43 protein-coding genes, 1 tRNA gene, 1 pseudogene and 2 riboswitches are annotated in these 47,594 nt (G+C 67.1%); of the genes and pseudogenes, 14 read left to right on the plus strand and 31 right to left on the minus strand.

Annotation, left to right across the window (positions count from 1 at the left end; genetic code table 11):
* Positions 1-13 precede the first annotated feature (13 nt).
* The 6 genes from BS38_RS0120885 to BS38_RS0120910 form a co-directional block, all read right to left on the minus strand.
* Positions 14-86: transfer RNA gene (locus BS38_RS0120885), tRNA-Asn, on the minus strand.
* 67 nt (positions 87-153) lie between these two features.
* Complete coding sequence (gene dnaG / locus BS38_RS0120890) at positions 154-2,109, minus strand: DNA primase (protein WP_028272533.1); 1,956 nt, start codon at positions 2,107-2,109, stop codon at positions 154-156.
* A 16-nt stretch (positions 2,110-2,125) separates the two neighbouring features.
* Positions 2,126-3,415 (minus strand): deoxyguanosinetriphosphate triphosphohydrolase, encoded by a 1,290-nt coding sequence (locus tag BS38_RS0120895; protein ID WP_028272534.1) that lies wholly within the window; start codon positions 3,413-3,415, stop codon positions 2,126-2,128.
* Positions 3,408-4,589, minus strand: coding sequence for a tRNA dihydrouridine synthase DusB (gene dusB / locus BS38_RS0120900; protein ID WP_028272535.1), 1,182 nt, complete (start codon positions 4,587-4,589; stop codon positions 3,408-3,410). Before dusB ends, BS38_RS0120895 begins: the two co-directional genes overlap by 8 nt.
* A 97-nt stretch (positions 4,590-4,686) precedes the next feature.
* Positions 4,687-6,165, minus strand: coding sequence for a YibE/F family protein (locus BS38_RS0120905; protein ID WP_028272536.1), 1,479 nt, complete (start codon positions 6,163-6,165; stop codon positions 4,687-4,689).
* Between the two features lie 26 nt (positions 6,166-6,191).
* A complete protein-coding gene (locus BS38_RS0120910) occupies positions 6,192-7,565 on the minus strand; it encodes an FAD-binding oxidoreductase (RefSeq protein ID WP_028272537.1) in 1,374 nt (457 codons plus the stop codon).
* 247 nt (positions 7,566-7,812) lie between these two features.
* Here BS38_RS0120910 and BS38_RS25865 point away from each other — a divergent pair, with 247 nt between their 5' ends.
* The 4 genes from BS38_RS25865 (at position 7,813) to BS38_RS25870 (ending at position 11,747) form a co-directional block, all read left to right on the plus strand.
* Entirely contained in the window at positions 7,813-8,547 is a 735-nt protein-coding gene (locus tag BS38_RS25865; RefSeq protein WP_043439505.1) for an alpha/beta hydrolase, read from the plus strand.
* 2 nt (positions 8,548-8,549) lie between these two features.
* The gene (locus tag BS38_RS0120920) at positions 8,550-9,374 is read left to right on the plus strand and encodes a DUF1295 domain-containing protein (protein WP_028272538.1); all 825 of its coding nucleotides are present in this window, start codon (positions 8,550-8,552) and stop codon (positions 9,372-9,374) included.
* A 1-nt stretch (position 9,375) separates the two neighbouring features.
* Positions 9,376-10,206, plus strand: a complete 831-nt coding sequence (locus BS38_RS0120925) for a lysophospholipid acyltransferase family protein (RefSeq protein ID WP_028272539.1) — start codon at positions 9,376-9,378, stop codon at positions 10,204-10,206.
* 185 nt (positions 10,207-10,391) lie between these two features.
* Positions 10,392-11,747 (plus strand): short-chain fatty acid transporter, encoded by a 1,356-nt coding sequence (locus BS38_RS25870; RefSeq protein WP_269319516.1) that lies wholly within the window; start codon positions 10,392-10,394, stop codon positions 11,745-11,747.
* 54 nt (positions 11,748-11,801) lie between these two features.
* Here BS38_RS25870 and BS38_RS0120935 read toward each other — a convergent pair whose 3' ends face one another.
* From BS38_RS0120935 to BS38_RS0120945, 3 genes are all read right to left on the minus strand, one after another.
* Positions 11,802-12,809 carry a GNAT family N-acetyltransferase gene (locus tag BS38_RS0120935; protein WP_028272540.1) on the minus strand — a complete coding sequence of 336 codons (1,008 nt, stop codon included), beginning with the start codon at positions 12,807-12,809 and terminating at the stop codon, positions 11,802-11,804.
* Positions 12,810-12,811: 2 nt separating this feature from the next.
* Positions 12,812-14,197, minus strand: coding sequence for a glycine--tRNA ligase (locus BS38_RS0120940; protein ID WP_028272541.1), 1,386 nt, complete (start codon positions 14,195-14,197; stop codon positions 12,812-12,814).
* Between the two features lie 124 nt (positions 14,198-14,321).
* A complete protein-coding gene (locus tag BS38_RS0120945) occupies positions 14,322-15,323 on the minus strand; it encodes a DMT family transporter (protein WP_028272542.1) in 1,002 nt (333 codons plus the stop codon).
* 33 nt (positions 15,324-15,356) lie between these two features.
* Between BS38_RS0120945 and BS38_RS0120950 the strand changes: the two genes are divergently transcribed.
* Positions 15,357-15,593 (plus strand): RNA-binding S4 domain-containing protein, encoded by a 237-nt coding sequence (locus BS38_RS0120950; RefSeq protein WP_028272543.1) that lies wholly within the window; start codon positions 15,357-15,359, stop codon positions 15,591-15,593.
* A gap of 16 nt (positions 15,594-15,609) precedes the next feature.
* On the opposite strand, the gene BS38_RS0120955 is transcribed toward BS38_RS0120950, so the two are convergent.
* Positions 15,610-16,260 (minus strand): alpha/beta hydrolase, encoded by a 651-nt coding sequence (locus BS38_RS0120955; RefSeq protein WP_028272544.1) that lies wholly within the window; start codon positions 16,258-16,260, stop codon positions 15,610-15,612.
* Positions 16,261-16,409: 149 nt separating this feature from the next.
* Here BS38_RS0120955 and BS38_RS25875 point away from each other — a divergent pair, with 149 nt between their 5' ends.
* The 3 genes from BS38_RS25875 to BS38_RS0120970 all read left to right on the plus strand — a co-directional run bounded on the left by BS38_RS25875 (position 16,410) and on the right by BS38_RS0120970 (position 19,047).
* On the plus strand, positions 16,410-17,231 hold the full coding sequence (locus BS38_RS25875; RefSeq protein WP_231511378.1) for an SGNH/GDSL hydrolase family protein: 822 nt from the start codon (positions 16,410-16,412) through the stop codon (positions 17,229-17,231).
* A gap of 6 nt (positions 17,232-17,237) precedes the next feature.
* Positions 17,238-18,365 (plus strand): winged helix DNA-binding domain-containing protein, encoded by a 1,128-nt coding sequence (locus BS38_RS0120965; RefSeq protein WP_028272545.1) that lies wholly within the window; start codon positions 17,238-17,240, stop codon positions 18,363-18,365.
* A gap of 121 nt (positions 18,366-18,486) precedes the next feature.
* Positions 18,487-19,047 (plus strand): hypothetical protein, encoded by a 561-nt coding sequence (locus BS38_RS0120970; RefSeq protein WP_028272546.1) that lies wholly within the window; start codon positions 18,487-18,489, stop codon positions 19,045-19,047.
* 61 nt (positions 19,048-19,108) lie between these two features.
* Here the strand turns inward: BS38_RS0120970 and BS38_RS0120975 are convergent.
* The 5 genes and pseudogenes from BS38_RS0120975 to mmsB all read right to left on the minus strand — a co-directional run.
* Positions 19,109-19,447 (minus strand): annotated as a pseudogene (locus BS38_RS0120975) (HNH endonuclease); the annotation flags it as partial.
* A gap of 78 nt (positions 19,448-19,525) precedes the next feature.
* The gene (locus BS38_RS0120980) at positions 19,526-19,882 is read right to left on the minus strand and encodes a hypothetical protein (protein ID WP_028272548.1); all 357 of its coding nucleotides are present in this window, start codon (positions 19,880-19,882) and stop codon (positions 19,526-19,528) included.
* Positions 19,872-20,423: a hypothetical protein gene (locus BS38_RS0120985; RefSeq protein WP_028272549.1), complete on the minus strand. Its 552-nt coding sequence runs from the start codon at positions 20,421-20,423 to the stop codon at positions 19,872-19,874. Before BS38_RS0120985 ends, BS38_RS0120980 begins: the two co-directional genes overlap by 11 nt.
* Before the next feature lie 49 nt (positions 20,424-20,472).
* Entirely contained in the window at positions 20,473-21,957 is a 1,485-nt protein-coding gene (locus BS38_RS0120990) for a CoA-acylating methylmalonate-semialdehyde dehydrogenase (protein WP_028272550.1), read from the minus strand.
* Between the two features lie 30 nt (positions 21,958-21,987).
* Complete coding sequence (gene mmsB, locus BS38_RS0120995) at positions 21,988-22,890, minus strand: 3-hydroxyisobutyrate dehydrogenase (protein WP_028272551.1); 903 nt, start codon at positions 22,888-22,890, stop codon at positions 21,988-21,990.
* Between the two features lie 174 nt (positions 22,891-23,064).
* On the opposite strand from mmsB, the gene BS38_RS0121000 reads away from it, so the two are divergent.
* Positions 23,065-23,964 (plus strand): LysR family transcriptional regulator, encoded by a 900-nt coding sequence (locus BS38_RS0121000; RefSeq protein WP_043439513.1) that lies wholly within the window; start codon positions 23,065-23,067, stop codon positions 23,962-23,964.
* Positions 23,965-23,984: 20 nt separating this feature from the next.
* Here the strand turns inward: BS38_RS0121000 and BS38_RS0121005 are convergent, their stop codons facing one another.
* The 4 genes from BS38_RS0121005 to BS38_RS0121020 all read right to left on the minus strand — a co-directional run bounded on the left by BS38_RS0121005 (position 23,985) and on the right by BS38_RS0121020 (position 29,448).
* On the minus strand, positions 23,985-25,103 hold the full coding sequence (locus tag BS38_RS0121005; protein ID WP_028272553.1) for a zinc-dependent alcohol dehydrogenase family protein: 1,119 nt from the start codon (positions 25,101-25,103) through the stop codon (positions 23,985-23,987).
* Between the two features lie 5 nt (positions 25,104-25,108).
* On the minus strand, positions 25,109-26,503 hold the full coding sequence (locus tag BS38_RS0121010; protein WP_028272554.1) for an MFS transporter: 1,395 nt from the start codon (positions 26,501-26,503) through the stop codon (positions 25,109-25,111).
* Positions 26,504-26,697: 194 nt separating this feature from the next.
* Entirely contained in the window at positions 26,698-27,912 is a 1,215-nt protein-coding gene (metX, locus tag BS38_RS0121015) for a homoserine O-acetyltransferase MetX (protein WP_081818999.1), read from the minus strand.
* A gap of 12 nt (positions 27,913-27,924) precedes the next feature.
* Positions 27,925-28,040, minus strand: a riboswitch (SAM riboswitch).
* Between the two features lie 91 nt (positions 28,041-28,131).
* Entirely contained in the window at positions 28,132-29,448 is a 1,317-nt protein-coding gene (locus tag BS38_RS0121020; protein ID WP_028272556.1) for a bifunctional o-acetylhomoserine/o-acetylserine sulfhydrylase, read from the minus strand.
* Positions 29,449-29,522: 74 nt separating this feature from the next.
* Positions 29,523-29,638, minus strand: a riboswitch (SAM riboswitch).
* Between the two features lie 160 nt (positions 29,639-29,798).
* Between BS38_RS0121020 and BS38_RS0121025 the strand changes: the two genes are divergently transcribed.
* A complete protein-coding gene (locus BS38_RS0121025) occupies positions 29,799-30,437 on the plus strand; it encodes a VOC family protein (protein WP_028272557.1) in 639 nt (212 codons plus the stop codon).
* Positions 30,438-30,587: 150 nt separating this feature from the next.
* Here BS38_RS0121025 and BS38_RS0121030 read toward each other — a convergent pair whose 3' ends face one another.
* Positions 30,588-31,355, minus strand: coding sequence for a CPBP family intramembrane glutamic endopeptidase (locus BS38_RS0121030; protein WP_028272558.1), 768 nt, complete (start codon positions 31,353-31,355; stop codon positions 30,588-30,590).
* A gap of 85 nt (positions 31,356-31,440) precedes the next feature.
* Between BS38_RS0121030 and BS38_RS0121035 the strand changes: the two genes are divergently transcribed.
* Positions 31,441-32,121 (plus strand): histidine phosphatase family protein, encoded by a 681-nt coding sequence (locus tag BS38_RS0121035; RefSeq protein WP_028272559.1) that lies wholly within the window; start codon positions 31,441-31,443, stop codon positions 32,119-32,121.
* 6 nt (positions 32,122-32,127) lie between these two features.
* Here the strand turns inward: BS38_RS0121035 and hutI are convergent, their stop codons facing one another.
* Genes hutI through tdh form a run of 4 tightly spaced genes read right to left on the minus strand, consistent with a single transcriptional unit; the run spans position 32,128 to position 36,839 of the window.
* Complete coding sequence (hutI, locus tag BS38_RS0121040; RefSeq protein WP_028272560.1) at positions 32,128-33,348, minus strand: imidazolonepropionase; 1,221 nt, start codon at positions 33,346-33,348, stop codon at positions 32,128-32,130.
* An 11-nt stretch (positions 33,349-33,359) separates the two neighbouring features.
* Positions 33,360-34,487, minus strand: a complete 1,128-nt coding sequence (locus tag BS38_RS0121045; RefSeq protein ID WP_028272561.1) for an NAD(P)/FAD-dependent oxidoreductase — start codon at positions 34,485-34,487, stop codon at positions 33,360-33,362.
* A 40-nt stretch (positions 34,488-34,527) separates the two neighbouring features.
* A complete protein-coding gene (locus BS38_RS0121050; RefSeq protein WP_028272562.1) occupies positions 34,528-35,736 on the minus strand; it encodes a glycine C-acetyltransferase in 1,209 nt (402 codons plus the stop codon).
* Between the two features lie 56 nt (positions 35,737-35,792).
* Positions 35,793-36,839, minus strand: coding sequence for an L-threonine 3-dehydrogenase (gene tdh, locus BS38_RS0121055; protein ID WP_028272563.1), 1,047 nt, complete (start codon positions 36,837-36,839; stop codon positions 35,793-35,795).
* 146 nt (positions 36,840-36,985) lie between these two features.
* Between tdh and BS38_RS0121060 the strand changes: the two genes are divergently transcribed.
* Positions 36,986-37,894 carry a LysR family transcriptional regulator gene (locus BS38_RS0121060; RefSeq protein WP_028272564.1) on the plus strand — a complete coding sequence of 303 codons (909 nt, stop codon included), beginning with the start codon at positions 36,986-36,988 and terminating at the stop codon, positions 37,892-37,894.
* Positions 37,895-37,994: 100 nt separating this feature from the next.
* Here BS38_RS0121060 and gatB read toward each other — a convergent pair whose 3' ends face one another.
* From gatB to BS38_RS0121080, 4 genes are all read right to left on the minus strand, one after another.
* On the minus strand, positions 37,995-39,503 hold the full coding sequence (gene gatB / locus BS38_RS0121065; protein WP_028272565.1) for an Asp-tRNA(Asn)/Glu-tRNA(Gln) amidotransferase subunit GatB: 1,509 nt from the start codon (positions 39,501-39,503) through the stop codon (positions 37,995-37,997).
* On the minus strand, positions 39,503-41,059 hold the full coding sequence (gene gatA / locus BS38_RS0121070; protein ID WP_028272566.1) for an Asp-tRNA(Asn)/Glu-tRNA(Gln) amidotransferase subunit GatA: 1,557 nt from the start codon (positions 41,057-41,059) through the stop codon (positions 39,503-39,505). The genes gatB and gatA overlap by 1 nt, the downstream gene beginning before the upstream one ends.
* 3 nt (positions 41,060-41,062) lie before the next feature.
* The gene (gatC, locus tag BS38_RS0121075; protein ID WP_028272567.1) at positions 41,063-41,359 is read right to left on the minus strand and encodes an Asp-tRNA(Asn)/Glu-tRNA(Gln) amidotransferase subunit GatC; all 297 of its coding nucleotides are present in this window, start codon (positions 41,357-41,359) and stop codon (positions 41,063-41,065) included.
* 161 nt (positions 41,360-41,520) lie between these two features.
* On the minus strand, positions 41,521-43,008 hold the full coding sequence (locus tag BS38_RS0121080; protein ID WP_028272568.1) for a CitMHS family transporter: 1,488 nt from the start codon (positions 43,006-43,008) through the stop codon (positions 41,521-41,523).
* 177 nt (positions 43,009-43,185) lie between these two features.
* Between BS38_RS0121080 and BS38_RS0121085 the strand changes: the two genes are divergently transcribed.
* Complete coding sequence (locus BS38_RS0121085; protein WP_028272569.1) at positions 43,186-44,976, plus strand: sensor histidine kinase; 1,791 nt, start codon at positions 43,186-43,188, stop codon at positions 44,974-44,976.
* A complete protein-coding gene (locus tag BS38_RS0121090) occupies positions 44,969-45,631 on the plus strand; it encodes a response regulator (RefSeq protein ID WP_028272570.1) in 663 nt (220 codons plus the stop codon). Before BS38_RS0121085 ends, BS38_RS0121090 begins: the two co-directional genes overlap by 8 nt.
* A 123-nt stretch (positions 45,632-45,754) precedes the next feature.
* Here the strand turns inward: BS38_RS0121090 and BS38_RS0121095 are convergent, their stop codons facing one another.
* The 3 genes from BS38_RS0121095 to BS38_RS25880 form a co-directional block, all read right to left on the minus strand.
* On the minus strand, positions 45,755-46,138 hold the full coding sequence (locus BS38_RS0121095; RefSeq protein ID WP_028272571.1) for a RidA family protein: 384 nt from the start codon (positions 46,136-46,138) through the stop codon (positions 45,755-45,757).
* Between the two features lie 47 nt (positions 46,139-46,185).
* Positions 46,186-46,689 carry a GNAT family N-acetyltransferase gene (locus BS38_RS0121100; protein WP_028272572.1) on the minus strand — a complete coding sequence of 168 codons (504 nt, stop codon included), beginning with the start codon at positions 46,687-46,689 and terminating at the stop codon, positions 46,186-46,188.
* Between the two features lie 102 nt (positions 46,690-46,791).
* A partial coding sequence (locus BS38_RS25880; protein WP_043439510.1) for an inositol monophosphatase family protein occupies positions 46,792-47,594 on the minus strand: 803 nt, incomplete at its 5' end.

Raw genomic sequence — 47,594 nt, forward strand, 5'->3', positions numbered from 1 at the left:
CGGGGACTGTGCGCTCCTCCTGCTGGACTTGAACCAGCAACCCTTCGATTAACAGTCGAATGCTCTGCCAATTGAGCTAAGGAGGAATGAAGCGGGTACTAGCCTAGCAAGCCCCCGTCAGGAAGTGAAATCGGCAAGCGGGCTGAGCCGAAGCTAGGCATCGGAACGCAGTGAACGGCGCTCCATTTCCAGCATCATCAGTTCCCGGTTCAGCCGCTGGAACTCCTCCGGGTGCGCCGAGGCATCCAGCCTCTGAAGCTGCCCCATCTTGTCCGCCTTGACCCTGGTGATCTGCAGTTCGAACAGCCGGGCCAGGATGTCACGGCAGTACCTGAGCACGCCTTCCGCGTTGCTTGCCGGCAGCGGCACCACCGCCAGCTCGGAGACCAGCGGGCGGAGCGGCTCCGGCACCTCGTTCATCACCTGCTCCACCCAGCGCACCGGATCGCCGGTCAGCCCGGGCCCGGAGGCGCGCATGGCGTCGTGGACGGCCTGGTAGGCGGGGGTCCTGAACCCCGCGGCACTGAACCGGTCCCAGGTCCCGCCAGCAAGCATGGAGGGCTCCTGAAGCGCCACCTCCAGCGCCTGCCGCTCCATGGAAGCCACAGGGTCCCGGGGGTCCGGCCGGTTGAAGGACGGCACCACGCCCGACGCCGGGAGCTCGGCAATGCCCGGCGCGGCACCCTGGGCGGGGCGTCCGGGCTGTCCGGCGGACAGCCCGGTTCCGGCACCGGTGCGCTGCGGCCCCGCGCCGTTGCCGGCTGGCGTTTCGCCCTGGGCGGCACGTTTGGCAGCCACGGCCACTGCGCGGCTGACCTCTTCCACGGGCATGCCCAGCCAGCCTGCCAGCTCGCGTGCGTAGGCGGGGCGGATGCCCGCGTCCCGGATCTGGGCCACCACCGGAGCGGACTCCCGGAGCGCGGCAATGCGGCCTTCCACCGTGTCCAGGTTGTGCCGCTTCAGCGTTGCCCTGATGGCGAATTCGAACAGCGGACGGCGGCTGCTGATCAGGTCCCGCACCGCTGAGTCACCCCGGGCCTGCCGCAGGTCGCACGGGTCCGCGCCGGTGGGTTCAACGGCGACGTAGGTCTGCGCGACGAATCTCTGGTCTTCCTCGAAGGCGCGGAGGGCGGCCTTCTGGCCAGCGGCGTCGCCGTCGAACGTGAAGATGACCTCTCCCCCGGTGCCGTCGTCGGACAGCAGCCGCCGGGCGATCTTGATATGGTCGGCGCCGAACGCGGTACCGCAGGTGGCCACCGCCGTCGTAATTCCGGAGAGGTGGCAGGCCATGACGTCGGTGTAGCCCTCCACCACCACCAGCTGCCGATCCTTGGCGATGTTCCGTTTGGCGAGGTCGATGCCGTAGAGCACCTGGGACTTCTTGTAGAGCGTGGTTTCCGGCGTGTTGAGGTACTTGGGGCCCTGGTCGTCCTCGTAGAGCTTTCGGGCGCCAAAACCGATGGTGTCGCCGGCGATGTCGCGGATGGGCCAGATCAGGCGACCCCGGAAGCGGTCGTAAATTCCCCGGTTGCCTTCCGAGAACATGCCTGTGAGTTTCAGCTCAGCATCGGTATAGCCGCGGCCGCGGAGGTGCTTCAGCAGCGCGTCCCAGCCCTGCGGGGCGTAGCCCACACCGAACTGTTCGGAGGCGGCACGGTCGAAGCCGCGGCCGTGGAGGAAGTTGCGGCCCTCGGCGGCCCCGGGGGTCAGCAGCTGGGCGCGGAAGAACTCGTCAGCCACCTTGTGGGCGTCCAGGAGGCGCTGGCGCTTGCCCACTTCCTCGCGGTTGGGACCCGTGCCGCCGTCTTCGTAGCGGAGTTCGAAGCCGATCCGGGCGGCCAGCTTTTCCACGGCCTCATGGAACGAGGTGTGGTCCAGTTTTTGGACGAAGGAGATGACGTCGCCGTCTTCTCCGCAGCCGAAGCAGTGGTACCTGCCCACCTGGGGGCGGACAGTGAACGACGGCGAGCGCTCGTCGTGGAAGGGGCACAGGCCCTTGAACGATCCCAGCCCGGCGCCCTTGAGCGTCACGTAGCCGTCGACCACTTCCTTGATGTCCGTGCGCTGGCGTACTTCGTCAATATCTTCGCGTTTAATCAGCCCGGCCACAGAGCCATCCTAGTCCTTACCAAAGGGATGGCAGGCTGCCCACCAACCGCTCGTACATGGCCAGCGCGGATCCGTCGGTGAGCGAGGCGACCTGGTCGATGACGACACGAAGGCGGGCGCCGTCGTCGGGTGCGTCCCTCCAGTCAGCGGCGAACATCGGTTCCAGATGGCGGTCTCCGGTGGCGTTCAGCGCCGTCACCAGGGCGTGCAGGACCTCGCGCTGGCGTTCGTAGATGGGCTGGCGGTGCTCGGTGGTCATCACGAAGGTGGTGGCCAGGCCCTTCATGACTGCGATTTCCATCACGGTATCGTCCGGCACCATCAGTTCGGCGTTATACCGGGTCAGGTCTTCGGGGCCGTAGACGGCCCGCGTGGTCTCCAGGGCGCTCTGGCAGAACCTGCCGATCAGCTGGCTGGTCATGTTCTTCAGTGCGGCCATCGCCTTACGGCTGCCGTCGGCTTCGCGCACCCAAACGTCGGTGGCCTCGAGCCGGGCCAGGGCGGCGTCGATGGCGGCGGGGTCGTTGTGCGGCAGGTACCACTGCTTGGCGTATCCCACCACGCGGGCGCGGTGGTCCGGGTTGTCCATCCAGCGCAGCTGGAAGTGGCCCGCGACGATGGCGTCCTCGACGTCGTGGACCGAGTAGGAGATGTCGTCCGCGAGGTCCATCACCTGGGCTTCGAGGCATGACCTGCGCTCCGGCGCGCCCTGGCGGATCCAGTCGAAGATGGGCAGGTCGTCCTCGTAGGCGCCGAACTTGCTGGTCCGCTGGCCGTGGATCACCGGGGCGTTCAGCGCGGACCACGGATACTTGGCTGCGGCGTCGAGGCTGGCCCGGGTCAGGTTGAGCCCGGCCGGGGTTCCGTCCGCGGCCAGGACCTTGGGTTCCAGCCGGGTCAGCAGCCGGAGGGTCTGGGCGTTACCTTCAAAGCCGCCGATGGCGTGGGCCATCTCGTTCAGTGCGGATTCACCGTTGTGCCCGAAGGGCGGGTGGCCGAGGTCGTGGCTGAGGCAGGCGGTGTCCACGACGTCAGGGTCGCAGCCCAGCGTCCGGCCCAGTTCGCGGCCCACCTGGGCCACTTCCAGGCTGTGCGTCAGCCGGGTCCGGACGAAGTCGTCAGTGTCCGGGGCAACCACCTGGGTCTTGGCGCCGAGCCGGCGCAGCGCGGACGAGTGCAGGACCCGTGCACGGTCCCGTTCGAAGTCGGAGCGGTAGGTGGTTTTGGGCGGTTCCTCCACCCAGCGGGCGGAGTCGTGGGCTTCGTAGCCTGGCAGCACGGGCGCGGTGGTCCGGGTTTCAGCCACCTGAGACGTCCAGTTCCGCAGCGGCGATGTCGCGCGTCTGGTCGGCGTCCATCTGCCGGCTTACTAGCCAGTCCTTGGGCAGCGCGGGCTTCTTCGGGGAACCGGCACGTCCGCGCGGCCCCTCCGCATCGACGCCGGGGTACGGGGAGTCCTGATCCAGCTCGGCCAGCGTTTCGCGCAGGACCTGCAGGCTGGTCACCAGGGCCAGCCGCGTCCGCAGTTCGCTGCCCACGACATAGCCCTTGAAGTACCAGGCCATGTGCTTGCGGATTTCGCGGAGTGCTTTGCCTTCATCGTTGCCAAAGGTTTCGACCATAAGCTCAGCGTGGCGGTACACGCCTTCGGCGACCTGCCGCAGGTTGGGCTTGTGGCGCTTGTCGCTGCCTTCGAACGCGGCCTGCAGGTCGCCGAAGAGCCACGGGCGTCCCTGGCAGCCGCGGCCCACCACCACGCCGTCCACGCCGGTCTCGCGGACCATGCGGACCGCGTCCTCGGCGGACCAGATATCACCGTTGCCCAGCACCGGAATGTCCGGCAGCGCCTCGCGCAGCCGGGCGATGGCGGACCAGTCGGCCTGGCCGGAGTAGAACTGGGAGGCCGTGCGGCCGTGGAGTGCGACGGCGGCGACGCCCGAATCGCGGGCAATCCGGCCGGCGTCGAGGTACGTCAGGTGGTCCTCATCGATGCCCTTGCGCATCTTGATGGTCAGCGGGACGCCGCCCTTGGAGGCCTCCTTCACCGCGGTCTGCACGATGGAGGTAAAGAGGTCGATCTTCCACGGCAGGGCGGAGCCGCCGCCGCGGCGGGTCACCTTGGGCACGGGGCAGCCGAAGTTGAGGTCGATGTGGTCCGCCCGGTCCTCCTCGACGAGCATGCGGACGGCCTGGCCCACAGTCACGGGGTCAACGCCGTAGAGCTGGACGGAGCGGACCTTCTCGTCGGGGTCGTGGGAGATGATGCGCAGTGATTCGGGGGTGCGCTCCACGAGGGCACGCGAGGTGACCATCTCCGCGACGTACATGCCGCCGCCGTACTCACGGCACAAACGGCGGAAGGCGGAGTTGGTGATGCCCGCCATGGGAGCCAGGATCACAGGGGTGTCCACCGTGATGGGGCCCAGCTTCAGGGGCGGGAGTTCCAGCTTGGGGGCGGGAGGCGTTGCTACAACAGTCACCCGTTCATTGTCTCAAAGCCGGGCAAATCGTCTCAAAGCCGGCCAAACCGGCGAGCCGGCGGCCGAAAACACGGGTTAAGTTGCAGTCCTCCCCCTGCTACTCCCCTTCCGCGGCCCGCCGTGCCCGCCGGCTGCCGGGCAGGGGATCCCGGGAGCTGTCCCGGGCTTCAGGGGTGCCGGCCGCGCGCGTCCGGCCGCTGCGGGAGAACTCCGTTGCCGCCGCCAGCGCGCCGGTGTCCCCGACGTCGTCGGGCGCTACGGGTGCCCGTCCGGAAGAGGTGCGGCCTGTTTCCGGGACGGACGCCTGCCTAATCCCGGTGGCCTTGACCACCAGCACCGCGATCAGCGTGGTGACGGGGATGGCCAGCACCAGGCCCACGGAGCCGACGAGGGTCCGGATGACTTCCTCGGACAGTTCGGCGCTGGTCAGTGCTTCGCCGAGCGGACGGTCGTACAGCATCACGATGATCAGGATGGGCAGGGCGGCGCCCGCGTAGGCGAAGGCGATGGTGTAGACGGTGGAGGCGATGTGGTCGCGGCCGATCCGCATGGCTGAGGAGAAGAGCTGGCGGGCGCTGGTCTCCGGCGCGAGTTCGTACAGTTCCCACACCGCGGACGACTGGGTGATGGTGACGTCGTTCAGCACGCCAAGTCCGGAAATGATCAGCCCGCACAGGATGATGCCGGAAATGGAGATGTTGTCCGAGATGTTCGCCAGCGTGGCGGCGTCATGGCTGCCCACGCCCGCCAGGTTGGCCGCGTCCGTGGCCCAGGCAGCGAGGAGCGCCGTGATGCCCAGGCCGAACATGGTGCCCAGCAACGCCGTGGAGGTGCGGGCCGAGAAGCCGTGGGCGAAGTAGAGGACGCCGATCATGATCACAGTCGATCCCACCAGGGCCAGCAGCAGGGGCGGCTTCCCTTCCACCAGCCCGGGCAGCATGAACGTCACCAGCACCCCGTAGGCTCCCACGAGGCCGATCAGCGCCCGCAGACCGCGCCAGCGCGCCACGGCGATCACCACCACCGCGTAGAGGACGGCCAGCAGGATGATCGGCAGGGTGCGGACGAAGTCCACGAAGATGTAGGCCGGTGCTCCGCCCTGGCCGGCCGATGCGCCCTGCGCGTTGGACAGGTTCAGGTACCGGATGTCGTCACCCGCCTTGACGCCGTGGGACTTCACCACGTCCGGGTTGATCACCACCTTGACCGGGTTGCCGCCCTTGTCCGGCTCGGTAAAGGCGAAGGTGCACTCGCTCCCCTGCGGGGCGGCGTCCTGGCCGGTGCCGGGCTGTGCGGTGGCGTTTTGGCCTGCGCTTCCCTGGATGCAGCTTTCCACCACCACCCGCTGGATCTTGCCGGTGTCGAACGTCACGCCCGGGGCTGCCGCGTACGGGCTGGCGAGCTTCAGGTCCTCCTTGTTCCCGGACGGCCACATCATGGCCATGGCCGCCAGGGTCAGGAGCGTCAGCGGAATCAATACCGCCGCGAGAAGCCAGTTTGCCCGTTTGCGGGCAGCGAGGGCCCCGGGTGTCGGATCCGAATGATCTGTGTGACCGTGGGAATGTCCGGCACCCATCAGCAGTAAAACCTCATGCCTGCACTTTACTGGGGCTTGATGTTCTGGTTGACACGGAACAGGTTCCCCGGATCGTATTTGCCCTTGATCTCCTGCAAGCGGCCGTAATTGGGTCCGTAGTTTTCCGCGACCTTCGACAAGTCATCGCCGTCCATGAAGTTGATGTAGCCCGCAGTCTCTGAGTAGGGCTGCAGCGCCGCCGCGAAGTCCCGCACCCAGGCGATGTTCGCCTCGCTTTCGGCAGGGTCCGCCCAATGGCACGCAATGACCGGGGAGAACCTGGCATTCCGGTTGGGGAAGGCTGTGTCCGCAATCCCCACGTCGTGCACGGCTCCGTCAATCGGATAGATGTGCACTGCGGTCTGCACGCTGGGCACCCGTTTTCCGAACTCCGCATGGGCGTTGATGGCGCCGTCGTTGAGTTCCGTGAGGAAGGCCGCCTTCCAGTAGGCGAGCAGCCCCTTGGGATACATTCCGTCAAAGGCAGAATTCAGGGCCGGGTAGGGCATCGGCCCCACCATGGACCCCGCTACCGGCGCGGCATCGAGGAACGGCTGCCAGCGGGCCGGTCCTTCCGCCGGGTCGCCTGTCCACATACCCACGACGATGCAGACCGGCTTCCCGTGCCACTCCTCGGGAAGGAACGGAACCGGCGGTCCCTGGTGGAAGGCGAGGAAAGCGCCGAACTCGCGTGGGGCCGCCGCGATGTTCTCGCGGTAGAACTTCGCTACGGTTTCGGCGTGCTCCAGCGGGTAGATGATGATGCCGGCGTGGACCATATCCACGGGATGCAGGCGGAATTCCAAGGACGTCACGACGCCGAAGTTCCCGCTGCCCCCGCGCAGCGCCCAGAAAAGATCCTCGTTCTGGGTTTCACTGGCCGTGAGGAACTTACCGTCCGCCGTGACGACGTCGGCGGAGAGGAGGTTGTCGCAGCTGAGGCCGTATTTCCGGTCCAGGTAGCCGATCCCTCCGCCGAGGGTCAGCCCCGATACGCCGGTTGAACCGACAATGCCGCCGGTGGTGGCCAGCCCGAAGGCGTGGGTGGCGTGGTTGAAGTCGGCCCACGTCGCGCCGGCCTCGGTCCTGGCCGTCTTGCCGGCCGGATCGACCCGGACGCCCCTGGTGGCGGAAAAGTCGACGACCACTGCATCGTCCGCCGTGCCAAACCCGGGCCCGCTGTGCCCGCCGCCCCGGATGGCGACGGGCATGCCGTTGTCCCTGGCGTAGTTGACGGCAGCGATGACGTCCGCCACCTGGGACACCCGCACCACGGCAGCGGGGCGCTTGTCGATCATTCCGTTGTGGACGGCGCGGGCATTGTCGTAGTCCGCGTCATCCGGTGTGACCACTTGCCCGCGAACCTGTTCCCGCAGGGCATCGAGCGATGTTGCGTTCATTTCCAGTACCGCCGATCCTCTTCGACCTCGGATCCGGCCGCCCACTTCGCATCCCATCGGGCTAACGACCGGAGCTTACGCGTCCGGCCTACTCCTCTCGGCAGGCGCCGTCAAGGGATTTCAGGAGCGCACGCAATCTTCCGGCCCGGCGGCTCCGAATGCCCATTGTGATCCCGTAAGGGCCGGTTGGAAGGATTGCCGGGACCCTTGGGTTTATAAATGTAGGACGAGGAGTCTGGAGGCCCGCATGGGTAATCGCAGGAATGACCAAGGCAACAACAAGCCCGTACTAACGGTGCGCGAGGCGGCGGGCGTTACCCGCGGCGTGGCCCTGGTCCTGCACGGCGGCCGTTCGCACAGCTATGAGCCGGTGGAAGCCCGCCATCTGAGCCCTGCCCGCATGGTGCCCTTCGCCAAGCATCTGCACCGCGCCGGCGGCAGCCACGGACTGGCCGTCTGGACGTTGCGGAACAGCGTGCGCGGCTGGAACGGCGCGGACATGTCACCGCTGCAGGATGCCCGCTGGGCGCTGGCACGGATCCACGCGCAGCACCCGGGAGTGCCCGTCTACCTCCTGGGGCACTCGATGGGCGGACTCACCGCCATCTGCGCGGCCGACGATCCCCAGGTGGGTGCCGTAGTGGCCCTGGCCCCCTGGCTGAGCGCCGAGACACCGGCCGAAAACGTGGCCGGCCGCAGGGTGCTGATTGTCCACGGTTCCCGGGACCGCTGGACCAGTCCGGCCCAATCGCTGAAATTTGCGCGGCGGGCAGCGGATCTGGCCGACGAGATGCGCTACGTCTCCTTGGCCGGGGCAGGCCATTTCATGTTCCGCAAGGTCCGGCTGTGGCACACACTGGCAACCGGCTTCGTCCTCAAGTCGTTCGCGGAAAACACCGGTATGGAACTCGACGGCGATACGGCACGCTTGGATACCTTGCTGCCCGCCGGCGCCGCCCACGGCATTCCGGTGGTGTTGTGACCATGGCCGGATTTCCCGTCAACGAATTCCTGGCCAGCCTGCCCTGGACGGCGCTGGCCGTGGCGGGTGTCCTGGCGGTCACCTTCGCCGTGGCCGTGGCGCAGAGGCGGCACTCCGTCATGGACGTGGCCTGGGGACCCGGCTTCGTTGCCGTCGCCCTGGCCTCGTGGCTGCTGTCCGCCGGAACAGGCGACGACGGCAGGCGCCTCCTGCTGTTGCTGCTGACGGGCGTCTGGGGCCTCCGCCTCGGAACCCACATCGGCTGGCGCGCCCGTGGCGGCCATGAAGATCCCCGTTACGAGGCAATGCTGGGCGATGCCCCGGGCTCCCGCGATGTGTACGCACTGCGCCGTGTCTACCTTCCCCAGGGCCTTGTGATGTTCTTCGTGTCCCTGACGGTTCAGGTGGGGATGTTCGCCACCGGCGCCGTGGGCTGGGTTGCCCTCCTCGGTGTGCTGCTGTGGGTCATCGGCTTCGTGTTCGAAACGGTGGGTGACTGGCAACTCGCACAGTTCAAGAAGAACCCGTCCAACAAGGGAACAGTGCTCAAGACGGGACTGTGGCGGTACACCCGGCACCCCAACTACTTCGGCGACGCCGCCGTCTGGACCGGCCTGTTCCTGGTTGCCGCTGACTCCTGGCCCGGAATCCTGACCATCCTGTCCCCGGCCCTGATGGTCTGGGCGCTCGCGGGCAAGACCGGGAAGCCGCTCACGGAGAAGGCGATGTCCGCCCGGCCGGGCTACAAGGAATACGTCGAGTCGACGTCGGGCTTTATCCCATGGCCGCCTCGCCGTTCGGCTGGCGGTCAGCCGGGCAGGCGCTGAAATGGCCTGGCGGCCGCAGCCCAATGACCGCTTCTACCGTTTCATCGTAGGGACCGGACTGGCGCTGCGCCGGTTCTTCCGGATCCGCGTCATCGTCACGGGCCGGGAACACCTGCCGCTGCCGGGGCCCCTCAACGGTCCGTCGCGCCAGGTGGTGCCGGGTGAGGGAGCCGTCGTCGCCATCACCCATTTCGGCTACCTCGATTTTGCCTTCGCCGAGATGCTCCTGTGGAACCACAACCGGGCCGAGCTGCGCTACCTGGTGACCCAGGGCGCGGCCGACCATTGGCTCGCCGGTCCGGCCATCAGCGCTGCCGGGCATGTGGTGGTTCCGTACGGTTCGGGCAGCGGCGCGTATGACGCCGCCGTCGCGAAACTACACGCGGGCGAGTACATCGCCGTCCTTCCCGAGGCGGGCGTCAGCCGCAGCTTCACGGTCCGCGACTGCAAAACCGGAGCCGTCAGGATGGCGGCGGAAGCCGGCGTGCCGATCATTCCCGTTTCGGTGTGGGGAGCGCACCGGCTGATGACCCGCCGCCACGGGTTCTCACCTTTTCGCGCCTGGCGCGCGCCCGTCCGGATCCACGTGGGCGAGCCCCTGCTGCCGGGGGATTTGCCCGATCCCGTCCGTGACGCCCAGCCTGCCACCGAACGGCTGCGGAGCATCCTGCAGGCCGGAATCGACGCCGCCATTGCGGACTTTCCGCTCGCGCCCCGGCCCGGCGCCTGGTGGATGCCGGCGCACTTGGGCGGCGGTGCTCCCACCGACGCCGAACGCCAGCGGCTGGATAAGGCGGAGGGTCCCCGGCGCGCGGGTGGGCGGCGCGCTTAGGCAGGCAGAGCCGGGCCTTGGCTAGGCTCCATGGGTACGCAAGCACAATTGCACACACTCAATGGAGAGGGATCCTTCCTGTGGCAGACACAGTCCTGACAAGAAGCGAGATCGACGAACGCGGCCTGGCCCGCCTGGCCCAAAGGCTGGCGGCATGGACGGAAAAGTAGTTCCCGGATGCCTATATCTTCGCGCTGGCCGGCGTGGTCCTCATAGCCGTAGCTGCCCTCGCGATCGGCGCCTCACCGCAATCCATCGCCGATTCCTTCGGCAACGGATTCTGGGACCTCACAGCATTCACGCTGCAGATGTCCATGGTGGTCCTCACCGGCTACGTGGTGGCCACCTCTCCCCCGGTGGCCAAGCTCATCGACCGGCTCGCGCTGGTCCCGTCCACCGCCCGGACCGCCGTGAGCTTCGTGGCGATGCTGTCGATGTCCGTGTCCTTCCTGAACTGGGGCCTTAGCCTGATCTTTGGCGGCCTGCTGGCGCGTGCCATCGCGCGGCGCAAGGATCTGTCCGTGGACTACCGGGCGCTCGGTGCGGCCGCCTTCATGGGCCTGGGCGCCGTGTGGGCGCTGGGGCTGTCATCGTCGGCCGCCCAGTTGCAGGCCACCGCAGCTTCCCTGCCGCCTGCCCTCCTCAAGATCACCGGGGTCCTGGATTTCGGCACCACCATCTTCACCTGGCAGTCGCTGCTCACCCTGGCCATCCTCATGGCGCTGACCACGGTGATCGCCCATTTCTCGGCTCCGCGCGGCGCGGCGGTGCGCACGGCCGCGGATCTCGGTGTGGACCTCGACGACGAACCCAGCGAACCCGAGCCGCGGTCCCGGCCCGGGGAATGGCTGGAATACAGCGTGATCCTGCCGGTCCTGGCGGGGATCCTGACATTGGGCTGGCTGGTCTCCCAGTTCCTCACGAAGCCGTTCCTGACGGTGGTCAGCAGCCTCAACGGCTACCTGCTCGTGTTCCTCATCCTGGGCCTGGTGCTGCACCGGACCCCGCGGAACTTCCTGCAGGCAGTGACCAAAGCGGTTCCGGCGACCGCAGGCATCCTAGTGCAGTTTCCGCTCTACGCAGCCATGGCCGCCATCCTCACGAAGGCCACCGGCCACGGGGGCATGTCATTGTCGGCACATTTGGCCGAATTCTTCTCGGACATCGGCGGCGGCGGTGCATTCGCCGTCGTGATTGCCCTCTACACGGCCCTGCTGGGACTGTTTGTGCCCTCCGGCGGCGGGAAGTGGCTCGTGGAGGCGCCGTACGTGATGCAGGCGGCGACGGATGTGAACATGAACCTGGGCTGGACCGTCCAGATCTACAACATCGCCGAGGCGCTGCCCAACCTGATCAACCCGTTCTTCATGCTGCCGCTGCTCGCCGTGCTCAAACTGCGGGCCCGTGACCTGGTGGGCTTCACGTTCCTGCAGTTCGTGTTCCACCTGCCCGTGGTGCTCCTGCTGGTGTGGCTGCTGGGAATGACGTTCGACTTCGTTCCTCCGGTGATCCCCAAAGTAGCTGGCCTTAAACCACATTGACCCGCAGCTGACGCCGATTTCGACGGCGCCCGCTGCGGGTCAGTTGGTTGGTGCCTAGGCGGGGTCGGAAACCACCAGGGTTTCGCTGCCCCGGAGGCTGGCCGTGCCGCTCTCCAGCAAAGGCTCGACGACGGCACGCAGGGCAGTCATCGAATCGTCCAGTTCCAGCACCACGGGGTGCTGGAACGCGATGAGTGCCAGCAGGTCCCGGATCGCGGCCCGGGCTTCATCGTCGGACAGCTTCGGATCGTGGCCGACGAACACATCCGTGGCCTGGCCCGACGCGGACCCCTCGCCGCCCGCCGCGCTCTCCCCGCCGGGGACAAGTTCCGCGTAGCTGATGGCGAAGGCCTCGAGCCGTCCCTTCCTGCTGGCCGGGACGCCCTGGCCGAAGGCGCTGGCCTTCGGTGCCCGGAGCACGATCGCGCCGTGCGCCCCGCTGAGTTCGTCGAGGAACAGCCGCTGCACGGTGCCGATGCTGAGCTCGCCGGGGCTGTCCCAGGTGTGGACGGCCGTGTAGTAGCGGCCCACCACGTCGCTGAGCTCCACCGAACCGGTGGCGAGGTCCTCGATCTGTTCGGACGCCGCGGCCTCCGAACCGTCGCCGAAGACCGGCAGCTTGAGCGCCCCCGGTGCCACCACGACCAGGCGTGAACGCTGGATCGGCACCAGGCCGGCAGCTTCGGCGAACGCGGCGCCGGGCGTGCCCGGCTCCACCTTGGTCCGCAGCCTGGAAACGCCCGACGGCGCCTGGCCGGCTTCGTGCCGGAGCATGGTCAGCAGGGTGGAGCCAACGCCGGCGCGGCGGTGGTCCTTTGCGACCTCGATGTACATCCAGAGGCGTTCGGGGTGCAGCGATGCTTCGTGGACCACTGCCGCCGCGACCGGGATGGCCACGCCGTCCACGACGTCCTCGGCCACGATGCAGCGGCGCCACGGCGAGTTGCCCGAGGGCGCGAGCGTGCCGCGGAACTGCCGTGCCTGTTCGGTCTCCGGGCCGCCCCAGAGTTCGAGCAGGGCCAGGTCGTCGCCCTCGCGCCATTCGCGGTATTCGATGGCCATGCTCAGGCGCCGATCAGCCGCGCGGCCAGGTAGCCCTCCACCTTGTCCAGGGAGACGCGTTCCTGGCTCATGGTGTCGCGTTCGCGGATGGTCACGGCCTGGTCCTCGAGGGTGTCGAAGTCCACGGTGATGCAGAACGGGGTGCCGATTTCGTCCTGGCGGCGGTAACGGCGGCCGATGGCGCCGGCGTCGTCGAAGTCGATGTTCCAGTTCTTCCGCAACTGGGTGCCCAGGGCCTTGGCCTTCGGGGACAGGTCCTCGTTGCGGCTCAGCGGCAGCACTGCGGCCTTGACGGGGGCCAGGCGCGGGTCCAGCTTGAGCACGGTGCGGACGTCCACGCCGCCCTTGGCGTTGGGGGCCTCATCCTCGGTGTAAGCGTCGATGAGGAACGCCATGAAGGAGCGGGTCAGGCCGGCGGCGGGTTCGATCACGTACGGGGTGTAGCGCTCGTTGGTGGCCTGGTTGAAGTAGCTCAGGTCGTGGCCGGAAGCCTTGGAGTGCGTGGAGAGGTCGAAGTCCGTGCGGTTGGCGATGCCTTCAAGCTCGCCCCACTCGGAGCCCTGGAAGCCGAAGCGGTATTCGATGTCCGTGGTGCCCTTGGAGTAGTGGCTCAGCTTCTCCAGCGGGTGCTCGAAGAAACGCAGGTTCTCGGCTTTGAGGCCCAGGCCGGTGTACCAGTCCATGCGTTCCTTCATCCAGTACTGGTGCCACTGCTCGTCCGTGCCCGGCTCGACGAAGAATTCCATTTCCATCTGCTCGAACTCACGGGTGCGGAAGATGAAGTTTCCGGGCGTGATCTCGTTGCGGAAGGACTTGCCGATCTGGCCGATGCCGAACGGCGGCTTCTTCCGGGAGGTGGTGAGCACGTTGTTGAAGTTCACGAAGATGCCCTGCGCGGTTTCCGGGCGCAGGTAGTGCATGCCTTCCTCGCTGGCCACCGGGCCGAGGAAGGTCTTGAGCAGGCCGGAGAATTCCTGGGGCTCGGTCCATTCGCCGCGGGTGCCGCAGTTGGCGCAGGCGATGTCCTTCAGGCCGTTTTCGGCCGGACGGCCCTTCTTTTCCTCGTACTCTTCTTCGAGGTGGTCGGCGCGGTAGCGCTTGTGACAGGAGAGGCACTCCACCAGCGGATCGGAGAAGACCTCCACGTGGCCGGAGGCTTCCCAGACCTGGCGGGGCAGGATCACGGAAGAGTCCAGGCCCACTACGTCCTCGCGGCCGCGGACTACCGACTGCCACCACTGGCGCTTGATGTTTTCCTTCAGCTCGGCGCCGAGGGGCCCGTAGTCCCAGGCAGAACGGGAGCCACCATAGATTTCACCGGCCTGGAAAACGAAGCCCCTCCTCTTGGAGAGGGAGATGACCTGGTCGAGAACGGATTTTGCTGCCATGGGGAACTCCAATTTCTACAGGGCCGCTGGGTGCGGTCCGCGCGGTTTCTAGGCCCCTGTACCCGGCTGGTTGCCGGGCGGGGCGGTACGAAGGAAAGATGTGCAGGAAGCTGCGTGTCCTAGCCTACCGGCCCGGCTGCCGCTTGAGGGCGCCGCGCGGCCACGGAAGGGTGGCCAGGACGATCGCACCGAGGGTCAGGACGGTGCCGAGGATCGTGGGCAGGGCCACCACCGTGCCGGGCGCGGGAAAGGCGAGGTCCAGCCCCAGTGACCCCAGCAACTGGCCCGCGATCATGCCCAGCCCGGTGACCAGGACCCCCAGGCTTCGGACCAGCAGTGCGCCCAGCCCGATGAACGCGCAGCCCATGGGACCGCCGAGGTAGTACCACCATTCGGCCGGCAGCCCGTTGCCGGGCCCGGCGACCGCCAGCTTGATCAGCAGGGCCAGCCACAACACCGTGGCGCCGGAGATGAAGTTCACCAAGGTGGCCGCGATGGGGGTGCCGTAGTGCACCGTGGCCGTCCCGTTCATGGCCTGCTGGAAGCTCATCAGGAACCCGGCGATAACGGGCAGGAGCACCGGGAGGAGCAGCTGCGCCGGGTCGGTGCCGGCGCCCCCGGAGCCGGTGCCGGAACCCCCGAACCGCGGGGACACGGCCCACGCGACGGCGGCGATGGTCAGCACTGTGCCGATGACGCGGATGGCGGTGACGGACTTCTTGCCGGCGGGGCCGATCCCGAGCCGGTCCACCAGCAGCCCGCTGAGCGTCTGCCCGGTGACGGTGGCTACCGTAAACAGCGCCACGCCCAGCAGGCCAACGGTGAAGGTCTGCGCGAACACAAAGAACGCGCCGATGCCGCCGGCCATTACGTAGACCGGGGGAAACCGGCGTTCCCGGACCGCAGGAAGGATCTGGGCGAGCCCCCGGCGTCCCCGCGGCAGGACCAGCGAGACCAGGACCATCACGATCAGTCCGGTGGTGAAACTCACTACCGCGGCGGCAATGCCGTCATCCAGCCGGGCGCCCAGTGCGCCGTTGATCCGGCCCTGGACGGGGATGGCGAGTCCGGCGGCTACGGCAATCGGCAGTCCTGCAAGGAGGGGCAGACGGGGTGCATGGGTCACTGGATTCACCTTACGTCAGGCATCATTGCTTGTATGAGCAACCCGGAAATCGAAGACATCCCCATCCGCGACGACATGATCCGCCTGGGCCAGCTCCTGAAGCTGGCCAGCCTCGTGGAGGACGGCGTTGAGGCCACGGAGCTGATCAAGAACGGACTGGTCAAGGTCAACGGCGACATCGACGACCGCCGCGGCCGGCAGCTTCACCACGGCGACACGGTCACCGTGAACGGCCGGACCGTGCGGATTCTGACTCCCGCCGGTTCCTAGCCGTTACTGCGCTGGACTACTTCTTCAGCACCTCGTGGGTGAGGAACTCTGAAACGTGGCCGATCTCCTGCTGGTTGATCCCGTGCCACATCCCTGTGTAGAGGACCTTCGTCAGCTTCACGTGCTTCCGCACCCAGCCCATGGTGTATTCGATCTTGTCCTGGGTGATGACGGGGTCCTGCTGGTCGCGGCCCCAGAACAGCGGGACGCTGCCGTCCAGTTCGTCGTCCCGGAACGTCGGGTCCCCTCCGGCGTTCACTGCAAAGCCGGAAAGCCCGACGACGGCGGCGAAGTCCGCCGGGCGCTGCCTCAGCAGCGTGGTGGCCATCGCCATTCCCATGGAGAACCCGAGCAACGTGACGGACGGGTGGTCACCTTTGACGCCGTCGAGCCAGTCCAGCACAAAGGCGGATGCATCCTTAACGGCATCGAGTGAATAGTCGGCGGAGTCCGTCAGCGGGAACCAGGTGAACCCCGGGCCCATGGCGATGGGGGCGCGGACCGACGCCACCGCAAAATCACCGGGCAACAGATCCGCAAGGCTGAGCAGGTCCTGTTCGTTGGCACCGTAGCCGTGCAGCAGGACCAGGAGTGGCTTACCCGAGCGCTCATCGTCAGGAGTGGACCACAGGACAACAGGGGCAGTGGAAACGTCGGCTTCAGTCATGGGTTCCATTCTTGCAGTTACCTCCGGGTAACAACCTACGGTGGCGTAGCTTGTTACCTACGAGGCAGGATGGAAGCGTGAGCGAAACTGAAGCCATTCCGAACCCGCAGGACACTGTTGATAGCCACCCCTGGGGCCGCTACGTTGCCATGGGCGATTCCTTTACCGAGGGCATCGGCGACCCGGAACCGGGAAGTCCCGGAGGGCACCGTGGCTGGGCGGACCGCGTGGCCGAGGAACTGAGCCGCGGGCACAGCGATTTTGCCTACGCCAACCTTGCCGTGCGGGGACGGCTCCTGGAACAGATCGTGGACCAGCAACTGGCACCGTGCCTGGCCCTCAAGCCGGACCTGGTAACCCTCTCGGCCGGCGGCAACGACCTCATCCGGCCCGGCGGCGACCCTGATGCGCTGGCTGAAAAGCTGGACTCTGTGGTGCATATCCTCAGCCTGGGCGGCGCCACCGTGGTGTTGTTCAACGGCCCGGACACCGGTTCGTCCGTCCTGGGCAGGGTCCGCAGCAAGATCGCCATCTACAACGAAAACCTTCGCACTGTGGCCGCCCGGCACGATGCCGTCATCGCGGACATGTGGTCGCTCCGCCAGCTCAGCGATCCGCAGATGTGGGACCAGGACCGCCTGCACTTCTCGCCGTTGGGCCACCACACCATAGCGGCGATGGTGCTCGATTCACTGAACATCCAGCACACCCTGGAGCCGCTCTCCCCCAAGCCCCTCCCCCAGCGCAGCTGGCGGGAGGCGCGGTCCGGCGACCTGGTGTGGGCACGCGAATACTTCGTTCCGTGGGTTGTCCGCCGGCTCCGGCACCAGTCATCCGGGGACGGCATCACGGCCAAGCGCCCCACGCCAGGTCCCGTCTTCGGGCCCGGAATGCCGCTGGGCTCGGGCGAGGCAGCGGGACTAGGGGCGGCTGGACTAGGGGCAGCGGGACTCGAGTCCGACCGGAAGTAGGCGCAGGTGGACGCTGACGACGTCGTCAGGCTGCGGCTCAGCCAGCAGCAGCTCCGCCGTCCCGGCGCGGTTTCCGCCGAGGCTGCGCTGAAGAACCTCCTCGCCGTCCAGGCGCAGGAGTTCCCCTACGCCCGCTGGTCGCTGGCGCAGCGCACGGCAGGAGCCTCTGCTGCCGACGTCGAACAGGCGGTGGCCGACGGCCGGATCCTCCGGACCCATATCCTCCGGCCCACCTGGCATTTTGTGCACCGGGACGACCTTCGCTGGCTGCTGATGCTCTCGGCGCCCCGGCTGCACCAGGGTAACGGGGGCATGTATCGCCAGACCGGCATCGACGCCGAAGCCGCATCCCGAAGCGCCCGGATCCTGGCCGCAGCCGTTGCCGGCGGCGCCCACAAAACCCGTGAGCAGCTCGCCCTCGAACTGCAGCGCCACGGATTCCCGGCCAAAGGCCTGGGGCTCGCCTACCTGATCATGCACGCCGAGATCAGTGGTGTCCTGACCAGCGGCATACCCGTGCGCAGCACCGGCGGCGCGCTCAAGCAGACCTACGCGCTCTTCGACGAACGTGTTCCGGCAACAGCCGGCGGCCACGATGACCGCTCCGAGGCGCTGGCCGAACTTGTCCGCCGGTATTTCCTCAGCCGCGGTCCGGCCACGGTCAAGGACTGTGCCGACTGGTCCGGGCTCACAGTGACTGATGTCCGGCTGGGGCTGGGCCTGGTGCTGGAGGCCGATCCCGGCGTCCTCACCACTTCGGCACTGGACGGGCTGGAGTTCTATTTCAGTTCCGCCGCGCCCGGGGCTGCTGCGATACCCGCGGCTGGTGCGGAGACCGGCGACGAGCCCAGGATCGACCTGATCCAGTGCTACGACGAATACGTCATGGGCTACTCGCGGTCACGGTATTTCCTGGGCGGCACCGCCCCTGCCCTGCCTGAGCGCGACACGCCCATGCATGTGGTGCTGGGCGACGGCCGAATGATCGGTTCGTGGCGCCATGACCTGGCCGGCGGACGCTGTGAGCTGGATATCCGCACCCGCTCCGATCCCGGCCGGGCCGGCAATCGTGCGATCGATGAAGCTGTTGCCGCCTACGGACGGTTCCTGGGCATGCCCGCCGTACGGAAATGATCAGACGGATCCGACAGGACGGAAATTGATCAGACGGCCATGAACGGACGGCAATGCTCGGACAGGGCAGGTTGGCTGCCGGGGGTTAAACTGAAGGGACACTTCTGAGAGGCCCTCCACTGTGAGCAACGTGTTCTTCTGGATCATCATCCTGTCGTTCCTGATTCCCTTCGCCATGCGTATGTACCGGAAGTCCGTCCGGGGCAGGAACCGGAACCAGGATTACGGACAGTACCCGGGCCAGTTCCCGAACCAGTTTCCTGGCCAGCAGCCGGGCCGGCCCAACAACCAGCCGCGTGACGGCTACACCCAGCAGGACTACTTCGGCGGCGGCTTCCGGCAGCTCGGCGGCGGCGGTCAGCAGCCCCCGCTCGACCAGCCCTACCAGAACCCCGGATATCCGGCTCAGGATTTCCAGAACCCCGGCTACCAGAACCCCGGCGGCCAGAACAATGGCTACCCTGCCCCCGGCGGCCCCGGACAGGTGCCCTACGAGGACAGCCCCGAGTATCCGGCCAACCAGTCACGCCAGCAGCCGTCCGCCCCGGTTACTCCCCCGCCGCCGTCGGCCCCTCAGGGTTTCCGCGCGCGGAAACTGGCAGAGCTTGACCAGCAGTACAGCAACGGCGAAATCGCCATGGAGGAATACATGACCCGGCGTGACGAGATCATGAAGGGTTAGCCGCCCTCTCCCGTTACCCCCGGCGCTGACGTTTCACTTCGGGCCGCCGGTTCCCTTAAGCAGCCTGTCCTCTGGCGCCCGCAAGGGTCCCAATATCTGCGGCAAGTTCTTCGTCGACGGCGCACCGGTCCGCCGCGGACAAACAGGCAGTCTCCTTCACCAGCAGCGTGGCGCGCCACTCATTGATCTGGCCGGTGCGCAGGGCCGTGAGGGTGTGGGGCATCTCCGTGACCAGGGCCTTCGCCAGTCCAAGCAGCCGGCCGCCGCGGGCCGGAGATTCACGGCGGGCCAAAGCGATCTGAGCCGCGACGCCTTTGCCCAGTTCATCAGCAGGCAGCCCGGACTCAGCCTGCGCACGGCGCTGCTGGACATCGAACGCCACCGAGGAGCGGGCCTGCATCGAGGCCAGGCTGAAACTCTGCCAGTGACCTCCGACAAAAAACGGCGGGCGCATCGGCACCAGCCGTGCGCACTGGTTCTAGAGGATGCTGGCGAGCTCGTCGGGGACGAACAAGTGGACGTCTTCACCGTCGTGGCCGGAAATCGGCTGCACACTGGAGCCATCCCACCAGTACAGCAGCGGGCTGAGCGCGGAGGGGTGCTGGGCCTGCATCAGCCCGGTGACCCGGAGCATGGCCGAGATGTCGTTGATGGTGGTGGCCTCGGTGACCAGATGCAGGCACAGGATATTAGTCGCCGGGATGCTGAGCAGTGCGCCGAGTGGTCCGGGCTTGTATCCGAGCAACTCCACGAATTTGCCCGGGTAGGCCAGCCATGAGGCCTGGTAGACCGATTCGGTCTCGAAAACCAGAAACGATCCGTCGTCAAAACGCATCTCTTCCGCGTGCCCTGGACCGTCTGCGATCAGGTTCCTCAACGCAGCGTCCCACACGATGCCGGCCCCGCCGGCGGCCTCCACCTTGGTTGATGCCACGTAGGTGACGGACTCCGGGGGAGTCCAGTGCCACGAGCAGCGGGACCATCGCAACGTCGCGGGCGTAGGCGTACAGGGAAGGATCACTCTGTTGTGAGTGTGCAAGCACTCCCGGGGATATGAACTTCGGGTACACCCGGCAGAGGATTTCCTCGGGCGCTATGTCCGAACGTCCCGCCGCGTCCCCGATGACTGCGCCGAAGTGCTGCTCGACCATGCCCGGCCACTCGCGTTCAGGCAGCTGCGCGGCCTTTCGTCCAACAGCAAACAGCCCGTACTGGTGGTTGTGCGATGCGGCCAGATGGTCCCCGGCCGCTTCGGCGGAAACGCCGAGGCGGCCGAGGGCGGCGACGGACAGGTCACGCAGTCTGTCAGCCTGCATGATGCTCAGTTCAGGCAGGTACGGATCGGCGCTGCGGGACTTGCGGGAGAACAGGCTCATGGGTGCGTCTCATCTCGAAGAAAGTGACGGTGACCGGACAGTGACTGCGCTAGTCCACCTGCGGGAAGCCCAGGTCGATCACCGACGTCGACGGATCCGGCCAGCGTGTGGTTACCACTTTTCCGCGGGTGTAGAAGCGGATGCTGTCCGGGCCGTACATGTGCGTGTCGCCGAACAGCGAGTTCTTCCAGCCGCCGAACGAGAACGTCCCCACCGGTACCGGAATGGGCACGTTGATGCCCACCATACCGGCCTCGACGTCGAACTCGAACTGGCGCGCCGCGCCGCCGTCGCGCGTGAAGATGGCCACGCCGTTGCCGAACTCGTTGTCGTTCACCAGCTTGACGGCGTCGCTGTAGCTGTCCGCGCGGACCACCGACAGCACGGGCCCGAAGATTTCGTCGTCGTACACCTTCATACCCGGCTTGACGTGGTCCACGAGGCTGACCCCGATGAAGAAGCCGTCCGAGTCAAAGGCCTGCTCGCGCCCGTCCACCACAACCGTGGCGCCTTCCTCGGCTGCCCCGGCCACGTAGGACGCGACCCTGTCCCGGTGTTCCTTCGTGATGAGTGGACCCATCTGCGAGGCCGGGTCTGTGCCCGGACCGATCCTGAGGTCCGCCATGCGCGTGGAAATGGCCTTCACCAGGTCGTCGGCAATGCTGCCCACCGCCACCAGCACGGACACCGCCATGCACCGTTCCCCCGCCGAGCCGTAGGCCGCTGACACGGCGGCGTCGGCTGCCATGTCCAGGTCCGCGTCCGGCAGGACAACCATGTGGTTCTTGGCGCCGCCCAGTGCCTGGACGCGCTTGCCGTGGTCCGCCGCACGCTTGTAGATGGACTGTGCGATCGGAGTGGACCCGACAAAGCTGACAGCCTTGACGCCGGGGTGTTCCAGCAGGACGTCCACGGCTTCCTTGTCGCCGTGGACGACATTGAGGACGCCGGGTGGCAGTCCCGCCTCCGCGAATACCTGGGCGATGAAAACAGCCGACGACGGGTCCTTCTCGCTGGGCTTGAGGAGGACGGTGTTGCCGCAGGCGAGCGCACTGCCGATCATCCACAACGGCACCATGGCCGGGAAGTTGAACGGGGTGATGCAGGCGACCACGCCGACCGGCTGGCGCACTGAGTGGACGTCCACGCCGCTGGAAACCTGCTCCGAGCGTTCGCCCTTGAGCATGTGGGAGAGCCCGGTGGCGAATTCGATGTTTTCGAGGCCCCGGGAGATCTCGCCTTCGGCATCGGACAGTACCTTGCCGTGCTCGCTGGTGAGGATGGCGGCCAGCTCGGATTTCCGCTGTGTGAGGAGTTCCCGGACCCGGAAGAAGATGTTGGTGCGCTTGGCCAGGCTCGTGGCCCGCCAGCCCGGCAGGGCGGCCTGGGCGGCAGCGATGGCTTCCTCCACGCGTGCGGCCGATGCGAGGGCAACCTCTTTGTCCTGTGCTCCGGTGGCGGGGTTGAAGACGGGGCCGAAGCGCTCGGCGTCGCTAATCAGGGCGCCGTTGATGAAGTGCGGAATGCGTTCCATGGAAAGTCCTATTCGTGAAGCAGGCTGCGGTTAGTTGGAGGACTCGAACGAGCCGTCGACGAGTTTGATGATCATGGAGCAGTCCTTGCCGGACTGCCCGGAGTCGATGAGTCGCTGGAAGAGCGTCTGCACGTGCTCGCCGATTTCCAGCGGAGTGCCGGTGTCCCGGGCGGCGCTGATGGCCAGGCCGATGTCCTTGTTCGCCAGTTCGGTGGTGAACGTCGGCGCGAAGTCGTTGTTGGAGGCAGCAGTGGGAACGACGCCGGCCACCGGGTACCAGGTCCGCAGCGCCCAGCTGTCGCCGGAGGACACCGAGGCAATGTCCCAGAAGACCTGCTTGTCCAGGCCGAGGCGGTCGGCGAGTACTGCACCCTCGGCGGTGGAGGCGAGGTTGATGAAGAGCATCAGGTTGTTGCAGATCTTCGCAGCCTGCCCCGTGGTGGCGCCGCCGGTGGGAATGATGTTGGCGGCCATGGGACGGATGTATTCGGTGGCGTCGGCCACGGCGCCCGCCTCGCCGCCGATCATGAAGGTCAGCGTCCCTGCCTTCGCGCCGCTCATCCCGCCCGAGACCGGGGCGTCCACGAAGCGGAAGCCGGCGGCAGCGGCGGCGTCGTGCAATGCCTGGGCGGAGGCGATATCGATGGTGGACGAATCCACCAGCAGGGTCCTGGTGTCGGCATGGGCCAGGACGCCGTCCTCGCCCAGGTAGACGGCACGGGCATGCTCGCCCTTCGGCAGCATGGTGAAGACGACGTCGGCGCCGTCCACGGCCGCGGCGATGCTGGCCACGGGCTTCACACCGGCTGCTTCGGCAGCCGCCACCGCCTCGGGATTGAGGTCGAACCCGCGGACGTCGTGACCGGCCTTAGCCAGGTTTGCCGACATGGACCCACCCATGTTTCCGAGACCGATCCAGGCGATAACTGCCATGGCGAAAGCTCCTTTGCTTCGTGTACCAGCCCAATTGCTGGAAGTTCCGTGTCCACCATCACACCCTGTTACAGTGCAATCAAGGGGAAAAAATACAGACGGTATGTGCATTGATGCACACACCTCCGAACAGCCGTTCCGCAGATTGATAAGGGTGGAAGTGAAAAAGTGGATTTGAACCGGCTGCCGAGTCCGGATGACCTGCTGATCCTGCTGACGGTGGCCAGGCTGGGCCGGTTCAACGCGGTGGCGGAAACCCTGGGCACAACGCACACCACCATTTCCCGGCGGGTCATGGCGCTGGACAAGCAGCTGGGCGGACGGACGCTGGAGCGCAGCCCGCACGGCTGGGAACTGACCGAACTGGGCAGCCAGGCCGTTGCCGCCGCCGAGGCGATCGAGGCAACGCTCGGCTCCCTGACCGGCGCCCTCAGCAACGGCGAAGATTCGTTGTCCGGCCTGGTCAGGATCAGCACCTCCGACGGCTTCGGGGCGGAATTCGTGGCGCCGGCACTGGTCCGCCTGCAGCAGGACAATCCGCTGCTGAATGTGGAGATACTCAGCGCCACCCGCAAGGTCAGCCAGAACCGTTCCGGCGTGGACCTGGAGGTGGTGGTGGGCCGGATGGAGGTCACCACCATGCAGCCTGTGTTCCTCACGAACTACTTCCTGCGCCTCTACGCGAGTCCGGGCTACGTCCGGTCCCGCGGATTGCCGGCCGCCCTCGACGACATCAGGGCACACGGCTTTGTTTCCTACGTCGAGTCGGCGCTGCAGGTGGCGGAGCTGGGGCACCGGTCTTCGCAGCTGCCCGCCCCAAAATCCAGCTTCCAGGCCACCAGCGTCTTCGCCCAGGTGGAGGCGGTCCGCTGCGGCGCGGGCATCGGCCTGTTGCCGAACTTCATGGTGGCGGACAACCCGGACTTTGTTCCGGTGCTGCCTGAGCTGTTCCAGCGGCAGCTTCCCATCTGGGCGGTGGCCCGTCCGGAGTCACTGCGCTCCGCGTCCGTCCGGGCGGTGGTGGAAGCGCTCAAAGCGGAGGTGTCAGGCCGCCAGGACATCCTGGCAGCCTGACAGCGGGCCCTGGCACTTAGCTACGCCTGGAACAGCCGGCGAACCACTTTCCCGGCCGCCAGGGCATCGAGGCCCTCGTTGATTTCCGCGAGCGGCCGCGTGTCCGTGTGGAGCAGTTCCACCGGGAGCCGCCCGGCGCGCCAGTGGTCAAGATACAGCGGAATGTCGCGCTCCGGCACGGCATCCCCCATGTACGAACCGAGAAGCCGCTTCCCCGCACCGGCGAACTGGAGCGCTCCCACGGTCAGCTCCGCTGAGGGCTTGGGCAACCCGACCGAGACGACGGCGCCGCCGCGGGTGACGAGGTCCAGGCACGAGCCGATCACCCCCGGGGAGCCCACCGCCTCAACGGCGACGTCCACGCCGTCGCCGGTCGCCTCAGCGACCAGGCGCGCCGCGTCGTCGGGAGTTCCCACTGCCGTCGCACCGCAGTCCAGGGCCAGCTGATGCTTGCCCTCGTTGGGGTCGATGGCAATGACTGAGGCAGCACCGGCCAGGGACGCCGCCATCACGGCGGACAGCCCGACGGCGCCGAGACCGAAGACGGCCACCGACTGACCGGCGGTGACCGCCGCTGTGTTCAGCACGGCGCCCATACCCGTGAGCACGGCGCAGCCGAACATGGCAGCGACAGTGTCCGGGACGTCGTCGCCGATCACCACGACGGATTCACGCGCCACCACTGCGTAGTCAGCAAAGGCGGATACCCCGAGGTGGTGGTTGATCCGCTCCCCCGACGGCGTCCGCAGCAGAGCCCCCCCATGCAGCAGGTCACCCGAGCCGTTGACCTCGGCGGCACGGTGGCACAGGGCCGGGCGGCCGGAGCGGCACGCGCGGCAGTCGCCGCAGCTGGGGACAAAGACGAGCACCACATGGTCCCCCGCCGAGACGCCCTCCACTCCCTCGCCGACTGTCACGACACGGCCCACGGCCTCATGCCCCAGCGCCATGGGCAGCGGCCGTACCCGGGATCCGTCCACCACCGACAGATCCGAATGGCACAGGCTGGAGTAGGTGATGGCCACCCCGAGTTCGCCAGCGCGGGGTTCGGGCCGCTCAAGTTCCTCCACCACGAGCGGGCGGACTTCCGTATAGCTGGTGCCCGCAGGGACAGCGGCGTAAAGGACTGCTGCTCGCATCGAAACTACTTCCTGGCGGAGACTTTGGACGCGGCCAGCAGGTCCGCCGTGCCCTGCGCGTCGGCAGCGTCGACATCATGCAGTGAAATTCCCCGGGTTTCCTTGAGGAAGTACACCGCCACCAGCGTCACCAGGCAGGCGCCCAGCAGGTAGAACGCCACCGGGACTGAGGACTTGAAGTTGCTCAGCAGCGCCGTGGCGATGATCGGGGCCAGGGAGCCGGCAACGATCGAGGTGACCTGGTACCCGAGTGACACGCCGGAGTAGCGCATCCGGGTGGGGAACATTTCAGCCATGATCGCCGGCTGGCCGGCGTACATCAGTGCGTGGAACAGGAGTCCGATGGTGATGGCGGCGAGGATGACGAGGTCATTCTTGGTGTCCATCATCGGGAAGGCGAAGAAGCCCCAGGTGCCGCCGAGGATGGCGCCGGCCATGTAGACGGGCTTGCGGCCGAAGGCATCCGAGAGCTTGCCGACCATCGGCACGGTGCAGAAGTGGATGAAGTGCGCCACCAGCAGGAGCAGGAGGATCCTGGACGTGTCGGTCTGGACCACAACCTTCAGGTAGGTGATGGAGAACGTGACCACGAGGTAGTACAGGATGTTTTCCGCAAACCGCAGGCCCATGGCGGTGAAGACACCGCGCGGGTACCGGCGGAACACCTCTGCCACGCCGTAGCCCTTGTTCTCAACGACGACTTCCTTGCGTGCCTCGAGGAAGATGGGGGCATCCTGGACCTTGGTCCGGATGTAGTAGCCCACGATCACGATCACTGCGGACAGCCAGAAGGCGACGCGCCAGCCCCAGCCGAGGAAGTCGGCCGAGGACAGCGTGGAGGACAGCGTGAACAGCACGCCGGTGGCGAGCAGGTTGCCCATGGGAACGGCGGACTGCGGCCAGCTGGACCAGAATCCACGGGACTTGCTGGGGCTGTGTTCAGCCACGAGCAGCACGGCGCCGCCCCATTCCCCGCCGACGGCGAAGCCCTGAACAAACCGCAGGAACACCAGCAGGGCGGGAGCCCAGTAGCCGATCTGCGCGAAAGTGGGGAGGCAGCCCATCGCAAAGGTGGAGACGCCCACCAGGATGATGCTCAGCTGGAGCAGCTGCTTGCGGCCGAACTTGTCACCGAAGTGGCCAAAAACGATGCCGCCGATGGGACGGGCAACGAAGCCCACCGCGTACGTGACGAAGGCGGCAATGATCCCGTCCAGCTCCGTGCCGGAATTGGGGAAGAACATCTTGCCGAAAACCAATGTTGCCGCCGAGGCGTAGAGGAAGAACTCATACCACTCAACAACAGTGCCGGCCATCGAGGCCGTCACCACCTTCTTCAGGCCGGAGGCCTTGACGTCAGTCTCATCTACGCGCCTTGCGGCGGAGTCTTGCGTGCTCATTTGTGAACTCCTTCGGCGTCTCCGTCGACGCCATGTGGACCATTCCGTAGCGGCCGCGTGTGATGTGCACCACCAACGCGCGCCGGTCCCCTAGAGTATGGACTCACATTGCCGCAGGCTCAACGCCATTTTCTGCAGGACTGCTCTGCAAAAATGCACATTGGGCCAGCGGGCGATATGCGAAGAAGCGCGGCCTAGGCGAAGAAGTTCTGCCGCAACTGCGTGCTGAGCTGGCCGATCTCGGTCAGGAAGCCGTCATGGCCGATGGGCGCTTCGATGACGTGCACGGGCACATCCCCCGGGAGCGCCGCCGCGAGTTCATAGGACTGCGCCGGAAAATACAGCCGGTCCGTATTCACGGCGGCTATAAAGAACTCGGCCGTGGCCCGTGCCAACGCGTCCTTGAGCGGACCGCGCCCGCGGCCCACGTCGTGGCTCATGAGCGCTTCGGTGATGGCGATATAGCTGTTGGCATCGAAGCGCCGGACCAGCTTGGTGCCCTGGTGGTCGAGGTAGCTCTCCACCTGGTAGCGGCCGCGGCCCCCCAGCGACACCGCTTCGAGCGGGCTCTCGCTGCTCTGCGCGTTGCGGCCGAACCGGGTCTCCAGCTCGTACGCGGACCGGTACGTGATGTGGGCTATCCTGCGCGCCAGGGCCAGGCCGGCTTCCGGCTCCGGGCCGCCGTAGTAATCGCCGTCGTTGAAGTTGACGTCCTGGCGGATGGCGAGGGTCTGGGCCTGGGCAAAGGCGATCTGCTCGGCCGTGCTGCTGGCGCCGATGGATATCACGGCACAGCGCCGGACGCGGTCCGGGTAGCTCACGGCCCATTCCAGCGCCCGGGCTCCGCCCAGGGAGCCGCCCAACACCGCGTACCAGCTCTCGATCCCCAGTGCATCCGCCAGCCGGGACTCGGCCGCCGTCGTGTCCCGCAGGGTCACCAGGGGGAAGCGCGAACCCCAGGGCTTGCCGTCCGGGGCCGGGGTGGACGGGCCGGTGGAGCCGTAGCAGCCGCCCACGATGTTGATGGAGACCACGAAGTACTTGTCCGTATCAACGGGGGCGCCGGGGCCGGCCAGCTGTTCCCACCAGCCTTCTTCGTCGCTGGCACCCCTGGTGACGTGCGTGGTGCCGGTGAGGGCGTGCTGCACCAGCACGGCGTTGGAACGGTCCGCGTTCAGCGTGCCCCACGTTTCGTAGGCGAGCGTCACGTCCGGAAGAAAGCCGCCGGCCTCCAGTTCCAGCCCGCCAACGCTGAGGAACTTGACGGTGCCGTCAGGGGCGTTGGTGTCCACTGTGTTGATATCTGTCCGGGTTTCCGCCGTGCTGGCGCCCGTGCTCTTATCCGCGTTCTTTTCCACTTCGTGGACATTTGTTTCGGGTACACCGCTGCGGGTGACGGCAATCGTCATCTGAGGACCTCTTCTTCGCGCTTGCCCGCCGCCAACTGGCCGGCAGGCCAGGTCTTCACCCGGGGCACCCCGCCGCAAAAGGAGGGTTGCCGGCCAGCAAGCCGGGGCTGTCGCTGGCACTCATGACCTTCAAAGAGTCTACGAAATGCGTCGCCGCAATGGCTAAGAATGTGACATCAATATGACTCCCGGCGTCGTGGACGCCGGGAGTCATAGTGCTCAGTCGCCTTTGGCGGCGCGGAAACCGGCATCCAGGTCGGCGATGATGTCGTCGATGTGCTCCAGCCCCACCGAGAGGCGGACCAGGCCGGGGGTCACGCCGGCAACGGTCTGCTGCTCCGCCGTCAACTGGCTGTGCGTGGTCGACGCCGGATGGATGACCAGGGAGCGCACGTCGCCGATGTTTGCCACGTGGGAGTGCAACTCCAGGGCGTCCACGAACCGCTTGCCCGCCTCGGCCCCGCCAGCGATGTTGAAGGACACGATCGCACCGGTGCCCTTGGGTCCGTACTTGCGGCCGCGCTCGTACCAGGGGCTGGACGGCAGGCCCGCATAGGCGACGGATTCGACGTCGTCCCTGGACTCCAGCCACCCGGCGACGGTCACCGCGTTGGCAACATGCCGCTCCACGCGCAGGCTCAGGGTTTCCAGCCCCTGGGCGATGAGGAAGGCGTTGAACGGGGATACCGCCGAACCGAGGTCGCGCAGCAACTGGACGCGGGCCTTGAGGATGTAGGACAGGTTCGCGCCCAGGGCACCGCCCGCCCCGAGGTCGCGGGCGTAGACAAGGCCGTTGTAGGTGGGGTCCGGCGTGTTGAAGCCCGGGAACTTCTCCGGGTCCTTTCCGAAGTCGAAGTTGCCGGAGTCCACGATCACTCCGGCGATGGCGCTGCCGTGCCCGCCGAGGTACTTCGTGGCCGAGTGGACCACGATGTCGGCACCCCATTCCAGCGGCCGGATGAGGTACGGCGTGGACAAGGTGTTGTCCACGATCAGCGGGACGCCGGCCTCGTGGGCAACACGGGACACGCCTTCGATGTCCAGGACATCCTGGCGCGGATTGGAGACCACCTCGGCGAAGAAGAGCTTGGTGTTCGGCCGGACGGCATCCTTCCACTGCTGGAGGTTGTCCGGATCCTCGACGAACGTCACGGAGATGCCGAACTTCTTCAGGGTGTGGGCCAGCAGGTTATAGGTTCCGCCGTAGAGGCTGGGGCTGGCCACCACATGGTCGCCGACTTCGGCCACGTTGAGGATGGCGAAGGTTTCGGCAGCCTGGCCCGAGCTGAGCAGCAGCGCCGCCAGGCCACCTTCCAGGCTGGCAACGCGCTGTTCCACCGCATCCTGGGTGGGGTTGCCGATGCGGGTGTAAATGGGCGCCAGTTCGGCCAGCGCGAAGCGGTTGGCGGCGCTTTCGGCGCTCGGGAACACGAACGACGTCGTCTGGTAGATGGGCAGTGCCCGGGCACCGGTGGCGCTGTCCGGCACCTGGCCGGCGTGGATCTGGCGGGTTTCGAATGACCATGCGTTGGACATCTGGGAGCTCCTTCTAAGGAAGGGCACCTCGGCCGTGCCGGACATGCCGTACTGGACATGCCCTGGCAGGACTGGTGCCGCGCTTGCCGCCCGGCGGTTGCCGGAAGGCCAGGTCTTCACCCGGGGCACCCCACCGCGGAACGAGGGTTGCCGGCCAGCAAGCCGGGGCTCGATGCTGGCGCTCATGACCTGGGCCCAGTCTAGGAAGGGCGGATCGCCTGTGAACAGCTTTGTGACGAAGGACGTCAGCGGCGTGATTTCACGGGCCTTGGGCGGGTCCGCGATGACATCCCATCTTGGTTAGGCCACCCTTAGCTGAGAGCTCCATCACAAAGTGCCAAGATGAGGGCATGCGCATGGATCACGTCTCTTACGCCTGTGAACAAGATGGCTTGGCTGCCACCACCGAACGTATTGCAACCGCCCTCGGCGTCGAAGCCGTGAAGGGCGGGGTACACCCCCGTTTTGGCACCCGCAACATGATTATCCCGCTCGCCGGGCACAAGTACCTGGAGGTGGTGGAGGTCCTGGACCACCCTGCCTCCGACAAGGCTCCGTTCGGGCAGGCTGTCCGGGCACGCTCCGCAGCCGGCGGCGGCTGGATGGGCTGGTGCGTCGAAGTGGACGACCTGGCACCGTTCGAAGAACGCCTCGGCCGCTCGGCTGTCAACGGCAACCGCAAGTTCCCCGACGGCCGCGAACTCGTCTGGAAGCAGATCGGCATCCTGGGCCTCATTGCAGACCCGCAGGTTCCGTACATGCTCAAGTGGGAAGGCGACCCGGAACTTCACCCGTCCAACGCCTACCCGAGCAACGTTAAGATGTCCAGCCTCACCATCGCCGGCTCGGCCGAACGCGTCACGGAATGGCTCGGCCAACCGGTGGAGAAGCCCCTGGAGGATGTGGCCGTTGAATGGGTCGCCCCGAAGGGAACGCCCGGAATCCTCTCAGTCACCTTCGAGACCGCCTCCGGGGCAGTAACCATCTGACCCTGTTCCACAAGGTGGTCCCCCAAGGGACCACCCGGCAGCCTGCTGCCCCCGATCTTCGGCCGCTATCAGCGGGTGCCAACGACGCCACCCACCGATAGCGGCCGAATTCTTTTAACCCGGCCGGTTCGGCTAACCCAGCCCGATCGGCTAACCCAGCCCGATCGCCTTGCCGAACAGGCTGAAACCGATGAACGCAACGATGTCCAGCAGCGCATGGGCGATCACCAGCGGCATCACGCGGCGGGTCTTGGTGTAGATCCAGGCGAACACGACGCCCATCACAGCGTTGCCGATGAACGGGCCGAATCCCTGGTAGAGGTGGTAGCTGCCGCGGAGCATGGAACTGGCGAAGATGGCCAGCGGCATGCTCCAGCCGAACTTCCCGAGCCGGTCCAGCAGGTAGCCCACCACAATGACTTCCTCGACGATCCCGTGCCGCACTGCGGAGAGGATCAGCACGGGAATGGTCCACCAGTACGCATCCAGCGCGCTGGGGATGATGGCGGTGGTGATGCCCAGGGCCCGGCCGGCCGCGTACAGCCCCAGGGACGGGATGCCGATCAGCGCTGCCAGGCCCAGCCCCTGCAACAGGTCCTTCCCCGGTCGGACGAAGTTGAAGCCGAGTTTGCGGAACGCCGAAGCGCCGGACTCCCCCGCCCCCCGGTGTTCGGTGAGGAAATAGATGACCAGGACCACCGGAACCAGGGCGAACATAATGTCCAGCAACTGGTAGGTCAGGTCGAAGTATTCGCGGCTGCTCTGCGAGCGGTTGAGGGTGGACGTACCTTCCGCCAGGGGCGCCCGCGTCAGCTTGTCGAGCAGCTGCACCACCGAATACACGGCGGACTGCCCCAGCGACAGACCCAGGACAATCCAGACTTCGATCCGCAGACGACGGCGGGAGGGAACCAGCATGTTCCTATCTTGCCTGCACTTGCTGGTTCTTTCCTGTCCGCCGCCTCCCTGAAGCCCTGCGGCCCGGGGCCTATGCTAGGAATTTATGAGCGCGCCCGACAAAATCATCATGATCCGGCACGGCCAGTCCGCCGCCAACGCCGACACCTCCATCTACAACAGGGTGCCGGATTACCGGATACCGCTCACGGAACTCGGCGTGGCACAGGCGCAGGCCGCCGGCGAGCAGATCCGCCGGGAGCTGGACGGGCAGCAGGTGTGCGTTTACGTCTCGCCCTACCTCCGGGCCTACCAGACCCTCGAGGCGCTCAACCTGGGCCCGCTCATTGAACGGGTCATCGAGGAGCCCCGGCTCCGGGAGCAGGACTGGGCGAACTTCCAGATCGCCGGGGACATCGAGGACCAGAAGGAACTCCGCAACGCGTACGGCCATTTCTTCTACCGGTTCCGTGAAGGCGAATCCGGCTCGGATGTCTACGACCGGATCTCCTCCTTTATGGAAACCCTGCACCGGCACTGGGCCAGGCCGGACTACGCCCCCAACGCGCTCTTTGTGACGCACGGGCTCACCATGCGGCTGTTCTGCATGCGCTGGTTCCACTGGTCCGTGGAGTATTTTGAGTCACTGAACAACCCGGACAACGCCGAAGTGCGGACCCTGGTGCGCACCCGCGTGGGCAAGTATGAACTGGACCAGCCCTTCAGCCAGTGGGTGGACCGCCGGGTGGATGAAACCGTCCTGGATGCGCCGCCGATGGTCTTCTGAGGCACCCTAGCGGGCGCGGACGCCTGCACGCCAGACGGCGTGGGTCAGCGGGATGCCCGGCCGGTAGGCCAGGTGGGTGGCGGACGGGGCGTTCAGCAGGTGCAGGTCCGCACGGTGGCCGACGGCGATCGACCCCACCGCCCGTTCGCCGTCGACGTCGTTCCCCACCTCCCGGTGCAGCGCCAGTGCGCCGCCGTATGTGGCGGCCCGGACGGCCTCGTGGACGCTTAGCCGCATCTGCAGCACTGCGGTGGTGACACAGAACGCCATGGAGCTGGTGTAGGAGGTGCCGGGGTTGCAGTTGGAGGCCAGGGCGACCGGCACGCCGGCGTCGAGCAGTTCGCGGCCGGGAGCCAGCGGCTGGCGGGTGGAGAGGTCGCAGGCCGGCAGGCACGTGGCCACGGTCCCCCTGCCGCCGGCGGCGAGCCCGTTGCCCGCGCCCTGCCACCCGGACCAGCTGCCCGCCAGGGCGTCCACGTCCGCGGCCGACAAATAGTTCACGTGGTCCACGCTGGCCGCCCCGAACTCCACTGCCAGCTGCACGCCGGGTCCTTCGCCGAGCTGGTTGCCGTGGACGCGCAGCCCCAGTCCCGCTTCCTTGCAGGCCTGCAGCACGCGGCGCGACTGTCCTTCGTTGAACGCCCCCTGCTCGCAGAACACGTCCGCCCAGCTGACGTAGGGGCGGACGGCAGCCAGCATGGGTCCGCACACCAGGTCGGTGTAGTCGTCGGCATCGGCGCCGGCAGGGACCAGGTGGGCGCCGAGGTAGGTCACTTCGTCAGCCACGGTGGAGGCGATGCGCGCACTGCGCGCCTCGTTCTCCACGTCCAGGCCGTAGCCGGTCTTGGTTTCCAGGTAGGTGGTTCCCTGCGAGACCGCTTCGGCCACGCGTCCCAGGGCCAGCCGGGTGAGGTCGAAGTCGCCCGTCTCCCGGGTGGCGCCCGTGGTCACGGCAATGCCGCCGGCGCTGTAGCTCTCGCCGGCCATCCGCGCCTCGAACTCGGCGGTGCGGTCGCCGGCGAAGATCAGGTGCGTGTGCGAATCCACCCAGCCCGGGAGCAGGGCGCGGCCTCCGGCGTCCACGGAATCGTCAGCCGCCGGGGCCGCCGACGACGGTCCGATCCAGGAGATGCGCTCCCCCTCGATCACCACGGCGGCATCCTTGAGGACGCGGTGCTCCGCGTCCTGGGTCATCAGCTCGGCAATGTTGGTGATGAGGGTGCTCATGAGTCCATTCTTCAGTGCCGGATGGACCAGCGGGTCGCGGCCAGGGCCGCCGCTGTCCGGGATGCCGGACTGAGCCCGGCTTCCTCGCCCCAGGCACGCTGACCCACGGACGGGCCGGCCAGGATCAGCTCCGCAGCCAGTTCCGCGATGCCGGACGACGTCTGGAAACCGTAGCCGCCCTGCCCGGCGAGCCAGAAGAATCCGGTGGCTTCGGCGTCGAACCCCACTACCGGGACGCCGTCGGCGGCTTCCGTTCGCAGGCCGGTCCACGCGGACTTCACGTTCCTGATGCCCAGCGTGGTCACCGCATTGAGCCGCGACACCAGCGCCTCGACGTCGCCCGGGTAGGGCTTTGCGTCCTCGGGGCCGCTCGGCACGGATTCCGACGGCGAAATCAGTACGTCGTCGCCTTCCTTCCGGAAGTAGAACGATTCGTCCGCCGCCGCCACCATGGGGCAGGACTCCGGGAGGGAACGTTCGACGTCGACAATCGCCGCGGTGCGGCGGTACGGCTGGAGGCCGAGCTTCTCCACGCCGCTGATCACGGCCAGTTCATCGGCCCAGGCACCGGCGGCATTGACGACTACGCCGGCCTCGAATGCTTCCTGGCCGGCCCCGAGCTCCCAGCCGGAACCCAGCCGCTGTGCGGAATGGACCTTGGCGCCGGTGATGATGTCCACACCGCCCGCCTCGGCCCGCTGCCTGTGGTCCTCCAGCAGCACCGGCGCGTTGCAGGCGAACGAACCGGTGTCCAGGCCGGCGGCAGTGAAGAATCCGGGATCCAGCACGGGGCACAGCGCCAGGGCCTCGTCATGGGAAATCCGGTGCATGTGGCCGCTGGCTTCTTCCCGGACCGAGTCCTCGTCGCCGATCAGCATGAAGCTGCGCGGCGACAGGACTGGAACCTGCAGTTCCGCGTCCCGCGCCGCGATCAGTCCAAGGGTGCGGAGGGTCAGCTCCTGCACCACCACCGGGCCGTAGCTGGGGATCAGTTGCCGGGCCGAACGGGCCGACGTGTGATACGCCAGGGACTGTTCGGCCTCCACGAGCGCCACGCTGCATTTACCGGCCAGGGCGGAGGCCAGGGACAGCCCGGCAATGCCGCCGCCCACAATCACCACATCGTAATTTGCTGACATGACTACATCCTTACACCCGTCAGGACGTCACGTCAGTACCTCAGGCTCCCACCGCGTCGCGGCTGTCCACGAACGCCCTGACGCACGCCTCCACATCCTCGGCGCTGTGCGCTGCGGAGAGCTGGACCCGGATCCGGGCTGCCCCCTTGGGCACCACGGGATAGCTGAAGGCGGTGACGAACACGCCGTGCTGGAGCATCCGGTCCGCCACCTTCGCCGCCATCACGGCGTCCCCGAACATCACCGGCACAATCGCGTGCTCGCCGTCCAGAAGCTCAAAACCTTCTTCCGTCATACGGGTCCGGAACAGCTCGGCGTTGGCGAACAGCGTGGAGCGCAGCTCGGCGGAGTTCTCCACGAGGTCCAGTGCCTTCAGCGTCGCTGCGACGATGGCCGGCGCGAGCGAGTTGGAGAACAGGTAGGGGCGCGCCTTCTGCCGGAGCATGGCCACCACTTCGGCGCGGCCGGAGACGTAGCCGCCGGAGGCGCCGCCCAGTGCCTTGCCGAACGTGCCGGTGTAGATGTCCACCCGGTGGCCCACGCCGGCGTGCTCGGGGGTGCCCGCGCCGGTGGATCCCATGAAGCCCACGGCGTGCGAATCGTCCACCATCACCAGCGCGTCGTACTTCTCGGCCAGGTTGCAGATGGCTTCGAGCGGGGCCAGGTAGCCGTCCATGGAGAACACGCCGTCCGTCACGATGATCTTGCGGCGGGCAGGCTTCCCCTGCGTGGTGGCCTCGATCAGTTTCGCTTCCAGGTCCGCCATGTCGCGGTTGGCGTAGCGGAACCGCTGGGCCTTGCAGAGCCGGATGCCGTCGATGATGGACGCGTGGTTCAGGGCGTCCGAGATGATGGCATCCTCCGCCCCGAAGAGGGACTCGAACACACCGCCGTTGGCATCGAAGCAGCTGGAGAACAGGATGGTGTCCTCGGTGCCCAGGAACCTGGAGACGCGGGCCTCGAGAGCCAGGTGCAGGTCCTGGGTGCCGCAGATGAAGCGCACGCTGGCCATGCCGAAGCCGCGCTCGTCCATGGCTGCCTTGGCAGTGGCGATGATGTCCGGGTGGTCCGCCAGGCCCAGGTAGTTGTTGGCGCAGAAGTTGAGCACGTTGGCCCCGGCCTCGCCGATCTGGCCGGCCGTGATGTGGCTGGCCTGCGGCGAGTCGATGTGGCGTTCGGTCTTGAACAGGCCTGCGGTGCGGATCTCGTCCAGCTCGTTCTGCAGCTGGTCCTTGATGGCTGAATACATGGGGGTTGCTCCTCAGCTGGGTGAATTCGTGGGGTTGTAGCGCCGGGCGGTGCGGGCTAGAAGACGGTCCAGTCGAGGACCACTTTGCCACCCACGCCGGCGCGGGCAATCTCAAAGCCCTTCTCCCAGTCCGTGGCGGGCAGGGTGTCCGTGACCACCGCCGAGATGTTGGCGTGCAGCACCGGGTTGGAGGACAGCATGGCGCTCATCGCGTACCAGGTCTCGAACATTTCCCGGCCGTAGATGCCCTTCATGGTCAGCATATGCGTGACCACCTTGCCCCAGTCGATATCAATGGACTGGCTCGGCAGGCCCAGCATCGCAATCCGGCCGCCGTGGTTCATGTTGTCGATCATCTCCGGCAGGGCGGTGGGGTGGCCGGACATTTCCATGCCGATGTCGAAGCCTTCGCGCATGCCCAGTTCGCGCTGGGCGTCCTTGACCCGCATCTTCGAGACGTCGATGGCGAGGTCCACGCCCAGCTGGCGGGCCAGCTCCAGGCGCGGGGCGGAGACGTCGGTGATGGCGATTTTCCGGGCTCCGGCATGGCGGGCGACGGCGATGGCCATGAGGCCGATGGGCCCTGCGCCCGTGATCAGCACGTCCTCGCCCACGAGCGGGAAGCTCAGGGCCGTGTGGACGGCGTTGCCGAAGGGATCGAAAATGGCGCCCAGTTCGGGGGTGACGGAGGGATCCTGGTGGACCCAGACGTTGGTCTCGGGGATCACCACGTATTCGGCGAAGGCGCCGTCACGCTGGACGCCGACGCTCACGGTGTGGATGCACATCTGCCGCCGGCCGGCGCGGCAGTTCCGGCAGATGCCGCAGACAATGTGCCCTTCGCCGGAGACCCGGTTTCCTACCTTGACGTCGCGGACGTCCTCGCCGATTTCCACTACTTCGCCGTAGAACTCGTGGCCGGCGATCAGGGGCGCCTCGATCATGCCCTGCGCCCAGGCGTCCCAGGACTGGATATGAAGGTCCGTGCCGCAGATCCCGGTGGTCATCACGCGGATCTTTACGTCGCCCGGGCCGGTTTCCGGCTCGGGGCGGTCCACCAGCTCAAATCCGGCGTGTGCGCCGGCTTTGTACAGAGCCTTCATTGGCTTCCTAACTCTCGGTGTTGCGTCGTGCGGTGCCCGCGGTGTGTCCGGGCTGGCTCCCTTCATTAGAACCACAAAGAAGCATTAGCACAACCGAATTCTTCTCAATCGACGATTTAGGTTTCGCTAAGCAATAGACTCGGGGCATGGAAATCCATCAGCTGGAAATGCTCCGGGAACTCGGCGCCCTTGGCAGCGTCAAAGCGGTGGCCGAAACGCTCCTGGTCACCCCGTCCGCCGTATCCCAGCAACTGGCTGCACTCCAGCGCAGCGTCGACGTGCCGCTGACCCGCAAGGAGGGCAGGAACCTGGTGCTGACCGAAGCCGGCCAGGCACTGGCCGACGCCGGTGCCGCCGTCGTCAGCGCGATGGCCGATGCGCGGATGGCGATCGGGGCCTACCACGGTTCCACGGTGGCGCCGGTGACGGTGAGCGGTTTCCACAGCGCCGGGCAGGCGCTGTTCGCTCCGCTGGCACGGCTGCTCGACTCGCCGGACAAGCCACGAGTGCTGCTCTCCGACGAGGACGTCGCCCAGCAGGACTTCCCCGCATTGACCGCCCGGTATGACCTCGTTCTGGCGCACCGCATGGACCACAGCCCCCGGTGGCCGGAGGAACGGGTGGCCGTCATCCCGCTCGCACACGAACCGCTGGACGTGGCATTGTCCGCCGGGCACCGGCTGGCGGGCAAGGAAACGCTCACGGCGCACGACGTCGTCGGCGAACCATGGGTGACCAGCCACACAGGCTACTCCCCCGCGGACGTGCTGTCCGCCGTCGCCGCCGTGTCCAGCAGGGAACTGAACATCGTCCACCGGATCAACGACTATTCCACCGTGGCCGGGCTGGTGGCCACGGGCAGCGTGATCGGGCTGCTGCCCCGGCACACCGCGCGGCCTGTGTTGAACCCGGAAATCGTGCTGCGGCCGCTGCAGGGCATCAGCACCCGGCGCCGGATCGACATCCTGGCCAGGCCGGAAAACCTCAAGCGAACCTCGGTGATGATGGTGTGCGAGGCCCTGGAGGACATCATGGCCGGGCTGGTCTCCCCGTAGCCCCGGCCCTCCCCTTAAACCCCAACTGGGTCGCAGTAGATGTCGTTATGAGCGTTCTAAACGACATTAACTGCGACCCAGTTGGGTTAAATCAGGGAACTTAGCCTTCGACGCCGAGGCGCTCCAGGATCAGCTCCTTGACGCGGCCGGCGTCGGCCTGGCCGCGGGTGGCCTTCATGACGGCACCAACAATGGCACCGATCGCCTGCAGCTTGCCGCCGCGGATCTTGTCCGCGACGCCGGGCTGCGCGGCGAGGGCAGCGTCGATGGCTTCGAGGAGGGGCCCGTCGTCGGAGACCACGGCCAGGCCGCGCTTCTCCACGATCTCCGCCGGGGTGCCTTCGCCGGCGAGCACGCCGTCGAGCACTTCGGCGGCCATCTTGTTGTTGATCTTGCCGGCCTCCACCATCTTGTTCAGTTCCACGATGGTTTCGGGCTTGACGCCCAGCTGGCCGGGGTCGACGTCGGCGTTCTTGGCACGCCCCACGATCTCGCCCATCCACCATTTGCGGGCCACGGTGGCCGTGGCGCCGGCGGCGATGGTTTCCTCGATCTCATCCATGACGCCGGCGTTGACCACGTCGCGGAATTCCAGGTCCGAATAGCCCCAGTCGGCCTGCAGGCGCTTGCGGCGCTCGGCCGGCGGCTCGGGCAGGGTGGCGCGCAGTTCCTCCACCCATTCACGGGAAGCCACAATCGGAACCAGGTCCGGCTCCGGGAAGTAGCGGTAGTCATCGGCGTCGGACTTGGCCCGGCCCGACGTCGTCGAGCGGGTGTCCTCGTGCCAGTGGCGCGTTTCCTGGATGACCGGCTCACCGGAGTCCAGGACGGCGGCGTGCCGCTGGATTTCGTAGCGGACGGCGTGTTCGACGGCGCGCAGCGAGTTGACGTTCTTGGTTTCCGAGCGGATGCCGAAGCGTTCGCGGCCGTGCGGGCGCAGCGACACGTTGGCGTCGCAGCGGACGTTGCCGCGCTCCATCTTCGCGTCCGAAACTCCGAGGTTCTTGACGATCTCGCGGACCGCGGCGACGTAGGCCTTGGCCAGTTCCGGGGCACGGCTGCCGGCACCCTGGATCGGCTTGGTGACGATTTCCACCAGCGGAACGCCGGAGCGGTTGTAGTCCACCAGGGAGTAGTCCGCGCCCTGGATGCGGCCTGCGGATCCGCCCATGTGGGTAAGCTTGCCGGCGTCCTCTTCCATGTGGGCGCGTTCGATTTCGACGCGGAACACGGTGCCGTCGGAGAGTTCAATGTCCAGGTAGCCGTCGTACGCGATGGGCTCGTCGTACTGCGAGGTCTGGAAGTTCTTCGGGGTGTCCGGGTAGAAGTAGTTCTTCCGGGCGAAGCGGCAGGTCTCGGCGATCTTGCAGTTGAGCGCCAGGCCGATCTTGATGGAGGACTCGATCGCGGTCTTGTTCACCACGGGCAGCACGCCCGGCATGCCGAGGTCCACCTCGTTGACGTTCGTGTTGGGCTCGTCGCCGAAGACGTTCGGGGCGGAGGAGAACATCTTGGTCTTGGTGTTGAGCTCCACGTGGACCTCGAACCCCAGGACGGGATCGTACTTCTCCATGGCCTCTTCGAAGCTCAGGGTTGCGTCAGTGCTCATTATTTTGCCTCCTGGGTTTCGATCGAAGCGGCCAACTCCGGGGCGCGGTCCAGCAACGGGCCGCCCCACTGCGCCTCGAGCAGCGATTCAAGCACCGCACCTACGCGGTACAGGCGCGCGTCCTGGCGGGCAGGGGCCAGGAGCTGGATGCCGACGGGAAGCCCGTCCTCATCCGCCAGGCCGCCCGGCAGGGACAGCCCCGGGACGCCGGCCATGTTGGCCGGAATGGTGGCGACGTCGTTCAGGTACATGGCCAGGGGGTCGTTCAGCTTCTCACCGAGCTTGAAGGCCGTGGTGGGGGCCGTCGGGGAAATCAGCACGTCGGCCTGGGCGAACGCAGCCTCGAAGTCCCGCTGGATCAGGGTGCGGACCTTCTGGGCAGAGCCGTAGTAGGCGTCGTAGTACCCGGCGCTGAGCGCGTAGGTGCCCAGGATGATGCGGCGCTTCACTTCGTCGCCGAAGCCTGCGGCGCGGGTGGCGCCCATGACGCGTTCGATGGTGAGCGGCGCATCCTTGGGCAGCACGCGCAGGCCGTACCGGACGCCGTCGAACTTTGCCAGGTTGGAGGAAGCCTCCGAGGGCATGATCAGGTAGTAGGCGCCCAGCGCGTACTTGAAGTTGGGGCAGGACACCTCAACGATTTCCGCGCCGGCCTGCTTGAGCAGTTCGAGCGATTCGTTGAAGCGGTTCTCCACACCGGCCTGGTAGCCCTCGCCGTGGAGTTCCTTGATGATGCCGATCTTCATGCCATCCACGTTGCCCGTCCGTGCGGCGGCAACGAGGTCCTCCAGCGGGTCCGGCAGGGACGTGGAGTCATGCGGATCGTGGCCGCCGATGACCTGGTGCAGGAGGGCCGAGTCCAGCACGGTGCGGGAGACCGGACCGATCTGGTCCAGCGAGGAGGCCATGGCGATGGCGCCGTAGCGGGACACGCTGCCGTAGGTGGGCTTGACGCCCACGGTGCCGGTGACGGCGCCGGGCTGGCGGATGGATCCGCCGGTGTCCGTGCCCAAGGCCAGGGGCGCTTCGAAAGCGGCGACGGCGGCAGCGGAGCCGCCGCCCGAGCCGCCCGGGATCCGGTCCAGGTCCCACGGGTTGCGGGTGGGGCCGTAGGCGGAGTGTTCCGTGGAGGACCCCATGGCGAATTCGTCCAGGTTGGTCTTGCCCAGGATGGGCATCTTGGCGTCGCGGAGGCGCTTGACCACCGTGGCGTCGTACGGGCTGTGCCAGCCTTCGAGGATCTTGGAGCCCGCCGTGGTGGGCTGGCCGACGGTGACGATGAGGTCCTTGACGGCGATGGGCACGCCGGCGAGTTCATGGAGCTCTTCAGCTGCCGCGCCGCCGGCGGCGCGGATGGCGTCCACCTCTGCGGCGACGGCGAGCGCCTCCTCGGTGTTGACGTGCAGGAAGGCGTGGACGCCCCGCGGTCCGCCGTCAACCGCTGCGATGCGGTCCAGGTAGGCCTGGGTGACTTCTACGGAAGTGACCTCGCCGGCCGCGAGCTTTTCGGCGAGCGCGGCGGCGGAGAGGCGGATCAGAACGTTGTTCTCAGTCATGTATCAGTCCTCATCCAGGATGGCCGGAACCTTGAAGCGGCCTTCGTATGCGTCAGGGGCGCCGCTCAGGGACTGCTCGGCTGTGAAGGTGTGGCCCACAACGTCCTCGCGGAACACATTCGTCAGCGGAATCGGGTGGGACGTGGCCGGGACATCATCACCGGCGGCTTCACTTACGGACTTCACTGAATCGACGATGACGGCGAGTTCGCCGGCCATCCGGTCCAGCTCTTCAGCACTCATCTCGATGTGCGCGAGACGCGCGAGATGCGCGACGTCGTCGCGGTTGATCGCAGCCATGGATCTCCCCTGCAATGTAGTTTTGGTTTCCCCAATAGTCTACGTTGCAACAGTGTGCCCGCCTGACGACCCCCAGCGGGCGTCAGACGGGCAACACTGACCTGCGGCCCTGCCGCAAGAAGCCAGGCTGCAAGCAGCCGGCAGCCGCAGGCAGCTTTACCCTAGCCGATGCCGATGGCTCCCGTCAGCATTCCAATACCGAGCATTACGAGGGAGACGACGGCGCTGCGCCACAGCACCTTTTTGTGGTGGTCCCCCAGGTCCACCTTGGCCAGGGAAACCAGGAGCAGGATTGCCGGGACCAGCGGGCTCTGCATGTGGAACGGCTGGCCGGTGATGGAGGCACGCGCCATCTCGGCGGCACTGATGCCGTAGTGCGCGGCCGTCTCGCTCAGCACGGGAAGTACGCCGAAGTAGAAGGCATCGTTGCTCATGAAGAACGTCATGGGGATGCTCAGTACACCGGTGATGACTGCCATGAGCGGTCCCATGTCAGAGGGGATGATCTGCACGAGCCACGCGGACATCGCCTCAACCATTCCGGTGCCGGTCAGGACACCGGTCAGGACGGCGGCGGCCATGACCATGCTGACCACGGCCACGATGGACTGTGCGTGGGCCACGAGCTGGGCACCCTGGTCCTTGACGTGCGGGAAGTTGACCAGCAGGGCGATGGCCGAGCCCACCATGAACACGTAAGGCAGGGGCACGAGGTCGGCGATGAGCATGCCCATGACGGCGACGGTGAGGCCCAGGTTGAACCACTGCAGCTTGGGGCGCAGGGTCTTGCGGTTCGGATCCAGGGCGGTGCCCGCCATCGCGGAATCGCGGTCGTCCGCAGTGCTGTCCAGCGGGGTTTCGGTGCGCTCGAGGACTGCTACGGAGGATCCTGCCGGGGAGAGGTCTGCGGGGCCGCCCGTTGCGGGAACGGTGCCGGGACCCTTGCGTCCGCCGCCGGTTCCGGAACCGCCGGCAGTGCTGCCGCCGTCGAACCCTTCAGCGGTATCAGGCACGCCCCAGATTTCCGGCTGGGTGGCGCGGAGGCGGTTGCGTTCCTGCAGGCCGAGCACCCAGGCGAAGACCAGGACGACGGCGAGGCCGCCGATCAGCGACGGGATCATGGGGACGAAGACGTCATTGACGTCGATCTTGAGGGCGCTGGCGGCGCGGGCGGTGGGGCCGCCCCACGGGACGATGTTCATGGTGCCGTTGGCGAGGCCGGCGACGCAGGTGAGGACCACGGGGCTCATCTTCAGCCGGAGGTAGATGGGCAGCATCGCCGCGGTGGTGAGGATGAAGGTGGTGGAGCCGTCGCCGTCCAGGGACACTGCGGCGGCCAGGAGTGCGGTGCCCAGGACCACCTTGGCGGGGTCGTTGCCCAGCTTGCGGAGGATGAACCGCACCAGCGGGTCGAACAGCCCGACGTCGATCATCAGGCCGAAGTAGATGATGGCGAACATCAGCAGCGCGGCGGTGGATGTCATGGACTTCATGGAGTCCAGCACCATGTCCCCGATGCCCAGTCCGGCCCCGGCGAACAGCCCGAAGACGGTGGGGACGATGATCAGCGCCAGCACTGGCGTCAACTTCTTCGTCATGATCAGCACCATGAATACCGCGATCATGGCGAATCCAAGTAATACCAGCACGGCCGGCTCCTTTGTCAGTCAATGGCACCACTCCGGTGTGATGCGCACTACAGACGTTAGAGTGGCCCGCGTCACGGCCGTGCCTTTGGCTCAATTGATTGGCATACTGCTTATTGGGAGCATTTTGCTCATTTAGCTCAGCACCCCCGCTCCGTCACAAAACCCCTCAGGAGGGCAATGAAGCGTCCGGCACCGAGGCAGCCCCTGCGGTTTTCCACCCAGACCCTGCTGCTTCAGCTCGGGGTGGTTCTGCTCGTTGTGCTGCTCAGCGGCGCCGTGCATGCGTGGCTCACCTACGAGCGGCTTGGCCGGGAAGCCGAAAACCAGGCGCTCACCCTGGCCCGCACGGTCGCCTCGGATCCCGCGGTCCGCCGCGAGGTCCAGGCCATCAGCCGCGAGGCGGGCACTCCCCCGGCGCCGGTGCTGCTGGCCGGCCCCCTGATGGCGGTGGCCGAGGGGGCCCGGACCCGCACCGGGGCGTTGTTTGTGGTGATTACGGATGAAACCGGCCTGCGGCTCGCCCACCCGGACGCCGAACGGCTCGGCGAAAAAGTCAGCACGGATCCCTCCGAAGCCCTCTCGGGCAAAGAAGTAACCACCCGGAACACCGGAACGCTGGGACCCTCGGCAGGGGCCAAGGTACCGGTCTTCGCGCCGGACTCGGACACCGTGGTGGGCGAGGTCAGCGTGGGGTATTCCACCGAGAACGTGGTCCAGAGCCTCGCCCGCGACATCACGCCCATTGCGCTGACGGCCGCCGGCTCGCTGCTGGCCGGAATCCTGGCCTCCTTCCTGCTGCGTCGCCGCCTGCAGCGGCTGACGCTCGGCCTGGAACCGGAGGAGATCAGCACGCTGGTCCACGACCAGGTGGCCGTCCTCCAAGGCGTTGACGACGGCGTGATCGGCGTCTCGGCCGATGGCAGGATCAGCGTCTTCAACGCCGCCGCGCAGAGGCTCCTGGGACAGCCGGACCTTGCCGGCACGCCGTGGAAGCAGGCTCCGGTGCCGCAGCAGCTGAAGGCGCTGACCCTGCCGGACGCGGCCGAGGCCGACGCCGTCGAAGTCATCGCCGGTGCCCGCGTCTTGGTGGCCAGCGCCCGCAAGGCGCTGCACCGGCAGGAAGACCTGGGCTGGGTGGTGATGCTCCGCGACCGCACCGAGCTGCAGCACCTGACGCGCCAGCTGGATGCCGTGGGAACCATGTCCACGGCGCTGCGGGCGCAGCGCCATGAATTCGCCAACCAGCTGCACACCATTGCCGGGTTCATGAGCATCGGGCAGCACCAGCAGGCCCGCGACTACCTGGCGCGCCTGGCCGCCACCGGTCCGCTGAAGTTCCCGGTGGACCAGGCCGAACTGCTACAGGACCCGTACCTGCAGGCCTTCGTCGGTGCCAAGGGCGTCGAGGCGGACGAACGCGGCGTGACGCTGCGCATCGGCCCCGAAACGCTGGTGCGCGGCCAGGTCACCGAGCCGCAGGACGTGACCACGGTGCTCGGGAACCTGATCGACAACGCCGTGAACGCCGCCGTCGCCGGCTCCGCGGCGGAGCGCTGGGTGGAAGTGGAACTGCTGGACGAACCGGGGCCCGACGGCGGCACGCTGCACATCGTCGTCGCGGACTCCGGCGACGGCCTGGCCGCTGTCCCGCCGGGCGGCGCGGGCTCGCCAAGCGGAACCGGGGCGGGCGCCGCCGTGGCGGACGCGGTGTTCGCCGAGGGATTCACGACGGCGGCACGGCCGGCCCGTGCCGGCGGCGGGCAGGGACTGGGGCTGGCCCTCGCCCGGCAGCTCGCGCGGCGGCGCGGCGGGGACGTTCGGGTCCTGGAAACCGGCTCCCCCGGCGGCCCGGGCGCCGTGTTTATGGCGACGCTGCCGCGGACCACCGCCGACACGTCCGGGCCGGGGACAGGGCCAGGGGCAGGAACCGCGACCAAGAACACAGTTGGAGAGGACAACCATGCCTGAAGATCTCAGGGTGCTGATTGTGGATGACGATTTCCACGTCGCCAAGCTGCACGCTGCCTACGTGGATTCGGTGGCGGGTTTCATGGCACTCCCGCCAGCGGGGTCGGCGTCGCTGGCGCTGCAGGCCATCCACAGCCTGCGCCCCGACCTGGTGCTGCTGGATGTGTACCTGCCGGACGCGTCCGGCCTTGACCTGCTCGGGCAGCTGGACGTGGACACCATGATCCTGAGTGCGGCGTCGGACGCGGCGTCACTTCGGGTGGCGTTCCGCCGCGGCGCCCTGGGCTACCTGCTGAAGCCGTTCACGGCCGAGTCCCTGTCGCAGCAGCTCCGCTCCTATGCCCGGTACCGGCGGATCCTGGCCCAGCCGGGTGCGCTGGACCAGGACACGGTGGAACGCGCCAAACGCTCGCTGATCCCGGGGGACGTCACCCCGTCCGCCAAGCCGCGCTCCGCCACCGAGGCGGCAGTGCTCGAATCGCTGGAACCCGGTGAGCAGTACTCGGCGGCCGAAGTGGCCGGACGCGTCGGGGTGTCCCGGGCCACCGCCCAGCGGTACCTGTCCTCGCTGGCCGACGACGGCGCCGTCGACATCCAGCTGCGCTACGGAACCACCGGCCGCCCGGAACACCGCTACGGACTGCCGGCCAAATAATTCCCCGACGCGGCACGGTAACCGCCGATTGCCGCAAGGCGGAACAGGCATCCGGAAGCGTGCGTCTAAGCGAGGGACCAGCGAGCACGCGGAGGATGTCGGTTCCGCCTTGCGGGGAGCTGGCTAGCTGGCGCTCTTCTGGGCCACGAGTTCGATTTCGACGAGCATTTCGGGGTCGAGGAACGGCAGCACATGGACCAGGGACAGCGTGGGGCGGATCTCGCCGAACACTTCACCGTGCGCGCGGCCGGCGTCTTCCCACTTGCTGATGTCCGTCAGGTACAGCTTGGACTGCACGACGTCCTCGTAGGCAAACCCGGCTTCTGCCAGGACGGCACCAAGCTTTTCGAGGATGAACTTTGTCTGGGTGTAGAAGTCCTCGCCCACGATGCCGTTGTCGCCGCTCGCCGCAGTGGCGGAAATGTACAGGGTGTTGTCCACCTGGACGGCCCGGGAATAGCCGAGGGTCTGCTCCCATGAGGAGCCGGAGCCGAATGTCTTGCGCATGGGTGTGCCTTTCGATGGTGCCTGGAGTCGGCACCACTTTAGGGCGGCTACACGTCGAGCCGGTAAACCAGCAGCTTTATGTCGGTGTCCGACACGAACCAGTCGCGTTCGGGAACGCGCTGGAAGCCTGTTTTCCGGTACAGCCCGTGGGCGCTTTCCCAGGTGCGGCCGGTGGTCAGCGCCACGGCCTTGACCCCGTCCAGTGACTTCGCATGCGCAATGATCGCCTCGACCATGGCCTTGCCGGCGCCGCTGCGCTGCACCGACGGATCCACCACCAGCATGCGGAATTCGAGTTCGTCCGGCAGGGCGATGTCCGCAAACGGTTCACCGGCGACGGCGAGAGTCACCGAGCCGACGATGTGCCCCGCCCGCTCGGCTACCCAGATGGTGGCCTGCCGTGCCCGGGTGGCGACATCCTGGATCTGCTGCATGTACGGGTGGTCGGCACTCGCGAAGTAGCCCGCGGCGAGGTAGGCGTCCCGCGTAATGCGGGCCACGGCGTCGAAATCTGCCGGGACGGCCGGGCGAATGAGGATCTGCGAATGCACTTATCCATGGTAGTCGCCGGCAACACCCGGGCCGCCCGAAAAGGCCTTTTCCGTGACTGAACTATCAGTATGCGCGGAACGGGGCCCCTCACGGCGGGTGGCTCAGAGCGGGAACTTGCCCGACAGCTCAAGGGTCCCGGCGCACGTCCACGCCGCGAGGCGTTCATCGTCCGACGGTCCGCCGTCCAGGGGACTCGTGAGGCGCGGCCGGCGGACCCAGCATCCGGCCTCCTCGGCGATGAGCGCACCGGCCGAAAAGTCGTGCTCGTTGAGCCCGCGTTCGCCGAAGGCATCGTGGGTTCCGTCGGCCACAAGGCACAGGTCCAGCGCAGCCGAGCCCAGCCGGCGGATGTCGGCGAAACCCTCCATGAACCCGCCGAGGGCCTCGGCCTGTTCGGCACGGATGCCGGGATCGTAGCTGAAACCGGTCGCCAGGATTTGACCCGCACGGCCCGGAACGGGACCCGTGAGCTGGGTCCGCTGCCCTCGCTCCTCCAGCCACGCCCCTCCGCCGCGCGAGGCGTAGTAGACCCTGCCCAGTGCCGGGGCATTCACGACGCCGGCCAGCCAGGTGCCGTCGGGATCGGCCACCGCCACTGAGGTGCCGTAGTAGACGATGTTTCGGATGAAGTTGGTGGTGCCGTCCAGCGGGTCGATGGACCAGCGGTATCCGCTGGGATTGGCCCGGCTGAGGGTGCCGTGTTCCTCGCCGGTGACTGTGTCCTGCGGCCTGACGCGGTTGATCACCTCGCGCACGGCGTTCTCGGCGGCGACGTCAAAGGCCGTGACCCAGTCCCCGGAGGCTCCCTTGTTGCTGACGTCCAGGGCTTCGGCGTTGCGGGTGGCGAGCACGGCGGCCCCGGCGGCGGCAGCCGTCTTTGCCACCTCCAGCAGGTCGGCGGGGG

Source organism: Arthrobacter sp. UNC362MFTsu5.1, assembly GCF_000685965.1.
In the GTDB taxonomy this organism is placed as follows: domain Bacteria; phylum Actinomycetota; class Actinomycetes; order Actinomycetales; family Micrococcaceae; genus Arthrobacter.

Bases quoted from the DNA above. Each gene is read 5' to 3' on its own strand.
- BS38_RS0120920 (WP_028272538.1), top strand. From the start codon at position 8,550: ATGGCCGGATTTCCCGTCAACGAATTCCTGGCCAGCCTGCCCTGGACG.
- tdh (WP_028272563.1), bottom strand. From the start codon at position 36,839: ATGAAGGCTCTGTACAAAGCCGGCGCACACGCCGGATTTGAGCTGGTG.
- BS38_RS0121005 (WP_028272553.1), bottom strand. From the start codon at position 25,103: ATGCGAGCAGCAGTCCTTTACGCCGCTGTCCCTGCGGGCACCAGCTAT.
- BS38_RS0120935 (WP_028272540.1), bottom strand. From the start codon at position 12,809: ATGGCCATCGAATACCGCGAATGGCGCGAGGGCGACGACCTGGCCCTG.
- BS38_RS0121085 (WP_028272569.1), top strand. From the start codon at position 43,186: ATGAAGCGTCCGGCACCGAGGCAGCCCCTGCGGTTTTCCACCCAGACC.
- BS38_RS0121035 (WP_028272559.1), top strand. From the start codon at position 31,441: ATGAGCGCGCCCGACAAAATCATCATGATCCGGCACGGCCAGTCCGCC.
- BS38_RS0120940 (WP_028272541.1), bottom strand. From the start codon at position 14,197: ATGGCAGCAAAATCCGTTCTCGACCAGGTCATCTCCCTCTCCAAGAGG.
- BS38_RS0120955 (WP_028272544.1), bottom strand. From the start codon at position 16,260: ATGACTGAAGCCGACGTTTCCACTGCCCCTGTTGTCCTGTGGTCCACT.
- BS38_RS0121045 (WP_028272561.1), bottom strand. From the start codon at position 34,487: ATGTCAGCAAATTACGATGTGGTGATTGTGGGCGGCGGCATTGCCGGG.
- BS38_RS0120985 (WP_028272549.1), bottom strand. From the start codon at position 20,423: ATGAGCCTGTTCTCCCGCAAGTCCCGCAGCGCCGATCCGTACCTGCCT.
- BS38_RS0120905 (WP_028272536.1), bottom strand. From the start codon at position 6,165: ATGGGTGCCGGACATTCCCACGGTCACACAGATCATTCGGATCCGACA.
- gatA (WP_028272566.1), bottom strand. From the start codon at position 41,059: ATGACTGAGAACAACGTTCTGATCCGCCTCTCCGCCGCCGCGCTCGCC.
- BS38_RS0120950 (WP_028272543.1), top strand. From the start codon at position 15,357: ATGAGCAACCCGGAAATCGAAGACATCCCCATCCGCGACGACATGATC.
- BS38_RS0121095 (WP_028272571.1), bottom strand. From the start codon at position 46,138: ATGCGCAAGACATTCGGCTCCGGCTCCTCATGGGAGCAGACCCTCGGC.
- hutI (WP_028272560.1), bottom strand. From the start codon at position 33,348: ATGAGCACCCTCATCACCAACATTGCCGAGCTGATGACCCAGGACGCG.
- BS38_RS25875 (WP_231511378.1), top strand. From the start codon at position 16,410: ATGGGCGATTCCTTTACCGAGGGCATCGGCGACCCGGAACCGGGAAGT.
- BS38_RS0120910 (WP_028272537.1), bottom strand. From the start codon at position 7,565: ATGAACGCAACATCGCTCGATGCCCTGCGGGAACAGGTTCGCGGGCAA.
- BS38_RS0121010 (WP_028272554.1), bottom strand. From the start codon at position 26,503: ATGAGCACGCAAGACTCCGCCGCAAGGCGCGTAGATGAGACTGACGTC.
- metX (WP_081818999.1), bottom strand. From the start codon at position 27,912: ATGACGATTGCCGTCACCCGCAGCGGTGTACCCGAAACAAATGTCCAC.
- mmsB (WP_028272551.1), bottom strand. From the start codon at position 22,890: ATGGCAGTTATCGCCTGGATCGGTCTCGGAAACATGGGTGGGTCCATG.
- BS38_RS0121020 (WP_028272556.1), bottom strand. From the start codon at position 29,448: ATGTCCAACGCATGGTCATTCGAAACCCGCCAGATCCACGCCGGCCAG.
- BS38_RS0120980 (WP_028272548.1), bottom strand. From the start codon at position 19,882: ATGCGTTTTGACGACGGATCGTTTCTGGTTTTCGAGACCGAATCGGTC.
- gatC (WP_028272567.1), bottom strand. From the start codon at position 41,359: ATGGCTGCGATCAACCGCGACGACGTCGCGCATCTCGCGCGTCTCGCG.
- gatB (WP_028272565.1), bottom strand. From the start codon at position 39,503: ATGAGCACTGACGCAACCCTGAGCTTCGAAGAGGCCATGGAGAAGTAC.
- BS38_RS0120925 (WP_028272539.1), top strand. From the start codon at position 9,376: ATGGCCTGGCGGCCGCAGCCCAATGACCGCTTCTACCGTTTCATCGTA.
- BS38_RS0120990 (WP_028272550.1), bottom strand. From the start codon at position 21,957: ATGGAACGCATTCCGCACTTCATCAACGGCGCCCTGATTAGCGACGCC.
- BS38_RS25865 (WP_043439505.1), top strand. From the start codon at position 7,813: ATGGGTAATCGCAGGAATGACCAAGGCAACAACAAGCCCGTACTAACG.
- BS38_RS0121025 (WP_028272557.1), top strand. From the start codon at position 29,799: ATGCGCATGGATCACGTCTCTTACGCCTGTGAACAAGATGGCTTGGCT.
- BS38_RS0121060 (WP_028272564.1), top strand. From the start codon at position 36,986: ATGGAAATCCATCAGCTGGAAATGCTCCGGGAACTCGGCGCCCTTGGC.
- BS38_RS0121090 (WP_028272570.1), top strand. From the start codon at position 44,969: ATGCCTGAAGATCTCAGGGTGCTGATTGTGGATGACGATTTCCACGTC.
- BS38_RS0121030 (WP_028272558.1), bottom strand. From the start codon at position 31,355: ATGCTGGTTCCCTCCCGCCGTCGTCTGCGGATCGAAGTCTGGATTGTC.
- BS38_RS0121050 (WP_028272562.1), bottom strand. From the start codon at position 35,736: ATGTATTCAGCCATCAAGGACCAGCTGCAGAACGAGCTGGACGAGATC.